Annotated in this window: 55 protein-coding genes (1 of these 55 cut by a window edge); 2 read left to right on the top strand and 53 right to left on the bottom strand. The window is 48.5% G+C overall.

The window, feature by feature from the left end; translation table 11 throughout:
• The 4 genes from HZS85_RS09370 to HZS85_RS09355 form a co-directional block, all read right to left on the bottom strand.
• Positions 1-435: the 5' portion of a fumarylacetoacetate hydrolase family protein gene (locus HZS85_RS09370; protein WP_214855311.1), read on the bottom strand. 390 nt of this gene lie to the left of the window's left edge; 435 of the gene's 825 nt are visible here — the first part of the coding sequence; it begins with the start codon at positions 433-435; the stop codon falls past the left edge of the window.
• Between the two features lie 241 nt (positions 436-676).
• Positions 677-1,129, bottom strand: a complete 453-nt coding sequence (locus HZS85_RS09365) for a hypothetical protein (protein WP_214855308.1) — start codon at positions 1,127-1,129, stop codon at positions 677-679.
• 197 nt (positions 1,130-1,326) lie between these two features.
• Positions 1,327-2,769 (bottom strand): SulP family inorganic anion transporter, encoded by a 1,443-nt coding sequence (locus HZS85_RS09360; RefSeq protein ID WP_214855305.1) that lies wholly within the window; start codon positions 2,767-2,769, stop codon positions 1,327-1,329.
• A gap of 72 nt (positions 2,770-2,841) precedes the next feature.
• Complete coding sequence (locus tag HZS85_RS09355; RefSeq protein WP_214855302.1) at positions 2,842-3,750, bottom strand: TetR/AcrR family transcriptional regulator; 909 nt, start codon at positions 3,748-3,750, stop codon at positions 2,842-2,844.
• A gap of 162 nt (positions 3,751-3,912) precedes the next feature.
• On the opposite strand from HZS85_RS09355, the gene HZS85_RS09350 reads away from it, so the two are divergent.
• Positions 3,913-5,385, top strand: a complete 1,473-nt coding sequence (locus tag HZS85_RS09350; RefSeq protein ID WP_035408812.1) for a DHA2 family efflux MFS transporter permease subunit — start codon at positions 3,913-3,915, stop codon at positions 5,383-5,385.
• 40 nt (positions 5,386-5,425) lie between these two features.
• Here the strand turns inward: HZS85_RS09350 and HZS85_RS09345 are convergent, their stop codons facing one another.
• From HZS85_RS09345 to HZS85_RS09160, 38 genes are all read right to left on the bottom strand, one after another.
• Positions 5,426-5,890: a 4Fe-4S single cluster domain-containing protein gene (locus HZS85_RS09345; RefSeq protein WP_035408815.1), complete on the bottom strand. Its 465-nt coding sequence runs from the start codon at positions 5,888-5,890 to the stop codon at positions 5,426-5,428.
• Positions 5,862-7,691, bottom strand: a complete 1,830-nt coding sequence (locus tag HZS85_RS09340) for an anaerobic ribonucleoside triphosphate reductase (RefSeq protein ID WP_251137914.1) — start codon at positions 7,689-7,691, stop codon at positions 5,862-5,864. The genes HZS85_RS09345 and HZS85_RS09340 overlap by 29 nt, the downstream gene beginning before the upstream one ends.
• A 237-nt stretch (positions 7,692-7,928) precedes the next feature.
• Complete coding sequence (locus HZS85_RS09335; RefSeq protein WP_214855297.1) at positions 7,929-9,968, bottom strand: ATP-binding protein; 2,040 nt, start codon at positions 9,966-9,968, stop codon at positions 7,929-7,931.
• Between the two features lie 101 nt (positions 9,969-10,069).
• The gene (locus tag HZS85_RS09330) at positions 10,070-10,609 is read right to left on the bottom strand and encodes an AAA family ATPase (RefSeq protein WP_290755467.1); all 540 of its coding nucleotides are present in this window, start codon (positions 10,607-10,609) and stop codon (positions 10,070-10,072) included.
• 86 nt (positions 10,610-10,695) lie between these two features.
• Positions 10,696-11,379 carry an LrgB family protein gene (locus HZS85_RS09325; protein ID WP_214855293.1) on the bottom strand — a complete coding sequence of 228 codons (684 nt, stop codon included), beginning with the start codon at positions 11,377-11,379 and terminating at the stop codon, positions 10,696-10,698.
• A complete protein-coding gene (locus tag HZS85_RS09320) occupies positions 11,372-11,761 on the bottom strand; it encodes a CidA/LrgA family protein (protein ID WP_214855291.1) in 390 nt (129 codons plus the stop codon). The genes HZS85_RS09325 and HZS85_RS09320 overlap by 8 nt, the downstream gene beginning before the upstream one ends.
• Positions 11,762-12,193: 432 nt before the next feature.
• Complete coding sequence (mutL, locus tag HZS85_RS09315) at positions 12,194-14,026, bottom strand: DNA mismatch repair endonuclease MutL (RefSeq protein ID WP_214855289.1); 1,833 nt, start codon at positions 14,024-14,026, stop codon at positions 12,194-12,196.
• A 10-nt stretch (positions 14,027-14,036) separates the two neighbouring features.
• A complete protein-coding gene (gene mutS, locus HZS85_RS09310; RefSeq protein WP_214855287.1) occupies positions 14,037-16,568 on the bottom strand; it encodes a DNA mismatch repair protein MutS in 2,532 nt (843 codons plus the stop codon).
• Between the two features lie 62 nt (positions 16,569-16,630).
• A complete protein-coding gene (locus HZS85_RS09305; protein WP_023467714.1) occupies positions 16,631-17,068 on the bottom strand; it encodes a YlbF/YmcA family competence regulator in 438 nt (145 codons plus the stop codon).
• Positions 17,069-17,180: 112 nt separating this feature from the next.
• Positions 17,181-18,008 carry a DNA-3-methyladenine glycosylase family protein gene (locus HZS85_RS09300; protein ID WP_214855284.1) on the bottom strand — a complete coding sequence of 276 codons (828 nt, stop codon included), beginning with the start codon at positions 18,006-18,008 and terminating at the stop codon, positions 17,181-17,183.
• Positions 18,005-19,273 carry a DUF445 domain-containing protein gene (locus tag HZS85_RS09295; RefSeq protein WP_035408840.1) on the bottom strand — a complete coding sequence of 423 codons (1,269 nt, stop codon included), beginning with the start codon at positions 19,271-19,273 and terminating at the stop codon, positions 18,005-18,007. Before HZS85_RS09295 ends, HZS85_RS09300 begins: the two co-directional genes overlap by 4 nt.
• Before the next feature lie 105 nt (positions 19,274-19,378).
• The gene (locus tag HZS85_RS09290; RefSeq protein ID WP_029341204.1) at positions 19,379-19,666 is read right to left on the bottom strand and encodes a hypothetical protein; all 288 of its coding nucleotides are present in this window, start codon (positions 19,664-19,666) and stop codon (positions 19,379-19,381) included.
• 124 nt (positions 19,667-19,790) lie between these two features.
• Positions 19,791-21,245, bottom strand: a complete 1,455-nt coding sequence (locus tag HZS85_RS09285; protein WP_214855281.1) for a phytoene desaturase family protein — start codon at positions 21,243-21,245, stop codon at positions 19,791-19,793.
• A complete protein-coding gene (locus HZS85_RS09280; RefSeq protein ID WP_214855966.1) occupies positions 21,242-22,858 on the bottom strand; it encodes an alpha/beta hydrolase in 1,617 nt (538 codons plus the stop codon). Before HZS85_RS09280 ends, HZS85_RS09285 begins: the two co-directional genes overlap by 4 nt.
• A 145-nt stretch (positions 22,859-23,003) precedes the next feature.
• Positions 23,004-24,179 carry a glycine C-acetyltransferase gene (locus HZS85_RS09275; RefSeq protein ID WP_214855278.1) on the bottom strand — a complete coding sequence of 392 codons (1,176 nt, stop codon included), beginning with the start codon at positions 24,177-24,179 and terminating at the stop codon, positions 23,004-23,006.
• A complete protein-coding gene (gene tdh / locus HZS85_RS09270; protein ID WP_214855275.1) occupies positions 24,179-25,267 on the bottom strand; it encodes an L-threonine 3-dehydrogenase in 1,089 nt (362 codons plus the stop codon). Before tdh ends, HZS85_RS09275 begins: the two co-directional genes overlap by 1 nt.
• A gap of 99 nt (positions 25,268-25,366) precedes the next feature.
• A complete protein-coding gene (locus HZS85_RS09265; protein WP_023467707.1) occupies positions 25,367-26,233 on the bottom strand; it encodes a 2-oxoacid:ferredoxin oxidoreductase subunit beta in 867 nt (288 codons plus the stop codon).
• Complete coding sequence (locus tag HZS85_RS09260; RefSeq protein WP_035398188.1) at positions 26,220-27,968, bottom strand: 2-oxoacid:acceptor oxidoreductase subunit alpha; 1,749 nt, start codon at positions 27,966-27,968, stop codon at positions 26,220-26,222. The genes HZS85_RS09265 and HZS85_RS09260 overlap by 14 nt, the downstream gene beginning before the upstream one ends.
• Before the next feature lie 191 nt (positions 27,969-28,159).
• Entirely contained in the window at positions 28,160-28,420 is a 261-nt protein-coding gene (locus HZS85_RS09255; RefSeq protein WP_023467705.1) for a stage V sporulation protein S, read from the bottom strand.
• A gap of 29 nt (positions 28,421-28,449) precedes the next feature.
• Positions 28,450-29,244, bottom strand: coding sequence for a TIGR00282 family metallophosphoesterase (locus HZS85_RS09250; RefSeq protein WP_214855272.1), 795 nt, complete (start codon positions 29,242-29,244; stop codon positions 28,450-28,452).
• 49 nt (positions 29,245-29,293) lie between these two features.
• Complete coding sequence (gene rny, locus HZS85_RS09245) at positions 29,294-30,856, bottom strand: ribonuclease Y (protein ID WP_023467703.1); 1,563 nt, start codon at positions 30,854-30,856, stop codon at positions 29,294-29,296.
• 193 nt (positions 30,857-31,049) lie between these two features.
• Complete coding sequence (gene recA / locus HZS85_RS09240) at positions 31,050-32,093, bottom strand: recombinase RecA (protein ID WP_195865458.1); 1,044 nt, start codon at positions 32,091-32,093, stop codon at positions 31,050-31,052.
• A 111-nt stretch (positions 32,094-32,204) separates the two neighbouring features.
• Entirely contained in the window at positions 32,205-33,437 is a 1,233-nt protein-coding gene (locus tag HZS85_RS09235; RefSeq protein WP_214855269.1) for a competence/damage-inducible protein A, read from the bottom strand.
• A gap of 71 nt (positions 33,438-33,508) precedes the next feature.
• On the bottom strand, positions 33,509-34,087 hold the full coding sequence (gene pgsA, locus HZS85_RS09230; protein ID WP_214855267.1) for a CDP-diacylglycerol--glycerol-3-phosphate 3-phosphatidyltransferase: 579 nt from the start codon (positions 34,085-34,087) through the stop codon (positions 33,509-33,511).
• Positions 34,088-34,151: 64 nt separating this feature from the next.
• Positions 34,152-35,051 (bottom strand): helix-turn-helix domain-containing protein, encoded by a 900-nt coding sequence (locus HZS85_RS09225; RefSeq protein WP_214855264.1) that lies wholly within the window; start codon positions 35,049-35,051, stop codon positions 34,152-34,154.
• 27 nt (positions 35,052-35,078) lie between these two features.
• Positions 35,079-35,861, bottom strand: a complete 783-nt coding sequence (locus tag HZS85_RS09220; protein ID WP_023467698.1) for a DUF3388 domain-containing protein — start codon at positions 35,859-35,861, stop codon at positions 35,079-35,081.
• Positions 35,862-35,955: 94 nt separating this feature from the next.
• Positions 35,956-36,663 (bottom strand): elongation factor P 5-aminopentanone reductase, encoded by a 708-nt coding sequence (ymfI, locus tag HZS85_RS09215; RefSeq protein WP_251137912.1) that lies wholly within the window; start codon positions 36,661-36,663, stop codon positions 35,956-35,958.
• A complete protein-coding gene (gene yfmH, locus HZS85_RS09210) occupies positions 36,660-37,931 on the bottom strand; it encodes an EF-P 5-aminopentanol modification-associated protein YfmH (RefSeq protein ID WP_251137911.1) in 1,272 nt (423 codons plus the stop codon). Before yfmH ends, ymfI begins: the two co-directional genes overlap by 4 nt.
• Positions 37,928-39,181, bottom strand: coding sequence for an EF-P 5-aminopentanol modification-associated protein YfmF (gene yfmF, locus HZS85_RS09205; RefSeq protein WP_214855261.1), 1,254 nt, complete (start codon positions 39,179-39,181; stop codon positions 37,928-37,930). The genes yfmH and yfmF overlap by 4 nt, the downstream gene beginning before the upstream one ends.
• Positions 39,181-39,729: a cob(I)yrinic acid a,c-diamide adenosyltransferase gene (locus HZS85_RS09200; protein ID WP_035408870.1), complete on the bottom strand. Its 549-nt coding sequence runs from the start codon at positions 39,727-39,729 to the stop codon at positions 39,181-39,183. Before HZS85_RS09200 ends, yfmF begins: the two co-directional genes overlap by 1 nt.
• A 33-nt stretch (positions 39,730-39,762) precedes the next feature.
• Positions 39,763-41,490, bottom strand: coding sequence for an ATP-binding protein (locus HZS85_RS09195; RefSeq protein WP_214855258.1), 1,728 nt, complete (start codon positions 41,488-41,490; stop codon positions 39,763-39,765).
• Positions 41,487-42,209 carry a response regulator transcription factor gene (locus HZS85_RS09190; RefSeq protein ID WP_214855255.1) on the bottom strand — a complete coding sequence of 241 codons (723 nt, stop codon included), beginning with the start codon at positions 42,207-42,209 and terminating at the stop codon, positions 41,487-41,489. The genes HZS85_RS09195 and HZS85_RS09190 overlap by 4 nt, the downstream gene beginning before the upstream one ends.
• Positions 42,210-42,380: 171 nt before the next feature.
• Positions 42,381-43,547, bottom strand: coding sequence for a c-type cytochrome biogenesis protein CcsB (gene ccsB, locus HZS85_RS09185; RefSeq protein WP_035408879.1), 1,167 nt, complete (start codon positions 43,545-43,547; stop codon positions 42,381-42,383).
• Positions 43,544-45,091, bottom strand: a complete 1,548-nt coding sequence (gene resB / locus HZS85_RS09180) for a cytochrome c biogenesis protein ResB (RefSeq protein WP_251137910.1) — start codon at positions 45,089-45,091, stop codon at positions 43,544-43,546. Before resB ends, ccsB begins: the two co-directional genes overlap by 4 nt.
• Positions 45,092-45,113: 22 nt before the next feature.
• Positions 45,114-45,704 (bottom strand): redoxin domain-containing protein, encoded by a 591-nt coding sequence (locus HZS85_RS09175; RefSeq protein WP_214855252.1) that lies wholly within the window; start codon positions 45,702-45,704, stop codon positions 45,114-45,116.
• A 126-nt stretch (positions 45,705-45,830) separates the two neighbouring features.
• A complete protein-coding gene (locus tag HZS85_RS09170) occupies positions 45,831-46,592 on the bottom strand; it encodes a pseudouridine synthase (protein WP_023467688.1) in 762 nt (253 codons plus the stop codon).
• Entirely contained in the window at positions 46,592-47,164 is a 573-nt protein-coding gene (gene scpB / locus HZS85_RS09165; protein ID WP_214855249.1) for an SMC-Scp complex subunit ScpB, read from the bottom strand. The genes HZS85_RS09170 and scpB overlap by 1 nt, the downstream gene beginning before the upstream one ends.
• Positions 47,154-47,909 carry a segregation/condensation protein A gene (locus HZS85_RS09160; RefSeq protein ID WP_214855247.1) on the bottom strand — a complete coding sequence of 252 codons (756 nt, stop codon included), beginning with the start codon at positions 47,907-47,909 and terminating at the stop codon, positions 47,154-47,156. Before HZS85_RS09160 ends, scpB begins: the two co-directional genes overlap by 11 nt.
• A 92-nt stretch (positions 47,910-48,001) precedes the next feature.
• Between HZS85_RS09160 and HZS85_RS09155 the strand changes: the two genes are divergently transcribed.
• The gene (locus HZS85_RS09155; protein WP_214855245.1) at positions 48,002-48,466 is read left to right on the top strand and encodes a DUF309 domain-containing protein; all 465 of its coding nucleotides are present in this window, start codon (positions 48,002-48,004) and stop codon (positions 48,464-48,466) included.
• 17 nt (positions 48,467-48,483) lie between these two features.
• On the opposite strand, the gene HZS85_RS09150 is transcribed toward HZS85_RS09155, so the two are convergent.
• From HZS85_RS09150 to HZS85_RS09100, 11 genes are all read right to left on the bottom strand, one after another.
• Positions 48,484-48,831 (bottom strand): GNAT family N-acetyltransferase, encoded by a 348-nt coding sequence (locus tag HZS85_RS09150; protein WP_214855243.1) that lies wholly within the window; start codon positions 48,829-48,831, stop codon positions 48,484-48,486.
• Between the two features lie 152 nt (positions 48,832-48,983).
• Positions 48,984-49,511, bottom strand: coding sequence for a type 1 glutamine amidotransferase domain-containing protein (locus HZS85_RS09145; protein ID WP_214855241.1), 528 nt, complete (start codon positions 49,509-49,511; stop codon positions 48,984-48,986).
• Between the two features lie 97 nt (positions 49,512-49,608).
• Positions 49,609-50,046 carry a peptidylprolyl isomerase gene (locus tag HZS85_RS09140; RefSeq protein WP_023467682.1) on the bottom strand — a complete coding sequence of 146 codons (438 nt, stop codon included), beginning with the start codon at positions 50,044-50,046 and terminating at the stop codon, positions 49,609-49,611.
• A 103-nt stretch (positions 50,047-50,149) separates the two neighbouring features.
• Entirely contained in the window at positions 50,150-51,154 is a 1,005-nt protein-coding gene (locus HZS85_RS09135) for a S66 family peptidase (protein WP_214855239.1), read from the bottom strand.
• Positions 51,155-51,239: 85 nt separating this feature from the next.
• On the bottom strand, positions 51,240-51,884 hold the full coding sequence (locus HZS85_RS09130; protein ID WP_214855237.1) for a hypothetical protein: 645 nt from the start codon (positions 51,882-51,884) through the stop codon (positions 51,240-51,242).
• 107 nt (positions 51,885-51,991) lie between these two features.
• Positions 51,992-53,293 carry a pyrimidine-nucleoside phosphorylase gene (locus HZS85_RS09125; protein ID WP_214855234.1) on the bottom strand — a complete coding sequence of 434 codons (1,302 nt, stop codon included), beginning with the start codon at positions 53,291-53,293 and terminating at the stop codon, positions 51,992-51,994.
• Between the two features lie 46 nt (positions 53,294-53,339).
• On the bottom strand, positions 53,340-54,152 hold the full coding sequence (locus HZS85_RS09120; RefSeq protein WP_214855231.1) for a purine-nucleoside phosphorylase: 813 nt from the start codon (positions 54,150-54,152) through the stop codon (positions 53,340-53,342).
• Positions 54,153-54,170: 18 nt separating this feature from the next.
• The gene (gene deoB, locus HZS85_RS09115) at positions 54,171-55,343 is read right to left on the bottom strand and encodes a phosphopentomutase (protein WP_214855228.1); all 1,173 of its coding nucleotides are present in this window, start codon (positions 55,341-55,343) and stop codon (positions 54,171-54,173) included.
• A gap of 118 nt (positions 55,344-55,461) precedes the next feature.
• Positions 55,462-56,346: a site-specific tyrosine recombinase XerD gene (gene xerD / locus HZS85_RS09110; RefSeq protein WP_056060398.1), complete on the bottom strand. Its 885-nt coding sequence runs from the start codon at positions 56,344-56,346 to the stop codon at positions 55,462-55,464.
• Between the two features lie 125 nt (positions 56,347-56,471).
• Positions 56,472-56,954, bottom strand: coding sequence for a ferric iron uptake transcriptional regulator (fur, locus tag HZS85_RS09105; RefSeq protein WP_023467675.1), 483 nt, complete (start codon positions 56,952-56,954; stop codon positions 56,472-56,474).
• Positions 56,955-57,055: 101 nt separating this feature from the next.
• On the bottom strand, positions 57,056-57,586 hold the full coding sequence (locus HZS85_RS09100) for an NUDIX domain-containing protein (protein WP_035408909.1): 531 nt from the start codon (positions 57,584-57,586) through the stop codon (positions 57,056-57,058).
• Positions 57,587-57,671: the final 85 nt, after the last annotated feature.

Below are 57,671 nucleotides of genomic sequence, written 5' to 3'. Positions count from 1 at the left end.
CACATGAGCAAGCGCATTTCCTGGTGTCAGATCACGCCCCGTCTTGCCGATGATGATGGCGAGTTCTCCTTCATAATCCAGTTGCTTCGTCAAATCCGCATGCCGTTCGATTGGTTCGAACGGACCAACGATCGATGTCGGTGCTTTCGTGAACAAGACGAATTTCCCTGCTCCCGCCGTATCCATCTCCTTGATGTGATCGGCGTAGTTCTTGCCGACACATATGACGTTTCGTGCCGGTACATAAGGTGTGAGCTGTCGTACATCCCCTTTAAGTAGTGGCGCGATATCTAAATCAAGGTCAACTTCGAACTCACGTGAAATCACTTCAAACAATGAATTCGTATAGACTTGTGCCGTCACATTATATGTAGAGCCATCCCGTTCAACCCCGATACCTACTTTTCCTTCTTGCTCAAATCGAAACCATTTCATTCTAATTGCCCCCTTTGTTTTTAGTATAGCGAAACTGAAAACACGTCGCACTTATCCTCTCCAGCACATGTTCAATCCTCAAATCGTTTTACTATTATTTTTAGTGATAAAACATAATTCATACATGGTATTCAGTCATTCTTTGACTTTTAGTTCGTTTCAACAGTTGAAGATCATATAGATATCTTATAAATCATATCGGACGAGTAGTAGGTTTGAATGTTAAAACATCACACATCATTTATTCTTGTGATAAGAAGTTAAATTTTTCTATAGGAATATGATGAATATTTATAGGACACTTGTACTTTTCTAATACATTTTGGAGTAAAGGAAAAATTTCATCCAAATTATTTTTATGTTTGAAATTACCAATAACTTCAATATCCAAATTCCATCGACACTCTTCTTTATCCTCTAAAAAACCACCTGCCACGGTACATAATTCATCATATGTTTCTTGAGTAACTTTCTCAGGTGAAATAATGATTGCTTTTATAAAATTATCATATCCAAAGTCGTCTTCCGAGATTCCATCAATATTTTTTAAATAAGGAAAATCGTCAATTGTGCTAGGACGTTGATAATCAATCAGTATCATGCAATAAATAGGTGGTGTTAAATAACCAGTTCTCAAAAAATATGCTTCGACCGACCTTAAATTGATTATTCTATTCAGGTGGTAATTTTTCATTTAGTGAACCTCGTTTATTTATTAGAGTGAGTTGAATTAAAGTTTTTTAACGTTAGTTCAGATAACTTTCTTTAATAGTTTACACCTTATCACATCATACAACTATCGGATATATAGTACTTATATGACTCGTCAAGATAATAGAAAGGGGTAGCATTCCCATGTACCTAGGAATGCTACCCCTTTGATAAAATTCATTATGCAATCCGTTGCGCTAATCGATCAACAAGAGCCTGAGACTCTTCATTTAATCCAACAAGTTCGACTTTTTTGCCGAGTCGTTCATATTTCAAGACGACGTTCTCGATCGCTTCGATGGCTGAATCATCAAATAAGTGACACGCTGAGAAATCGAGCGTGATGATCGATGATAGATCAGCATCGAGCTGGAACTGTTCCGCAAATGCAGTCGTCGACGCAAAGAATAACGGTCCACGGATCGTATAACGGACTCGTTCTGTTTGTTCCTTGCGCTCGACTTGGATGCGAGAAATTTTTGACGCGAATAATAACGCTGCAAGCAAAATCCCGACAAGGACACCCATCGATAAGTCATGCGTCAATACGGTCACGAGCACGGTCGCGAGCATGACCGCAGAATCACTTTTCGGTGACGTCTTGAGCATCTTGAATGAGCCCCAGTCAAACGTCGCATACGAGACGAAGAACATGACACCGACAAGAGCTCCCATCGGAATCGTCATCAATAGATCGTTCATCGTAAACATCAATAGCATCAAAAACACACCTGCTGTCAACGTCGACAAGCGACCGCGTCCACCGGATGTGACATTGATGACTGATTGACCGATCATCGCACAACCCGGCATTCCGCCGAACATACCGGCGATAATGTTCGCAATCCCTTGTCCGCGCGATTCCATCGCTTTGTTCGACATCGTATCCGTCATTTCATCAACGATTCGTGCTGTCAGTAACGATTCGATCAAACCAACGAATGCGAGTGACAAAGCATATGGGAAGATGATTTGAAGCGTCTCGAGCGAGAACGGGACATCTGGCAAGAAGAAGCTTGGTAACGCCGCTTCGATTTGTCCCATATCCCCGATGACACGGGTATCAAGCGAAAAGACGACTGTTAATACCGTCATGATCGTGATCGCAACAAGTGGTGCCGGAATCGCTTTCGTGACCCGTGGAAATAACAAGATGATGGCGAGTGACGCGGCGACCATCGCATACATGATCCAGTTTTGCCCTTCGAACTGTGGCAATTGCGCCGAAAAAATCAGAATGGCGAGCGCATTGACGAATCCGACCATGACAGCTCGAGGAATGAATCGTAATAACTTGGCAATTCCTAAAAAGCCGAACGTGATTTGTAGAATTCCGGCAAGTATACCGGCAGCTAGCAGATAATCAACACCGTGATCTTTGACAAGCTGAACGACGACGAGTGCCATCGCGCCAGTCGCAGCCGAAATCATTCCAGGGCGACCACCAGCAATCGAGATGACAATTGCAATGATAACGGAAGCGTATAGCCCAACCATCGGGTTGACACCAGCGATCAGCGAAAACGCGATTGCTTCCGGGACGAGTGCTAAGGCAACGACGATTCCGGACAACAAATCCGCTTTTGGTTGCAAGAACCACTCTTTTTTCCATTGAGTAAACATATGATGATTGAGACCCCTTTTCTAACATGAATGATCTCAGTGTAATTGGATTAGTTCCAAAAAGCAACCTTTTTAGGAATTTTTGGTCCGAATGCGGGCAATCTCATCGACCATCGTTTTATAAGTCGCCATGATTTCCTGGCCCGCGAAGACCGGATCTTCATCCATCGTCTCGAGTGCCCGGCGCAGGAGATGGATTTTCGGTTTCTTACGTTCGAGCAATTCCTCATAGATGAAATCGAGAACTTCTTCATGTGCTTCCTTCGATTCTTCGGAAATCGAAGACAAGGTGATCAAACGCTTCATGTGTTCGCTCGTCTTTTCGAATAAATCCTTCCGAATGACGACTTCATCTTGTGGACGATCGAGCCAGACCGATAGGAATCGTGGCGGAATCAACTGTTCCTCCGTCCGACTAACGTCTTCGACGAGATGCGTCAACCGATTGAACACATAGCGGACGACCCGTTCCGGTTGAGTGTTCGGCTCAGATTGACGGAAGAAGTACATTGCATATTGCAACATCCCCGTATAAATGACTGCTAAATCTAGAAGGTACGGTTCCTTCGTCTGACCGAATAAATCACGTAATCGTTCGAACGTCCACTCGATCTCAAGAAGACGATTGTTTTCCATGAACGTCTTGAGTTCTTTTTCATTTGAAGCAATCGCCTCTTCGAACAATGTATATAGTTTATATTTTTGCATCAATTCCAAATAACAGTTTCCTTGTTGAATGAACGTCTCGTAATCCGAGACATCCCGTCCGACAAGAATTTCCTTACGCGCGATCCGCATTTTTTCAAAGACGGTATTAAAGACATCAATGAATAATTCGTTTTTAGAGGAGAAGTAATTATAGAACGTCCCTTTAGAAACGTTACTGTGTTCGAGAATATCCTGAATGGATGTCGATTGATAACCCTTTTCGACGAATAGTTGATAGGCAGCATCTAATAATTGTTTCTTTTTTGGATTCATGGTCTTGTCCTTTTCTGTTCATAATTGGTTCGACAACCACTTATTTTAGTGTATAAAGCAAATAATTTGAACTCATTCGACTTCTGCTGGTAAGATAGCCAAGTCAGTCATAGAATTCAAGTCTAACATTTTAGACTCGTAGTACAAAAGGAGCATAACGAAATGCAATCAAGCAAGCAATCATCACGACTTTATTTAATTTTAGCTGTCCTCATGGCAGGTGCGTTCGTTGCGGTCCTAAACTCGACGTTACTCAACATCGCCTTACCATCGATCATGAAATCGTTCGGTATTCAGGCAAGCACCGCCCAGTGGTTGACGACGGGATATATGCTCGTCAATGGAATCATGATTCCGACGTCAGCATTCCTCGTCCAAAAGTTCTCAACGCGCCAACTGTTCTTGACGGCGATGACATTGTTCTCACTCGGAACGATTATCGCCGGACAAGCACACATCTTCCCGCTTCTACTCGGTGCGCGCATGATGCAGGCGTCGGGTTCTGCGATCATGATGCCACTGTTAATGAACGTTCTCTTGACCGGTTTCCCAATTGAAAAGCGTGGGCAAGCGATGGGAATCTTCGGACTCGTCATCACCTTCGCTCCAGCAATCGGACCGACATTGTCCGGGTGGATTCTTGAACATTATGAGTGGCGGATGTTGTTCCATCTCGTCACACCGATCGCATTGCTCGTACTCTTCACGGGTGCTTTCTTATTGAAGAAAGAGACGGTTCAAAGTTCACTTAAGCTCGATTTGTTCTCACTCGTCCTTTCAAGCTTCGGCTTCGGTGGTTTGTTGTATGGATTTAGTTCCGCCGGTTCTGCCGGATGGGGATCTTGGACGGTCATCGGATCATTGATCATCGGTGTAATCAGTTTGACTTCCTTCATTATACGTCAATTCATGCTCGAAGAACCGATGCTTGAGTTCGGGATTTTCCGTTATCCGATGTTCGCTTTATCGCAAGGGATTTCAATGGTCTTGAACATGTCGATGTTCTCCGCGATGATCTTGATGCCGATCTACATCCAGACAATTCGTGGCATCTCACCATTTCACTCTGGTCTCTTGATGTTACCGGGTGCGATCGTCATGGCGATCATGTCACCAATCACAGGTCGTCTCTTCGACCGATTTGGTGCTCGCATCCTTGCCATCATCGGCTTATCACTGACGGTCTTGACGACGTTCTCATTCAGTCAGCTAGCTGCGGATACGTCATACGCGTTCCTCGTCATCATGTATACGTTACGTTTCCTTGGAATCTCGATGGTCATGATGCCGGTCATGACGAACGGATTGAATCATATTCCACAACATTTGACACCTCACGGTACGGCATTAAACAACACGTTGTCACAAGTATCGGGTGCGATTGGTTCAGGTCTGCTCGTGACGATCATGACATCGCGGACGAAACACCACGTTCCGGAACTCGCTTCACAACCTGAAGCTGCAAATCCGGAATGGTTGCAGATGCAGGCGATGATCGAAGGAATCAATGATACGTTCTTCATCGCGACGTTACTCGCACTTGCTGCTTTGATTTTATCGTTTTTCATCAAAAAACGACGGACAACGACACTCGCAGTCGTCGAATCCGTCGATCAAGAACAAAAATATGCATGATTTGATTCTCCCCTGTCTAAAAAGATGGGGGAGTTTTTGTCTAATCCAAACGTTTGTTTAAATGCTGTCGATCATACATTCGTTGATTCGTACTCCCCCGAAAGCTTGTCGTTCGGTCAAGTTTCGATAGGATGAACGGACCATCAATCAATCCATCTAGTCGGCGTAACAAGGGGTGCCATTCTCGGTGCTTAATGATCTCTTCCAACACATAGCCCGTATACAAGATCACTTCATAGTCTGGTCCGAGTCGTTCTAGTAGCCGATAGAGCGCTATTGCTTGTAACAACGGTTCCCCACCGGATAGCGTCAGGCGCCGGTGACCGGTTGCTTGAATCCGCGCGACCGTCTCGTCAATTGTCCAAGCTACGCCACCTGCAGGATCCCAGGAGGACGGATTATGACAGCCGGCACAGTGATGCGGACAACCGGCAAGAAATAACACCGTTCGTAAACCGGGACCATCGACGACGGAGTCAGGAAGAAGCGAGAGGACCCGTAACATCGTGTTTCACCCGATTCTGTTCTTCTGCCCGTTTCGCTTCATTCCAGCGGTCTAGAGTACCGACGAGATATCCGGTGATCCGTCGAATGCGTTCGATCGATCCACTCCCGCAAACCGGACATTGATCCTCGATCGTCTGCTCTGTTCGGCAATCAAGACAACGATCGACGGGATGATTGATTGATCCATAACCGATTCCAGCCTCCGCCATTAAACGAACGATGTCTTCGATTGCTTCCGGATTTCCAGCAAGCGCACCATCCGTCTCGACATAGGTGATATGACCGCCATTACATAATGCATGGAACGGGGCTTCGAGTTGAATCTTCTCACGGATCGTCACCGGCGCATCGACAGGAATGTGAAAGGAATTTGTATAATACGGTCGATCTGTCACTCCTTCGATCTCACCAAAGTCACTGACATCGCGACGTGTGAACTTACCGGATAATCCTTCGGCCGGAGTTGCGAGTAAACTAAAGTTCAACCCTGTCTGTTCGCCAAAATCGTCGACTACCGTCCGCATCGCTTGAATCAATGCAAGACCAATCCGGTGTGCCAGTTCGGAATACCCATGATGACTCCCCGTCAGGACGGTCAAACATTCCGCGAGACCGATGAAGCCGACCGCCAACGTCCCGTGCTTGAGGACCGGACCTACCTGATCCTTATTTCTTAGCGTCTCACCGTCTTTCCAGACGTGTTGATATAAAAATGGAAACTCGTCAGCCGTTCGACTTGCCTGGAACTCATACCGTGCGATGAGTTGCCGGCATGCAAGTCTTGTCGTATCTTGGACGACTTCGAACATTTGATCGACGGTTTGACTCTGGAGTGCCAAACGGACGAGATTGATGCTCGTGAAGGATAAATTACCACGACCTGTGACGGACGGTATGTCTCCACGATCCTCGAATACACGGGTTCGGCATCCCATATACGCGACTTCTGCTTTTCCTGGTTGCTCCTGGCGATTAAATGGCGCATCGAGAAACGCAAAATTCGGAAACAGTCGTTTTCCTGTCACGCGGGTAGCAAGCTGAAACAAATCGTAATTCGGGTCTGTCGGTGACAGGTTGACGCCTTGTTTGACTTTAAAGATCTGAATCGGAAAAATCGGTGTCTCACCCTTGCCCAGTCCACGCTCCGTCGCTGTTAGCAAGGCTCGCTGGAATAGCCGCCCTGCTTGCGTCGTATTCGTTCCGTAATTGACGGATAAAAACGGAACCTGTCCACCACCGCGCGAATGCATCGAATTCGTATTATGAATGAATGCTTCACATGCTTGAAACGTTTTTTCATACGTCTCCTGCCATGCATGTCGCTCCCGCTTACGCCGCTTCCAATGCGGAACGAGGTCATTTAGTTTCGTCCATTCCCGTTGATAGGTCTTTTCAACGAACGGCGCTAAATCATCATCAAAGGTTGCGAAGGCTTGTCCGCCATGCTGCATGTTTTGATTCGCCTGGACGATGATTGCCGCAAGGGCGAGGGCAGAACGAATGTCTTGCGCCGGACGGATCGAACCGTGCGTTGTCTGAAATCCGTTTGAGAGTAACTGACCGAGCGGAATTTGGGCACAAGTCGTCGTCCCAGTCACATAATAATCGGCGTCATGAATATACAAAATGTTGTCGTCAAGCGCCTGCAAGACATCCGCTTCGAGATGTCGTCGCATCATCTGCCGTGCTGCTTCCCCAGCAATCCGTTGTAACTTCGCAAGTGGTGTTTTGCCATCAATGTTTGCATTCTCTTGTTCGATCTCTTGCGGTGGTGTGAGTAACGCTTCTAAGCTCTCCATGATTCTTCTTCCTCCCATGTTTTTTTGTAATCACTATAGCGAGAGTTCAGAAACGTTCGCAATCCCTGCACAATTTACGATTTTTTCAACTGTTTCAGCCGTTTTGTCATCAATCTGTTCGGTTTATTGCGTAAAAGCCCGATTCTTCTACATTTTAGCCGATCTCCTGAATTGGACGAATCTCACACGAAAAACGACAAAAAAAGAAGAGGCATATTAGCTTGCCTCTCCTTCTCCTTATTCTGCTTCGAGTAACGCGTCCGTCGCACTTGGTAACTTGACCCGAAAAACCGTCCCTTCTCCCAAGATCGATTCGACTTCGATGTTGCCATCATGTGCTCGAACGATTTCCTTACAAATCGATAATCCAAGACCTGTTCCGCCGATTTTTCGGCTGTCTGAGTTATCGACACGATAGAACTTGCTGAATAGATGCGGCATCGAATGACTCGGAATCCCGATTCCGAAATCACGGACGCTGAGTTCAATCTGATTGTGCTGATGGGTCAGCGTCACAACGACATCCCCACCGTCCGGTGAGTATTTGACTGCATTATTCAATAGATTTCCAAGTAGCTGTTTCATACTGTTCGCATCTGCTTCGACCATAAAGTCCTGTTCGTCATTCAAATCGAGCTGCAGACTATGTTGTTCCGTCGCTGCTTGATAAAACTGAATTTGTTCCTTGACGATTTCTTTCAAATCAAAGATTTGTTTATCATACTCTTGCTTTCCTGACTCCATCCGCTGGACGTTCAAGAAGTCGCTGACAAGATTGGTCAGACGTTTTGATTCATCGTGAATCGTCTGCAAATACCTTTTGTTCCGCTCGGGATCCAAATCTCGTTTCAACATGAGCTCCGTAAAGCCATAAATCGAAGAGAGCGGTGTTCGAAGTTCATGCGAAACCGTCGAGACGAGTTCTGATTTGACCCGATCAACCTCTGTCTCAGCCGTGACGTCACGAAAGACGAGGATCGTTCCCTTCGACTGTTCTCCATGCGCGATCGCTTCGGCATAAACTTGAATGAAATATTCACCCTGGTCGATCGACAAAGAGAACATGCCCTCAGGGATCTCACCCGATAAAACTTCTTCAAAGTACGCTTCAAAAGCTTCTTTCTGGTCCATCTGCTCGAACATCGTCTCTGGTCGGACTTCAAGAAACGTCATCGAGTCATTGTCTTCCTCGACCTGTAACGACTGGAAGATATCAAATAATGCCTGATTCCCTAAGATCGTCTTTTCCTCATGTTTGATATAAAGAATCGCTTCCCGAACGGAATTCAGCAGTTGTGCTGTCTCTTTTCGTTCGTATTCCATCTGTTCGTAGAGTGACATTCGCATCAATGAGATCGCAATCTGTTTCGAGAACGATTCCAGTTCCGCCAAATCCTGTTGATTGAATGGTGCGTCAAACCGTGCTAGATAGAGACAGGCAATCAATTCTTCTTTTGCCGGATCCATGATCGGAATGACACCTTCATAGACGTGATACGGATATTTGATCAGATCGTCGTTCGCGACCTTTTTTGAGGAATGTGCCGTTTCCTTTGAAATCATGACTCGCTTTAGTAGTAACGACTCCGTCTTCAGACTCTCTTGTTGTTCTTCCGTCATTTCTTTTGGAACGACTTGCGCGATTTCATTATTCTTAATCAATAACAATGCCCCGAACTCTGTCTTCGTCAACCGGACGATCGTACTGATGACAGACGAGTAATCAAATAAACTCTCCTTTGACGCAAGCGTTTCGATTAATTCATTCCGATCTTGTAGATGCAACTCGTTTGTCCGGGTCACTTCCAAGGCACGCTCAAGCTCATTCTGTTTTTGCTTCAATACTTCCTGATTGTGTTCCATTTCTTGATTCTTTGCTGACAATTCCGCATGTTGTGATGAGATCGACCGTGCCATCTGGTAAAACGATGCCGTCAATTGACCGACTTCATTATGGCTGTCGACATCATGCTCGAGCGAAATCGACTTTCCTTCCGCAAGACGACGACTTTTGACATTCAATTCGCGGAGCTGTGACGTCACCCGATGAATCAATGGACGGACGATGAACAATAGACAAAATAAAAAAACCATCAAGTTCAAAAACCAGAACCATTGTGTCTTTTGTAACTGGTCGAGTACCTGTTCTTTCGTCCGACCGTCTGCATTGTCCACGTATAAATAACTGGCAACCGATGTGATGACACTTAGTGCAAAGACACTATAAAAAATTGCCATCAACTGTCTGCCTAACTTCTCAGTCATCCAGTGTTTCATGTTCATAAATCCTCCTAGCAGTATATTGCCCTTCGTTCAAGATGGTTTCCTCCTCATGTATTATCATCTAATGATTCCCGGAAACCTCTTTCTTGAACCCTTCACGATCGGGCAGGCGAGAGTCCAATCCCAGTCACGAGAGCAATCGCATCGATGACTTGCCCTTTCGTCAGATCATCCGTCTCGATCTGTTGACTGAACAGTGGATCGGATAATTGCCGTAATCGTTGTTCCGCTTGTTGACCGCCCCACGAGTTCGGACGCTCGAAGCGGCTAATTAGCCGGCGTTTGACAGTCGTCTCTTTCGCCATCAATGCGATATGACGGACGTCATGACCGTTCGCTCGTAACGTGCCGATGATTTCTTGAAAGTATGCCGGGTTCGTCAAGGTCATCGGCACGATGATACGCGCCTTTTCCGTATCGAGCTGCTCGAGGAGCTGTCGGTTAAACGTGCGCCACAACGGCTCATCTTGAAAATCGTCCTTGTTTTCCGGCAGTTGCGCCCGTAGAAAATAACCTGTCTCTTCCGGGTCAAAGATGTGTGATCCGCTCCAGCGCTTTTGTAACCCAGTTGCTGCCGTTGTTTTCCCGACGCCAAACGTACCGTTAATCCAAATGATCATCTTCTTCTCCTCCACCCTGTTTTCTGTTGTACTATACTGCTAAAACGGTCGACAAGTTTCAATCGACTACAAAAAACACTCCGTTGAAAAAAACAGAGTGTTTATCCATATAACCATGTGATTAAAAACGGTGCGATGACGCTGGCACAGACCGCCGTCAAGACCATCGTCAACAGACCGACCGCCCCTTCGCGCTGGTCAAGACTCATCGATTTCGTCGCACCCATGACGTGGGCAATCGATGCCAAGCCTACTCCACGGCTGACGAAGTGCCGAATCTTCAAGCCCGTCATTAATTTTGGTCCGACGATTGATCCTGTCAATCCGGTCAATAAAACGAAGGCAGCCGTCAGCGTCGTCGTCCCGCCAGCTTTTTGTGAGATCGCTAAAGCAACGGGTAACGTGACCGATTTCGGTAACAAGGCAAGGTTCGTCGTCCGCTCGAGATGAAGCAACAGACCGAGTAACAGATCTGAACTCATTGCAATACAGGTTCCAAGCAAAACACCAAGTCCGATTTCTGGTAGAAAACGCCGAACTTGATGCCGGACGCGGTAGAGCGGAATCGCAAATGCCGTGATTGCCGGACCAAGCATCTTCGATAGATATTGTCCACCTTGCATGTATTCTGCGTGTGAGACTCCAGAATAGACGAGAATTAAGATCAAAACTGCCGTTACCGTCAGGATTGGTAACGTCCAGACTCGAGGATGACGTTGATAGAGGAACATCGCTACGCTAAACAATAACATAGTCAGAATGATCCAAAACAGTGCCTCATTCATGTCGTGTCACCGCCTCTTTTCGGTGTGCTAAACGATCGACGATGTACGCTGATCCGACTAATGTCAGAAGGCTACTGACGACGACGATCAACACGATCTGTAAACCGGATGTCCGGAGAAATGCCGTATAATCCATGATTCCGGATAGTGCTGGAACAAAGAACAATGGCATGACGAACAGAAGAAATGTCCCGCCCCGTTCGACGGCCACAAGCGGAATCAGACGGCTTTTTAACGCTAGGTACAGTAGAATCAAGCCGATGATGTTACCGGGTAATGGTAATTGAAAGGTTTCGCTCACCCAGTCCCCACTGAGTGAAAAGCAAAAAATGAGTGCGATTTGAGCAATGATTTGAATAATACGCATAACGCGTGACAGCATGATAAAGGTCCCCTTGTTAACAGTTTCGGGTCTTATTATCCGCCTCTTTTCCTTAACAATCAATGAAATTTGGTTAATCAACCGAAGTAACCGTTCTCATGAAAAACCACACTTCTTTTGTATTAGAACAAACAAAAAATTACTCAATCGTGTATCAGTACAATAAATGATTCGAGACGAACGAAAAAGAGGCTGACTCCAAAAAAGAATGACGCGTCTTTTCACGCACTTTCCTCAGGCGAGACACAAGCCAGTTTTCCTGCTTTATACAAGCAGGAAAGCTGGTCTTGTTTGTCTCTGAAGCGCATAAATGCGCTTTTTCCTGTAGGAGTTGCGTATGACGCGTCATTCTTTGTAGAAACTAACTTTTGAGTCAGCTCCCTTTTCTATAATCTGAGACGACACCTGAATGGGATCGACTCCTCTTCTTGATCACATGACCCGTTTGAATAACTTCTCGAGTTCATACGTCGTCCATTCAATGATGACCGGACGTCCGTGTGGACACGTGAACGGCATCTCTGTCTTCGCTAAATCATCAATCAATCGACGCATCATCTCATCGTTCAACGGATGATTCGCCTTGATCGATTTCTTACATGCCATCATGATGGCGGCATCTTCCCGATACGTCTCAAGATCGATTTTCCGTTTCATCAATGCCTCATCGAGTAATTCTTGAATCGTCTCTTCCTGTCGATGGGACGGGAACCACGTCGGAACTTCTCGGACGATGAAGCTTTGTGGACCGAACGCTTCGAATTCAATGCCGACGTCTTTTAGTAACGGAAGGATTTCCTCCATTCGTTTCATGTCATCTGACGAGATTTCAAACGTATATGGTAAGAGCAATTGCTGCCGTTGCTCTGGTGGTCGACTGAACATGACTTTATACGTCTCGTATTTGATCCGTTCCTGAGCCGCATGTTGATCAATCATATACATCCCGTCTTCTCCGGCACAGACGATATAGGACGAATGAAGTTGTCCGATGACGTCGAGGTGTGGAAAGCGCGGACGCGCGTGAGATTCTTCCATCGGTTCGACAACGTCCTGCTTGACCGGTGCGATGGGCTCGAATAGATCATCCTCGTTACTAAACGGCAATGGTTTCTCTACAAAGGGTCGATCGTCCTCTTGCGGTTTTTTCGGAATCGGATAATTCCAGACTGCTCGCGATGACGTCTCCTCGACCGGTTCCGCGACGTAAGAAAAATCGAGTTTCTCTTGACTACTCGGATCCTTTTTCGGTTTCGGTGGCGTCACCTTCGGAATCAACGTCTCTCGGCTGAGCGTCATCTTGATTGTCTCTTGAATCAACTGACAGAGCTCCATCTCTTTTGAGAGACGAACTTCCCGTTTCGCCGGGTGGACGTTGACGTCAATCAGGAGTGGATCCATCGTCACCTCAATGACCGCAATCGGATACCGTCCAATCGGTAAGAGCGTATGGTAACCGTTCAAGACCGCTTGCGTCAGGGCGAAGTTTTTGACCGAACGTCCATTAAGAATCAACGTGATGTAATTCTTCGAGGCACGGGTCACTTCCGGTTTGACGAGATGACATGTCAGTTGATAATCGGCATTCGCTCCCTTAGCGACCAACGTCCCTTGGATCGTTTGATGACCGTAGACACTCGCCAGTGCTTGCCGGACGTCTCCCGATCCGTTCGTCTGAATCAGCGTCTTCCCTTCATGGGTAGCCCGAAGCTTGACGTCCGGATGGGCGAACGCCATTCGGTTCAACACGTCCGTGATTGCGGCAAGCTCCGTATGTGTAGTCTTCAAGTATTTCAAACGAGCCGGTGTATTGAAGAATAGATGTTCGACCGTCAATTCCGTTCCTCGGTTCGTGGCAGCTGGTGTCCGCTTTACGACCGTCCCGTACTCAAGCGTCACTTGAATTCCTTCTGCGTCCTCGCGTTTCGTCTTCAACGTCACTTTACTAACGGATGCGATCGAGGCAAGTGCCTCTCCGCGAAAACCAAGTGTCTTGATTCGGAACAAGTCATGCTCGTCCTTAATCTTACTCGTCGCATGACGAACGAAAGCCAGTTCGGCGTCATCCGGGTAAAACCCATGTCCGTTGTCGCGGATCGTCATCCGTTTCATTCCGGCTTCTTCGAGTTCGACATCGATTTGGGTCGCACCGGCATCAAGTGCATTCTCAACCAGTTCCTTGACGACCGATGCCGGTCGTTCGACGACTTCTCCCGCCGCGATTCGGTTCGCTAAACTATCGGATAATTCACGAATGATTCCCACTGCATTCTCCTCACTTTCTCGCTTCAGCTTGTAGACGGTATAGCGTATTCAGTGCCTCGAGTGGCGTCATATTAATTAAATCAAGACTAGCCATCGTCTCTCGCAGAGGATCCGCTTCTGAGAACAGACTGAGTTGATCAATCGGCTCCTCCTGAACAGGGGCTTTTACAGGTGCTGCGACCGGAACAGGCTCAGCCTGCTCGAACTCGGACAAGAGGACTTGCGCCCGCTCGATCAGACTATCTGGTAAATCAGCTAGACGCGCGACATGGATTCCGTAAGATTGATCGGCTTTTCCGTCGCGTACTTCATGCAAGAAGACGACGCGTCCCTCTTGTTCGACGGCGCGGACATGAACGTTCGCTAATCGATCAATCGATTCTTCGAGCACTGTCAATTCATGATAATGCGTCGAAAATAGCGTCTTTGCCCCGACGTGCCGGGCGATGTGTTCAACGATCGCTTGTGCGAGTGCCATCCCGTCGTACGTCGAGGTCCCGCGACCGATTTCATCTAGCAGGATCAACGACCGGTCCGTCGCGCGCGTCAACGCTTCTTGTGTCTCGACCATCTCGACCATGAATGTCGACTGTCCACTGACAAGGTCATCTGCCGCCCCGATCCGCGTGAAGATTTGATCGAAGATCGGCAGTTCCGCTTGAGCAGCTGGTACGAACGAGCCGATTTGATGCAATAAGGCAATCAAGGCGAACTGTCGCATATAGGTCGATTTACCGGACATGTTCGGTCCAGTGATCAACAGCATCTCGCGTCCTTCGTTTAAGGTGATCCCGTTCGCAACATATTCGCCGCGCGGTAAGACAGTCTCGATGACCGGGTGACGCCCTTGCTGAATATCAACCGTTCGTCCCGTCGTCGTGATTGGTCGGACATAGTCGTGTGTTTCGGCAATCTCAGCCAGTGCGACGAGGACGTCGAGTTCCGCAATCCGGCGACTGACGCGTTGTAAGCTTTCGATATGTCCTTTGACTTCATCGCGCACTCCACAGAAGAGATCGTACTCGAGCGTGACACTCTTCTCTTCCGCACCAAGGATCAACGCTTCTTTTTCCTTCAATTCCGGTGTGATATAACGCTCAGCATTAGCGAGTGTCTGCTTCCGTTCATACCGTCCTTCCGGTAACAGTTTGGCATTTGCACGCGAGACCTCGATGTAATAGCCGAAGACACGGTTGTAACCGATCTTCAACGTTTTGATGCCGGTTGCTGCTCGTTCATTTGCTTCAAGCGTCGCTAACCACGTCTTACCGTCTTTTGAAGCAACAAGTAACTCGTCGAGGTCTGGTGAATAACCGGACTTGATCATGCCGCCCTCTTTCGTTGAGATCGGTGGGGCTTCAACGAACGCACGATCGAGTAGATCGCTCAATTCGTCGTGTGGATCGAGTCCGAGACTAAGTTGACCGAGACGTTCGCTCATCATCTCTTCAAGTGCTGATTGAATACGGGGAATCAATCGCAACGTCGACTTCAATTGAACGAGATCACGCGCTGACGCTGTTCCGTAACCGACTTTTGCGACGAGTCGCTCAAGATCATAGACTTCCCGTAACGTATCTTTTAATTGCTGACGCTCGAAATAGTGCTGCAACAGTTCCTCGACAGCGTCGAGCCGTTCCGTGATGACGCGCTCCGATAACAACGGTTTTTCCAGCCAGCGTTTCAGCATCCGTCCACCCATCGCTGTACCTGTCACGTCAAGAAGACCAAGCAACGAACCCTTTTTGTCTCCTGTCCGTGCCGAGCGGACGAGCTCAAGATTCTTGACCGTATTCGGTTCGAGTTGCATGAAATCGCTCGCTTCGTAGACAATGGCCGGTTGCAGATGTGTCAACGCTCGTTTTTGTGTATCGTGCATGTAGGCATAGAGGACCGCAAAGGCTTCCGCTTGGGCTGTATCAATCGCGCGATCGCCATGTGGATGTGTCTCGCGTCGTGAACTGCGCGTCAGCGGGATCCGTAAGGACGCAAGTGCCGTCTCATGTTCCTCTGTCGTGACGATGATTTCCCGTGGCAAGATAATGCTTAATTCTTTGATTACACCATCGAGTGTCGCAACGCTTGTCAAGGCACTCTCACCCGTCGAGACATCTCCTCTGGCAATCCCAAAGCGACCGTCCTGTTCAACGACTGCAACTAAGTAACGATTTTCTTTTTCCGTTAAAGCGGACATCAACGTTCCCGGTGTGATGACTTGGATGACTTCGCGTTTGACAAGTCCTTTCGTCAACTTTGGATCCTCGACTTGATCACAAAGCGCCACTTTATACCCACGCTCGATCAACTGTTCGATGTAGCCGTTCGCTGCGTGATGGGGTACGCCACACATCGGAATCGGATGCTCCGCGTTTTTACCGTTTTTCGCCGTCAACGTCAACTCCAGTTCATGGGCGACCTTTTTGGCATCCTCAAAGAATAATTCATAAAAATCACCGAGCCGATAAAACAAGAAAGCGTCCGGATAGTCCGCCTTGATCGAGAAGTATTGTTTCATCATCGGTGTGTTGTGTACTGCTTCCATTCTTCCACCTCATTCGTCGAAAAAGCCGACGGATGTCCGTCGGCTTTTCGTTCATTTCGTGATTAGTAGCCGCAACCGCCGCTTTTGTTTTCTGCTTCCATGCCGCTACCTGTCTTACCTGCAAGAACATCTCCGTCCGTCGCTTCGATGATTTGATCCGTAATCCCGTTCGAGATCGTCACCGTGATGTATTGGAGAAGTCCGTTGACTTCTTCTTGCGTTTCTTGGAACTGTTGGACGACAGGCATCTCATCGAGCTCAGCAAACAATTTATCGAGCTTCGCTTCGACACGTGCGAGTGCTTCTGTTTTGCCGTAATGTTGGCAGTTGACTGCCTCTTTTTGAAGGAACTTGATTTGTTTCATCATCTTTTGGACTTTTTCATTCCCATTGATGTTGGCTTCTGCCGCTTTGAATCGTTCTACTTCCGGTGTCTCTGAAATCATTTTGGCGATTTCATTGGCTTTTTCGATGATTTGTTCATCTGTATACATCCACATTCGTCCCCTCTATCGTTAGCGAACACGTCGCTTCCCTTAGCATTTCTGAACGATTCCTCGTTCTATCGCATTCATTATACCGTTCTGACGATAGAGTGACAAGAATAGTTCCTTATTCAATCGAACGCCATAATAGATAGGCAGCGTGACTGCGAACAGGAGCGAATTCCTCTGCCAGTCGCGTCGCTTCTTCTACTGTCGGTCGATATCCAAGTAATCGTTCAAAAGCCCGTAATATCCCAATGTCCGATGCAGGGAAAAGATCCGGACGACCGTACCCGAACATCAGGACGTTTTGAACCGTCCATGGTCCGACACCTTTCAGTGCAATCAACGTCTCAGCGATTTCTGCGTCGGTCGCTGACGTCAATGCATCATAATCAATCGCTGCTGTTGCTACCCCGAGTAGATAATCGACTTTACGTCCTGATAGTTGCAGAGCGAGCAAGTCCTCGCGACGCGCTGCCGCTAGTTGGCGCGGTGTCGGCGGTAGGATGATTCCATCCTTGACCGTTCCGAATGTCCGAAAGACACGTTCCGTCAACGTATGCGCAAACGACAGATTGATTTGTTGATGGATGATCGAACGAATCAAGGCCGTGAACGGTGAATGATCAAGAACGAGCCGTTCGTCGCCGAACTGTTCGACGATCGCATGTAACGACGTCGTCTTGAGACGCTGCGCAGGATTCGGCTCACTGAGTCGAAAGCGCCGATTGAGTTGCGTCAGCACCGCTGTTTGCGGTCCTGAACCGTCAATCCGTAACGTATAACCGTCGATGGCTTCCATCATCGTGATGTATGCCTGATCGTTGACGAAGACCGGAACGACGAGTCGCCCATCCTGTTCGATTTGTAACGGGTCTTCCGTCAAACGAGATACGATTCCTTTAAAATCCAATGCTTCCGACAACGTCAGATCATATGTCCACCGGCTCATCCGACGAACACCTTGATCGCACCGAGAATCAAACCGATGATGAATCCACACAATGCCCCGTTGACCCGAATCCATTGCAAGTCACTGCCGACCTTATCCTCGATCATGTGAATCAGTGTCTCGGTATCGAACCGATTTAAGTTCTCGCGCACGAGTCCGCCGATTTTTTGGTGATTTTGTTCAACGAATCGCACGAGTTGCTCCTTCATCCACTGATCACTGCTATCCTTGAACGTCGGATGCTGTTCCCAGTCGTCTAAAGCGCGCGAAAGCATCGGCATCGCCCGTTCCGTCCAGAAAGCGTCTGACGTCAAATAGCGTTCGAGCTCGATCAGACCAGCGTCATAGGCACGTTCAATGACCGGAACGAAGTCAAACCGGTCGACCTCACTTGCCTTCCAAGCATCGATTTTCGCGAGACGCTCTTCATCAATCGACAACTGTGCCAGGTTACGACGCAGATGATCGAGAATCGCGAGTCGATTTGGATGATGGACGTGTCGCATATCTTGAATGACCGTCAACAAGACGCCTTGAATGACCAGACTGAGTTTTTCTTCCGAATAGACTTTTTGGACGGTTCGCGCCGTCACCCGCAAAAACGTATTCTTTTCTTGGTCAATCATTGCCGTATAAGCAAGGCGGCCGATCTGATCGCGAATGATCGGATCTTCGAGAAGACGTTGGCCGTAATCGAGTAACTGATCCATCAGCCACTCGTCGAGTCGACGTTCCTCATTCAACTCCATCGCCCGGACCGCCAGCCGTTTGGACGGATACGCTTTGATCGTCTCCGTCACCCGTGTATTCGCAAACTCAAGAATTGCCTCTTTCGGTAGTTTCCGAATCAAACCCATCAACAGCTCGGTGACGGTTGCTCGAAAGGCAGGTAAGACCAGAATCGAACGTAAAATTTTGATGACACGATCTGCAAGCGTCATATGTTGCAGCTTCGCAACGATACTTTCTTTGTTCAGTAAATCCGTCTCGAGCATATGAACAATCGATTCGATGACCCGTTCCCGATTTTTCGGCAATAGGTTCGTATGGGGAATCTTTAATCCAAGCGGGTGACGAAACAGCGCCGTGATCGCGAACCAGTCGGCAATCCCACCGACGAGTCCGGCTTCAAAACCACTCTGGAGCCAAAAGACCCACGCATTTTCTTTAAATGGCAATGAGACGACGAATCCGACCGCCATGAAAATCAACGAAACGGTTGCAAGCCGCCGTGTCGATGTTTTAGGTTGTTCAAATGATGACACATCGTTTCCTCCTTCAACTGAGTCACTTATCTACCTTACGAACGGGACAAGGATTAGGTTTCGACACGAAAGAGCCCCAGTCATCGACTGGGACTCCCTATGTACTTAAAACGTGTATTCACCAAAACGGTCGCCATCCCATGTCGCGGTTGCCGTTGAGACAAAATAGACCAGTCCGTTGCCGAATGTATTTTCCATTAATGAAACGAGTTGTTGACCATTCGTCTGTTCAACGAACGCTAATCGGACTTCTTCTTTCCCTTGATAAATCCGTTCGTAGACACTTAAACCGCGTGCATTGAGAAACGTACGCGCCGACTCGAATTGAATCGGACCGACTTCAGGTCGTCGTTCCTGAATGAACGACTGACATTTTTGTTCGAATGTCTCCATGGTTCTTCACTCCTTCTCTCTTTTTGTTCATGGATATCATGTTCCCGACTCTTCCTCATCATAATCCTCAAATGTGAAAAAAGCGACAGATGCGTCGCTTCTTTCATCAGTTTACGACGATTTCTCACAATCTGACTCCAAACTGTCGGGCAGCATGGATCGCAGACGTCGTCGCACCGATCGTTCCAGCACCCGGAAAGATGGTATCGCCGATTGCAAAGAAATGATCGACACCTGTTCGAAACGGTGCCGCGAATAGGAGACTCGTACTCGGACGTTGCGGATATCCACCGACTCCACCATCCGGGCGGAACGTATAGCGGACCCATGCACCTGGTCCACCCGGATGGCGTTCGATTGCCTGTTGACTAAAACCCGGAAACTGCTGTTCGAGAATGGCTTCGAAGATCGCCGACATCGTCTCGACTTGTCCGTCGTAACGTTTGCGGTTCGTCTTATCAAACGTACCAATCGGAACATGGCATGACATCGTCAGCGTCCGCTGACCAACTGGTGCACGTAATCGATCATCCGGACGGGACAGCGAGATGAAGGCATGACCTGAAGGTAAGGACGTATCATGAACTTGCCGGAATGCTTCGTCAGACAAAATGAGCGCCTCTGGAATCGCCGCATAATACGTAAAGGTCGCCCATTGCTGTAATTTTTCCTGTCGTCGGTACGTTCGTCGTAATGTTCGTCGCATATCCATGCTGACGACTTCTCGGATGCCTTCAAGCGGAACCGCACAGATGACAGTATCAGCAAGCATCAAGCGTCCTCGGCGATCCTCGATCAAAAATCCATCTGATGTCTTTCGGATCGACGTGACTTTCCGTCCAAGGAGACAGGTTGCCCCGCTCGCCTCTGCTGTCTCTTTCAATTGCTCAGCCAGTCGGTACAAGCCGCCCGGAACATAATAGGCACCTTCATGATAAATCGATAAGGCGACGGCTCCTAGTAAAGCTGAGGCCTCCTGCCCAGTCTGCATGCTGTCGAGCAAGATCCCGTCGATCACTTGTGCGAACAACGTATCCGCTAGTTCATGTTTTCGTAACAGATGACCAATCGTCAGCGGAAAATACGGTAAAAGGACGACACTTTTCGCATGTCGGACTAACCGCCGGACGTCTGCTGGATCTTGAAGTGGTAATGCTGGAAGTTCTGCCATTAGCGGACGAATCACCTCGTAAATCTGCTCGATTTCTGCAAAGAAAGCCTGAATCGACGATGCCTGCTCTGGAAAATGTGATGTCAATTCGGTTAGAAACGCAGCACGATCCTGATAATAATGAATCGTCCGTCCTGCGATGCGAATCGTCATGACGACGTCGAGCGACTCGACCTGATGCGTCACTCCAAGATGATTAAGAACACGGGCATGAATACCACCGGGCTCAAACCCCATTCCGAGTGTCGCCCCTACTGGATACGTCAGGTCCCGGCGCGTGAACTTCCCGGCTGATCCCCCCCATTCACGGCTTCCTTCAAGGACGGTAACAGTATGTCCTTCTTGTGCGATCAGAGCCGCAGCCGTTAAACCTGCAATTCCTCCGCCGACGATGACGACGTGTTTCATGATGATTCCTCCTCCGTGACCCGATTTTCTTTAAATAGGAAATTGCGGATTTCGCGGAAGACCGGCTCCCGGCGATGAATCGTGAAGTGATCATATTTATACGATTTTGTCTGGATATTATCCGTGTAGTTCTCGAGTGCAAAGGAACTCTTTAACGAAATCAGATTGAAATCGCCTCCTTTGGCACCAAACGAATAGACGAGTACATCGCGCGGCCATGTCTCGAGCCGCTTGGTTAAATTGTTCATCGCTGGTGAGCCCTTCGCGAGATCACGAATGGCGGGACTGTTCGTATTCGTGCCAAGCGGTGCGAGCGTCAACCCGAGTTTTGCGTAATCGGAACCGGCGATCGGTGAGTCGAGCGTCACGACTTTTCGGACGTGATACGGCATCTCTTCTTGGACCGTATAGGCGACGACATCCACACCACCCATGCTGTGACCGACGAGCTGGATATCGGAAAAGGTCGCTTTTTGTTTCGCATCATACGCAGCAATCGCTGCATTCAACCACTTTTGTTGATCGGCAAGGCTCGCCTCGTCGTCTGCAAAGACGATTCGGACAAGCGGGTAGCCGGTCGGCGAGGGTGTGACGCTACAAGTCGCTTTTCCGGAACGAGTCACGTCACATCGACCACCATCATCGGCGACTTTTTTATTCGTGAAGTTTTGAATCATCGGCACGAACGTCCGCTCCGTCCCGAATAGCCCGTGGACGAGGAACGTCGGTACGATTTCACTCTTTCCTTGTGTGACGATCTGACGCGTTGGTGGCGGCGCACTCGACGTATCCTCCGCGAACACCCACCACGCGCCTCCCCCAACGATCAAACAGACGAGGAGCGAGATACTAATCGTCTTCAACTGTTGCCGGCGCAAACGGCGGACACGGTGAAAGACCCAGTAGAGCAATAATCCGACACCGATTAATAACACGATACCGGTAATGATCCAACCTGTCGGATTCGGTACATACGCAATCAACTGTAGCTGGTTGGCTTTCGTTCCGTATAATTTCCATGACACATCATGATAATTCGACCAGTCGATCTTTTCTCCGTTTTGGAGACCGATCACTTTCGGACCGTGGAGTTTGATCTCGATATCGGCTTGACGGATATACCGGTCGGCGAGTTTCTTGACCTGTCCCGTCGGTTGATAGCCTTTGATATTCAAACGATCGATACTGAGATCGATGTTCGTATCCAGTCGATACGTATCGAACCAAAATCCGTCCGATTTTTTCATGTCGAACTTCGTATCAGGTGGAATGAGAATCCCTCCGATACCTGTCTTCCATTCGTCCTTGATCGACGTCATGTCCTTGAAGTTCGCGAATGTCTTCTGCATCCGGATCCCTTCATAGTCATCCTTCGTCTTGAACGTTTTCGCCGCATAGCCGTTCTTTTCTGCCTGTTTGACATAACTATTCCAATTCGGATTTAGGTTCAGTAAACGCGCTACTGGGTGTTCCTTTGCGGCATATGTCGTTTTTAAGGTGACACTCTGATCGGTATGAATCGTCGCATCATATTGGATGCGAATACAACCCCCAAGGAGCAGCGTCAGCATCAAAAATGAGAGCAAAATCCCTTTCTTCTTCGTACTCATCAGGTCACATCCTTTCCTCATCTGTTATTCCCTATCTCGCAAAAGTAAAAACGGTCGACGTTGATTCTTTCGTCATGACGCACTTCAGGCAGCGGATCGCTGATCCGCTGCCTGAAAGTATGCGGACCTGGTTCGTCCGTGATCGATATCAACCGATCAAGTTTAATTCACGACCGACTTTTTCGAAAGCTGCAAGAGCCGTCGTTAAATCTTCACGCGTATGTTCCGCCGTCACGATCGTCCGGACACGTGCTTTTCCTTTTGCGACCGTCGGGAAGGCGATGCCTTGAGCGAAGACACCTTCTTGACGGAGGCGATCCGACAATTCATGGCAACGTGCTTCATCCCCGACGATGACCGGTGTGATCGGCGTCGTCGACGTGCCGATGTCGAATCCAAGATCCCGGAGTCCTTGTTTGAAGAATTCCGTGTTTTCCCACAGACGTTCGAAAAGTACCGTTTCTTCTTCCATGACGCGGAGTGCTTCCCGGTTCGCTTCGACGACCGCTGGTGGATGTGATGTCGAGAATAAGAACGGACGTCCTTTATGAATCAGATAATCTTTGACGTGCTGTTCACACGCGACGTATCCGCCAAGGACACCGATAGCTTTTGAGAGCGTACCAACTTGAAGAGCAACACGTCCGTCAAGACCGAAGTGATTGACCGTACCGCGTCCCGCTTTCCCAAGCACACCTGACGCATGAGCGTCATCGACCATGACGAGTGCGTCATAACGCTCGGCTAATTCAACGATTTCTGGAAGTGGTGCGATGTTTCCGTCCATCGAGAAGACACCGTCCGTGACGATAAGGCGCGTCCGCGCGTCTTGTGTTTCTTGTAAGGCCGCTTCAAGATCCGCCAAGTCGACGTGTTTATAGATCCGGCGTTTCGCTTTCGTCAGACGAATCCCGTCGATGATCGAAGCGTGGTTCAACTCATCCGAGATGACGACGTCTTCCGGACCGAGCAGTGCCGATAAGACACCGAGATTCGTTGCGAATCCCGACTGGAAGACGAGTGCTGCTTCCGTGTGCTTGAATGTCGCAAGTTCCCGTTCGAATGCTTGGTGCATCTCGAGTGTTCCGGCAATCGTCCGAACGGATCCTGTTCCAGCACCGAACGTGCGCGCTGCTTCCGCTGCTTGTTCAGCGAGACGTGGATGTGCGGCGAGTCCGAGGTAATTGTTCGACGACAGTTGAATGAGTTCCTTACCATTGATCGTCACGCGGTTATGTTGCGCGCTCTCAAGTGCTACGAGGTTGCGGAACGTGCCCGCCTGTTTCATCTCTTCTAGTTCTGTCCGTAAGTGTTCAAATCCCATTAATTCGTCCCCCTTGGTTGTAATACGACTTTCCCGCATTTCCCTTGACGCATCAATTCAAATCCTTCTTCGAACCGCTCTAGCGGTAACGTGTGTGTGATTAACGGTCGGACATCGACTTTTCCGCTCGATAAAAAAGCAGAAACCTGGCTCCATGTCTCATACATCTTCCGACCGGTGATGCCTTGAACCCGGACACCTTTGAAGACGACATGGTTCGTCAAATCGATTTCGACCGGTTTGACCGGCAGACTGAGGATGTTGACGTCTCCACCTGCTGTCACCATCTCGAAGGCTTGACGAATCGCAACCGGATGACCACTCATCTCACAGACGACATCAATTCCATCCCCGTCCGTCATGCGCTCGATCCGCTCCAAGACATCGTCATGACGTGAATCGATGACGACATCCGCCCCCATCGTCCGTGCGAGTTCAAGACGATATGGATTGACGTCGATTGCGACGACTTCCGCCGCACCGGCTGCTTTTGCGACCGAAACTGCCATCAGACCAATCGGACCACAACCGACGATTGCGACCGTTTTCGCGCTGACATCGCTCGCGAGTACCGTATGGACGGCATTGCCCATTGGCTCTTGAATCGAAGCGATCCCTGCTGGCATATCTTCCGGGTTGACCCAAAGGTTTTCTTCCGGCATGACAACGTATTCCGCAAAACAGCCTTGTGTATCGACACCGATGATCTTCGTGTTCTTACAGATGTGATATTGTCCACGAAGACATTGTTTACATTGATGACAGACGATATGCGTCTCCGCCGAGACACGATCACCGAGCTTCAAGCGTTTCGTGCCTTCTCCAAGCTCGACGACTTCGCCCGAGAACTCGTGACCGAAGACATACGGCGGATTGACACGCGAGGCTGCCCACGCATCCCACTCATAGATATGCACGTCCGTTCCACAGATCGATGTTGCCTCGACTCGAATCAAGACTTCCCCACGACTCGGTACGGGTACCGGTACTTCTTTCAGTGCCGCACCGAATCCGCGCTCTTCTTTGACGAGTGCACGCATCGTTTTCGTCGTTGCCGTCTCTTCTACCGTCGTTACTAATTTCGTCATCTTTCCCCGACTCCTTCGCGGAAGTTCGCGTTTATGTATATGTGGCGAACTTCCAAATGTTTAGCATCCCCAAAAAACCAAACACATCTTTCCTCTATCTTACATGAATTCTGCCGCTAGTTTACCGAATGTTTCTTCGTTTAGCTCAAGATCCGCATATGCGAGACCTGATTCTTGATAGCCGTCGATTTGTGACTGGTAATCAGGACGTGTTTCATCCTGATAAATCAATCCCATGACGAGTCCGTCGTGAGCATGAACGGTCTGTTTTGCAAGATCCAAGTTCGACGGATCGTATCCTTCGATGTCGGACAGCTTCGTCAAGTTCTGTTTGAACCAATCGTACGTATTGACCTTGTTGAACGTGACACACGGACTGAAGACGTTGATGAACGCAAACCCCTTATGTGCCGTCGCTTGCTCGATCAGTTGCGTCAAGCCCTTCAAATCGTTCGAGAAGCTTTGGGCAACGAACGTCGCACCAGCCGTCAAGGCGAGTTCAACCGGTGAAACACTCTTTTCGATCGACCCTTTTGGCGTCGATTTCGTCTTGAATCCAGGTGCAGAAGTAGGTGATGTCTGTCCTTTCGTCAAGCCGTAAATCTGATTGTCCATGACGATGTACGTCATGTCGACATTGCGCTTGAATGCATGAATCGTATGTCCCATGCCGATCGCAAATCCATCACCGTCGCCACCAGACGCGATGACTGTCAATTCGCGGTTCGCCATCTTAACACCTTGGGCGATCGGAAGGGATCGTCCATGAACGCCGTGGAAGCCGTACGTATTGATATAACCGGAAATCCGACCAGAACAGCCGATCCCGGAAATCAATGCCAACTCTTCTGGCTCGAGACCGACGTTCGCGACAGCACGCTGAATCGCTGCTTGAATCGAGAAGTCTCCACACCCTGGACACCAGTTTGGTTTGACATCATTTCTAAAATCCTTAAAGGTTGCCATGATATACCCCTCCTACGACCTGCTCGACGACCTCTGCTGGGTAGAACGGGTCGCCATTGAATTTCAGGATATGCTCGATCTTCGATGCATGTCCACAGTTCATCTGGATCAGCTTCGCCAGTTGTCCCGTTGCGTTGTACTCGACGACGATGACTCGTTTGGCCCGCTCTAAGTGCGGCGTGACGAGCTCACTTGGGAACGGATGGACTTGACGGATATGCAAGTGATCAACCTTGATTCCTTGTGCTTCGAGTCGTGGCATGATCTCTTCGATCGTTCCACGTGTCGAGTTGAAACCGACGAATAAGATATCCGGTTCTGCATGATGCTCCGTTACGAGAACGGCATCCTGTAAGCGGAACGTGTTCAGCTTACGAAGTCGCTTCGTCATTTGATCGACCCGGTTCTTCGTCGCTTCCGACGGACGCCCTTCCTCATTGTGCTCAACACCCGTTACGTGGTGAATTCCGTGCTTGACGCCTGGAATGACACGTGGGCTGATTCCATCTTCCGTCACTTCGTAGCGTTTGAAGTACGCTTTTCCTTCAAGTTCCGGTAAGTCTTCCTGGATCAACTTCCCGCGACGGATCTCAACGCGTGACATATCCGGTGGTTCAACCGATTGTTTTCCGAGCGACAGCATCAAATCCGTCAATAGAATGACAGGGCATTGATACTCCTCTGCGATATTGAATGCTTCTGCTGCATCGTAGAACGCTTCTTCGACCGTTGACGGTGCCAAAACGACCTTCGGAATCTCACCATGTGTACTATAGATCATCGCCATCAAGTCCGACTGTTCCTGTTTCGTTGGTAGACCTGTTGACGGACCACCCCGTTGTGTATCGACGATGACGAGCGGTGTTTCCGTCATCCCGGATAATCCGATCGCTTCCGCCATTAGTGACAATCCTGGACCAGCAGACGCCGTCAAAGCACGGACACCTGCGTAGTTGGCACCAATTGCCATCGTGACCGCTGCCAGTTCGTCTTCCGTCTGGACGACCGTTCCACCGAACTGCGGTAATTTCTTGATTAAGTATTCCATGATCTCAGATGATGGTGTGATCGGGTAAGCTGCCATCAGACGCGCTCCACCGGCAATCGCGCCAAGAGCAATTGCATCGTTTCCAATCATGAACATCCGTTGTTTTCCGTCAGCCGGTTCCAAGACGAACCGTTCGCCCTCTCCTGCAAGAGCTTCAAACGCTGCTGCTCCTTCACGAATCGCTGCTAAGTTCTTCTCGACCATATCTGGACCTTTTCGTCCGAAAATCTGTTCGACGACGGCTTGGAAACGCTCTGGTGCAATGCCGAGAATCGCACTCGATGCACCAATCGCGACCATGTTCTTCATCAAGGCCGTACCGAGATCAGCTGCGATCTCCGTAAATGGAATCGCATACAAGGAAGCGCGTGCTTCGTCCGGATTCGTCGGATTGAATTTCGCATCCGCGATGATGATGGCACCTTGACGCAATTCATGGAAGTTGACGTCGATCGTCTCTTGATCGAACGCGACCAAAATATCGAGATCATCGGAAATCGTCCGGACTTCCTGTGTTGCGACACGAATCTTATTATTCGTATGTCCTCCCTTGATACGTGACGAAAAGTGACGGTAGCCATACAGGTAATAGCCGAGTCGATTCAAGGCAATCGCAAAGATTTCGCCTGTTGATTCGATCCCTTCTCCCTGCTGACCGCCAACTTTCCATGATAACTGATTATACATCGACGTTCGCTCCTTCTCTGTCCCCTGAAATGATAGTTCTCTCTATCCTCCCTCATGATACCGATTTACCGGAAGTAGTACAATGCTCCCTCGGTGGAAAGGTGAGAAAAATTCGAAGACGCAGCAAAAAGACCATCTACTCCAGTCGAGTAAATGGTCTACTTGTAAATATAGGACCTATGTCCAATTCATCATCGTGGTTCGATGATGAGTTTGATGGCGGTTCTTTCTTCTCCATCAATTAAAATGTCTGTGAAGGCTGGGATACAAATCAAATCGATGCCAGAAGGCGCCACGAATCCGCGTGCGATGGCGACGGCTTTGACAGATTGATTGAGCGCTCCCGCACCAATGGCCTGAATCTCGACGGAACCTCTCTCTCGAATGACACCCGCGAGTGCACCTGCTACCGCGTTTGGATTCGACTTAGCTGATACTTTCAGGACGTCCATGCGTGTACCTCCCCATCCAGAAATGGCAATCAGTCGAAGAATACTGACTGATCCGTCAGATGAATCCGTTCAATCTTCGTTGCTTTTTTGGTTGTGTCATCGATATGAATCAAGACTCCATTAAGTTGTTCCCGTCCTTCGGCAACTTCAAACCGCGTTGGGAGCTGTGTCTTAAATTTTCGTAGGACATCTTCCTGACGCATCCCGAGCACACCGTTCAGCGGACCTGTCATCCCGACATCCGTGATATAAGCCGTTCCTCCGTCAAGAACACGCTCATCTGCTGTCTGGACGTGCGTATGTGTGCCAACGACAGCTTGTACACGACCATCGAGGTGATAACCCATCGCGATTTTTTCACTCGTTGCTTCCGCATGGACATCAACGAAGATCGCATCGACTTTTCCTTCGACTTCCGCAATCAGTTCATCAACGGTACGGAACGGGTCACCGAGAGGTGGTAAGAAGACCGTTCCTTGGACGTTGATGACGGCAATCTTTTTATTGCCTGCCTTGACGACCATCATCCCACGACCTGGTGTGCCTTCCGGATAGTTCGCAGGACGGATGATCCGGTCCGCGTCGTCAATCCAGTCAAAGATGTCACGGTTATCAAACGTATGGTTCCCCATCGTGATGCCGTGGAATCCGAGTTCGAGGAATTGATGATAGATCGACTTCGTGATGCCGCGTCCGTGTGCCGCGTTTTCGCCGTTGACGAGCATGACGTTCGGATTGTATTTCGCTTTCAAGCGTGCTGTGAATTGTTGCAGGATATGTCGACCGGGTGCACCGACGACGTCTCCGACGAATAAAATCTTCATTGCTGTTCCTCCGTTCATTAAAAAAAGTGGCGGTCGCCCGCCACTCCACTTATTTCGCGTATTCGACTGCTCGCGTTTCCCGAATGACCGTGACTTTGATGTGTCCCGGATAATCGAGTTCTTCTTCGATTTTTTTCCGGATGTCACTCGCCATCTTGTGAGCCAGTACATCATCGACGACGTCAGGTCGAACGATGATGCGGACTTCACGACCCGCTTGGATCGCAAATGATTTTTCGACACCGTCGAACGATTCCGAGATTTCCTCGAGGCGTTCGAGACGGCGGATATAACTTTCGAGTGTCTCTTGACGTGCACCTGGACGAGCAGCAGATAATGCATCCGCAGCTGCGACCAAGACGGAAATGACAGATGTCGCTTCCGTATCCCCGTGGTGGGACGCGATCGCGTTGATGACGGTTGGATGCTCTTTATACTTCGTACCGAGCTCGACTCCGATCTCAACGTGACTGCCTTCGACTTCGTGGTCGATCGCTTTCCCGATATCATGCAGAAGACCCGCACGCTTCGCAAGCGTGACATCTTCTCCAAGTTCAGCTGCCATCATACCTGCAAGGTGGGCAACCTCAAGTGAGTGATACAGGACGTTCTGTCCGTAACTCGTACGGTACTTCAAGCGACCGAGAATTTTGACAAGGTCCGGATGAATGCCGTGGATTCCGACATCATACGTCGCTTCTTCCCCGATTTCTCGAATCCGCTCGTCGACTTCACGACGGGATTTGTCGACCATCTCTTCAATACGGGCCGGGTGAATCCGACCATCCTGAACCAATTTCTCGAGCGCCATTTTAGCGACTTCGCGACGAATTGGGTCAAAACCAGACAAAATGACGGCTTCCGGCGTATCATCGATGATCAAGTCGATCCCAGTCAAGGTCTCGAGCGTACGGATGTTGCGGCCTTCCCGTCCGATGATCCGACCTTTCATCTCATCGTTCGGCAAGTTGACGACCGATACAGTCGTCTCTGCGATATGTTCAGCGGCGAACCGTTGAATCGCAAGTGACAAGATGTTACGTGCTTTCTTGTCGGCTTCTTCTTTTGCTTTTTGTTCGATTTCTTTTTGAAGAATGGCTGCGTCGTGTAAAGCAGCCTGTTTCGTCTCATCCATGATGATCGTTCTTGCCTCGTCTTGCGATAAATTCGCGACGCGGACAAGCTCTTGACGTCCCTGTTCATACAGGTCCTCTACTTTGCGCTCTAGTTCTTCAGCTTGATGCTTCCGTTTCGCGATCTCTGCATCACGTGTATTGATTTGATCTTCCTTACGGTCGATAGCGTCAACACGGCGATCGAGTGTCTCTTCTTTCTGGAGCAACCGGGCTTCTTGTTTCGCTAGCTCTTGGCGACGTTCACGCAATTCTTTTTCCACTTCGTTACGAAGTTTGAATGCTTCATCTTTCGCTTCGAGTACTGCTTCTTTTTTCGTTGCCTCAGCCGATTCACGCGCACGTTCAACGATTTTGTTCGCTTCCGTTTCTGCGCCTTGAATTTTCGCTTCTGCAATCGATTTCCGCAAGAAGTAGCCTACGATGAATGCGATCAGCAAAGTGAGGAGAAGTATGACAATCCAAGTCAGTGTACTCATGGGTTCACCTCCCCTTTGCAAGGTGTTTCTTAGTTCATTTCGGTATTTCATCGAAGCTGTCTAAAAAACGTACATCTATATTGTAAGGATAGCACTCGTTCATTGTCAACGAACGGACGGGAAAGAATTCCACTGTTTTCCTCTTTTACACTAAAAAAGAGAGGATTCGCATGCGAATCCTCTCTGAAACGGTTTATTCAGCAAATAGATCTTCTGGTTGTTCTGCTTCGAAATCAACCGGCTCTTCGCGATCGACGAGACCGTGGTGTTCACGAATCAAACGTTCGACCTCTGCTGCGACTTCCGGATGCTCGACCATGTATTGCTTCGCGTTCTCACGTCCTTGACCGAGACGCTCTGAGTTGTACGAGTACCATGCACCACTCTTTTGAACGATATCGAGGTCTGTTCCGATGTCGATCAACTCACCGACCTTCGAAATCCCTTGACCGTACATGATATCAACTTCCGCTTGTTTGAACGGAGGTGCGATCTTGTTTTTGACGACCTTAATCTTCGTTTTGTTACCGACGACGTCCGTACCGTTTTTCAACGCTTCCGCACGACGCACTTCTAAACGTACAGACGAGTAGAATTTAAGTGCGCGACCACCTGGAGTTGTTTCCGGGTTACCGAACATGACACCGATTTTTTCACGGATTTGGTTGATGAAGATGACGATCGTCTTCGATTTATTCGTTGCACCAGACAACTTACGAAGCGCTTGGCTCATTAAACGTGCTTGAAGACCGACGTGTGAGTCACCCATTTCGCCTTCGATCTCTGCTTTTGGTACGAGTGCCGCAACAGAGTCGACGACAAGAATATCGACCGCACCAGAACGAACGAGTGCTTCCGCGATTTCAAGTGCCTGTTCCCCAGTGTCCGGTTGTGACAAGAGGAGCTCATCGATGTTGACACCAAGTTTGTTGGCATATGCTGGATCAAGCGCGTGCTCCGCATCGATGAATGCTGCTTGTCCACCTTGTTTTTGAACTTCTGCGATTGCATGAAGCGCTACCGTCGTTTTACCTGACGATTCAGGTCCGTATACTTCGATGACCCGTCCACGTGGGTATCCACCTGCACCTAGGGCAATATCTAATGTAATCGATCCAGAAGAGATCACTGAAACCTTCTGATCCGCATTTTCTCCGAGTTTCATGATGGAACCTTTACCGAACTGTTTCTCTATCTGGCGTAACGCCATCTCAAGTGCTGCTTTACGATCACTCACGTAGCAGGCCTCCTTTTAATTATCTTACTGAGATTATTGTACTTCTTTTGAGACCGAATGACAAGCATTTTACGAACATTTATTCGCATACTTGCACATTGGCCAATTTTCTCACTCGGGTGCTTTTTCGAGATGTTTCAGTAGAAGGAAATAGGTATCCTTGACGGCGCGCAGTCGAATCATTCCTCGGTCGAACGATGGATATTGCCATTCGACGATGCGTGTTCCACGTGCGTCCGCAACAGCACAATAGACGGTTCCGACCACTTTTCCGCTGTTGCTCGTCGGACCTGCTTCCCCTGTCAACGCGACGGCGATATCGGATTGATACAGTTCCCGTACCCCTTCAGCCATCGCGATCGCGACCTCTTTACTGACAGCAGTATGCTCTCGTAACAAAACTTCCGGTACCGATAACACGGCTTGCTTCGCTGCATCATCATAGACGACGGCGCTCCCGCGCAACACTTGACTCGCACCGCTGACATCAACGAGACCACTCGCGACAGCTCCTCCCGTCAGTGATTCGGCGAGTGACAGTGTCAATCCTGCTTCTTGATACCGTTTCAGTACGACTTCCGGCAGACTCGTCTCGCCATATCCATAAAAGTACATGCCCACTTCAGCCAGTACGTGTTGTTCCAGTTCATCGAGCATACGGTCGGCTTCCTGTTGATCGAGTGCTTTAGCAGTCAGACGCAACCGGACTTCAGCGAGTTCCGCATAAGGGGCGACCGATGGATTGGTTGCTTCTTTGATTAACGTTTCCAGGCGATCGTTTAGAGCCGATTCTCCGATTCCGAAGAAACGTAGTGTTCGGGAACGGATTGTCTCTTGACCGAACAAATGACTGAAGTGATCTTTGAGGATTTGCTTCATCTCACGTGGCACACCGGGTAAAACGATATATTGATGGTGCTCCGTCTGCACCGACATACCGGGAGCAAGACCCGCATCATTGCGTAAAACCGTCGCGCCATCGATGACTAATGCTTGTTTCTGCTCGTTGTTCGTCATCTCCCGTTGACGTGTCTTCAAGAATCCTTCGATTCTTTCGTACGCTGCTTGATCGAGAATGAGATCACGTCCGAGAAGATCTGCGAGCACCTCTTTCGTTAAATCATCTTCCGTTGGTCCAAGACCCCCTGTGATGACGAGGAGATCTGCCCGTTGTTGCGCCTGACGGAACGTTTTCTGCATCCGCTCGCGGTTGTCACCGACGACTGTATGATAATGAACGTCAATTCCTGCACTGGCTAGCCATTCGGAAAGGTACTGTGCATTCGTGTTGGCGATTTCTCCAAGGAGAAGCTCACTTCCGACTGCGATGATTTCTGCTTTCATGTTGATTCCTCACCTTCTTGAAGTATAAGAAAAGACTGTTCGGTATGACGAACAGTCTAAATTGATCCAACTTACATGGATTTCGTAATTAACTTGATGTTTTTCGAGAAATACTCGACGCCTGAGTAGATCGTCAAGATAAGAGCAAGCCACATCGTGATATCTGCGAATGGAATGTTCCACATCGCAAAAACGATATCGTGCAATAAATACGCTGTAATCGATGTCAACTGGACCCAAGTCTTGGCTTTCCCAGAGTTTCCGGCAGCAAGAACGATGCCTTCGTCAGAAGCGACAAGACGCAGACCCGTGACTGCGAACTCACGGCAGAGAATGATGACGACGATCCAAGCCGCGACGAACTCAAGTTCCACGAGGTAGACGAGCGCAGCAGCGACTAACATCTTATCAGCAAGTGGATCCATGAATTTTCCAAAGTTCGTCACTAGTTTTTGTTTGCGGGCGATATACCCATCAAGCCAGTCCGTCAGTGAAGCAACAAGGAAGATGATGGCTGCAACGAAGTGTGAGACGGGAAGTTCAGCTCCTAGTACATCCCACTGTCCCCAGTTCGGATCAATCGCAAGTACGATGACGAACACGGGAATTAATAAAACGCGTAATACTGTCAATTGATTCGGTAAGTTCATGTAACGCCCTCCTCCTTCATTTCATATGTAGATGAATATGCCATCTAAAAGAAGGCACGCCGGTTTACGGCGTGGCTACTTTCTTCAGATAGATGTTTTGGACGAGAAGCGAACGGTTCAGTTTCAGTTCTTGGTCATTGACGACGATTTTATCAATCCCTTTAATCGAACCGATCCGGATCCGGATCAAGTCCGTCTTCGCGTCCTTCACGACGATCGGATTCGGATCCGACGCGTTGATGTGATCTGGCGCGAGTGCTTTTCCTTCAAGGGATGTATCACGCACACCAACGAATGGTGATGGAGAGGCATCTTTCTTGATTTGAATCGAGACACTCATCGTATCTTTCGTTGCGACTTCATAGGTGACATCTTGACCAGATGTCGACTTCGCAGCAAGCGCTTCTTTTTTAGGTTTTTCTTTTGTTTCTTCTTGTTTCGCCGGTTCTTCCTTCGGCTTTTCTTCCGTCTTCGCAGGCGCATCCGTTTCTTTACTCGGTGCGTCTCCTTGGTCGATCGTGACATCGTTTTGCTTCGGTGCAGACGTTTTTGCCTCTTCGTTACCGTCGAGGAACATCTGAAGTCCATAATACAAGGCAGCACCAATCGCAAAAATTAGCACGATGATGATGATGTTCGGAATCCAGCGCTTTGCAACGCTTTTCTTCGGTGCACTTGATTTCGAATACGTCGCGCGTCGTGATAATTCGACGACCGGTTGTGTCTCCGGTTCCGGAAGATCACGCTTATAGGTCGTGAAGACTTCGTCGACGTCAAGACCGAGTGCTTCCGCATATGTCTTGATGAAGGCCCGGGCGTAAAAAGCACCTGGTAATTGATCATAGTTGCCTTCTTCAATCGCGACGATGTAACGCTTTTGAATCTTCGTCGTCGTTTGAATTTGTTCGAGAGAGACGCCTAGCGCCTCTCGTTGTTCCTTTAAGTAGGTTCCGAGCTCGGTCATCGGTAACACACCTTCCATTTTTCATACTTATTCAAAGTTGAACCAATCATTTCCCCCATGGGAACGAGGCAGTTCAGTCACAATGATTTCTTCTGTCGTGTTGCGTAATTCAATGATGTAATCAAAATCATCCCACGTATATTCACTTGATTTGACGAAGGCATCCGGATGTTCGACGATTTTCGTTGCCGGTAGTCGCATGACTTCGCGTAAAATCTGCCAGTGCCGTTCATCGAAATTCCGTTGCGACACCAAGGCATCGATGATGTAGACATAATCCCCAGTCCGTTCGTCATCGAATAACGACGTTCGGACCGTCTGTTTGATCAGCGTCGAAGAAAGGAACAACCATTTCTTGTTCGCACTGACGCTTGCAGCGACGATCGATTCCGTCTTCCCGACTCGTGGCATACCGCGGACACCAATCAACAAGTGCCCATCCTGTTTGCATAGTTCTGCCATGAAATCGACGAGAATCCCTAAGTCTTCCCGAACGAAGCGGAACGTCTTTCGTTCATCACTGCTTTGATCGATATAACGACCGTGACGAATCGCGATCCGGTCGCGCAGTTTTGGTTTTCGTAGTTTGATGACCTCTATGGTTGACATCGTCTTGAGAATAGCAGCGAGTCGTGGAATTTGATCCGGTTGTTTCGTTTGGAGCAACATACCGCGTCGTTGATGATCGACACCATTGATCGTCACGATCGAAATATGTAACATTCCCATCAACGAAGCAATGTCCCCGAGTATACCGGGACGGTTGACCTTTAATTCATATTCGAGATACCATTGCTCGAACTCACTCACGCGCCCATCCTCCTCTATTGATACGATTATCCATTCCTCATGTTAAATGATTTTTTGAAAAATGAAAAGCATTCCTGAACTGAAATTCCAATGCTTACATCCACGCACCATCTATTTTAAGGATGGCTCCCGACACATAACTCGATTCTGGTTGCACCAAGTAACGGATTGCAGAAGCCACTTCCTCTACTTTTCCGAATCGTCCGGCAGGGATTTCAGCAATCGCTTCTGCCTTTTCATCCTCAGAAAAAATCGCGTTCATCGGCGTATCAATCCATCCTGGCGTAATCGCATTGATGCGTCCATGCATTGGTCCAAGTTCTTTACTGTATGCTTTGACGAAGCCCAGCTGTGCTGCCTTGCACGTCGAATAGGCAACCTCACCCGCGACACCTTGTTCCCCTAATACACTACTGATGACGACGATCGCAAGCTGCGACGTAAACGGTTTCGTCCGCGTCACCGTTTGGCTGATGCGCATCAACGCATCGACATGTATTCTCCAAAGTTCACTCATTGATGTTGCCGATTGATCGAGCAACAGACCGCTATAACTCGTTCCGGCACAATGGACGAAGGCATCGACGACAGGTAACGCCGTACAAAATGCTTGCAAGTCCTCATCATCCGCTAAATTCGCCGTCAGGATGTGGTGCTCTCCTTGCCACTCCTCTATCATCCGTTCCAAAACTGCTTGCTGTCGATACGTCTGAAGTACCAATTCATGTCCGGCGGCAGCAAGTTGTTTTGCTGCCGCAAGACCAATGGCGCCACTCGCACCTGTGATGAGGATTCGCATCATGCGTACGGTTTGACGATTGAGATCGCCCGGTTTTCAATGGCGAACAACTCGTCGAAACGGGCTTCGATCTCTTCTTTCGTAATCGAAGCAATCAATGTCGGAAGCGTGAACAGATTCGTACCGGCAAGTGCGTGACGCGAGAACTGGTTCGCAATGAATTCCGGTGAGTTCAAGGCACGAAGGAATTTCCCTTGCATCATGTTCCGCTTGCGCGTGACTTCATCTTCCGTGAAGTCAGGACGCGTTTGCAGAAGTGTCTCATACGCTTGGATAAACTTGTCTGGATCCTCTGTCTCCATGCCGAACGTCGCGAAGGCGAACTCTTCCTCACTCGAGTAATCAAAGCTGAACGTGTCGTCGATCAGACCGTCTTCATACAATTCCAAATACGTCGATGATGTTTGATCGAATAAGAGGTGCAATAATAATTCACTCGTTAACTCACGACGGACTTGTGCTTCGCCGCGGACAGATTCGTCCTTATAACCGATCAATACCTTCGGCGTCTTGACGTCGAGCTCAAGTTCAAGACGTGGACGATGCACACCGTGCGGTTCTTGACCATAATCCCGCTCGATCGCCGGGCGATCCGTATAGTCCTTCTTCGCCTGATTCGCCTTGATCAATGCCAGCGTCTCTTCCGGGTCGATGTTTCCGACAACGAACAATACCATGTTCGATGGATGATAGAACGTGTGATAGCACGTGTATAGGTCATCGGCTGTGATTTGATTGATTGATTCCGGTGTTCCTGCGATATCGATTCGGACCGGATGCGTCGCATACATTGATTCGATCAGACCGAAGAACAAGCGCCATCCCGGATTATCTTGATACATCTGGATTTCTTGCGTGATGATCCCCTTCTCTTTTTCAACGCTTTCCGGCGTGAAGTAGGGATCCTGTACGAAATCAATCAACGTCTCGAGGTTTTGTTCAATCAATGACGTCGCTGAGAATAAGTACGCTGTCCGTGAAAACGAGGTAAAGGCGTTCGCTGAGGCACCAAGACGACCGAACTCTTGGAAGACGTCCCCTTTTTCAGATTCAAACATTTTATGCTCGAGGAAATGGGCGATGCCGTCCGGTACCGTGATCCATTCCTCGCCTTTTTTGAATCGTTGATCAATCGAACCATAACGCGTCGTAAACGTCGCATACGTCTTTTCATAACCTTTTTTTTGCAACAGGTAGACAGACAACCCGTTATCGAGCTGCTCGTGGTATACCGTTTCGTCTGTATCGTGATAGGTCAGTTGTTCCATCATGCTTCACCTCGCAGTAGATATACGGCATCAAGGTCGATTGCCGCTGCTAATCGGACGACGTCTTCACGTGTCGCCGTCTCGATGATGTGGATCTCATCTTCAAGTGTCAGTCCACGCATCTTCGAACCATTCAACCAGCCAATCAATTGCCCCGGCTGATCAAGAATTTGACGGCGCGCATTGATCAACATCGCCTTCGTCTGTGTTAATTCTTCATCCGTGAACTGTCCCGCCTTCAAATCAACGAGTTGCTCTAGGATGATTTTCTCGGCACGTTCCGCTTCTTTTGTGTCAACCCCTGCATAGACGTAGAGTGCACTGTTTAATGCCGCATATCGTGAAGCCGCATAATAGGCGAGACTCTCTTTTTCACGGACATTCATGAACAGTTTTGAATGTGGAAAGCCACCAAACAGACCGTTGACGATTTGCATCCGGATTGAATCGGCAGACGTCGGATCGACCGCTACCCGGTAACCAAGGTGCAGCTTCCCTTGTTTGATCGGTTGCGTTTCGCTCGACCGTTTCACACCGTTGACCGGTTTTTGGGCAGGGATGTAATGGCTGACTTTTTCTGAGTGCGATGGCAAGAAGGACAACGCATCTTCCATTTCCTCCTTCGTCACCTGTCCGACGACGAAAACATCGATTCGATCGTCTTCGATCATCGAACGGTATGTATCACGCAAGGACGATGGAGTGATCCGTTCTAGTTCTTCGATTGTCCCAAGCGATGGTAACGAGACGGCTTCACCTGGTGCCATCAATTCAAGAAGACGCTGCTGTGCGTAGCGCATCTTATCGTCGTACAGCGAGCTGATTCGTAAGGCATGCAGTCGCTTTTCTTGTTTGACGAACTGTTCGCGGAAACCACTTTCCGTCAAGTCTGGATACAGCACCATTTGCTCTAGCAATTCAAGTGCTTCTTTTAATAACGACGGGTGATGGACGAGTTCTCCACGGACGACATCAAGTTGGAACGAGATGACATGCTCTTCACCGAACTTCGACGCGTCCGCATAAAGCCCGGCATCATATAATGTCTCAAGTGGCTCACGTAATGCTTTCATCGACGGATAAGCAGCTGTCGATTTTTCCATGATGTATGGTAAAATCGCGCGGCTAGTCAGTGTTTTCGCCTCTAGCGGTGCTGAAAACGTGACGAGGATCGTCGTCGTCTTGAATTTATCGGTCGGAACGAGGTGGAAGCTCGTTCCTTCCTTTTTCCATGTACTAAATGACTGACTCATTACTCTCCATCCTTTCGCTTGAACACATGCGCACTGCGAACGTATTCAATATCTGCTTTTTGGTTAACGGCATTCTCATAACGGGCTGCTGTAAAAAAGAAATCACTGAGCCGATTGATGAACGGTAACAAATGAGCCGCTTGGGGAACATCGATCATCGAACGTTCGACGCGACGGCAGACCGTCCGTGCCACATGCAATGTCGCGGCCGCTTCCGTTCCGCCTGGTAAGATGAACTTGTCGAGTGGTGGCGATAATTCCGTTAAACTATCAATCCAACTTTCTAAATCAACTGTTGCTTCCTGACTTAACCGTGATGGACGAGGTTCGACATACATCAAGTCACTGCCACAGTCGAACAACGCATGCTGGATGACCGTCAATTGTTCTCGTACTTCGATCGATGATGCTTTGGTCCGAGCAAGTCCGACGAAGCTATTCAATTCATCGAGTTCTCCCATCAAGCTGATCAATCGATCATTTTTTTTGACTCTCCCACCGACAAGGGATGTTTCTCCTTCATCGCCTGATTTCGTATAAATTTTCATGTTTTATTCACTCCTATAGCGAAAGGAAGCGACTCATAATGTTCGCTTCCTTTGTTTTTTTGGTAATCGGATTCGGAAAGTCGCTCCTTCTCCTAAGCGGCTGTCGACTTCGACCTCTCCACCATGAGCACGGACGACGTTCGCGACGATCGCAAGACCAATTCCTGTACCGGTCTTACCGCGCGTTCGTGCCTTGTCCGCCTTATAGAAACGATCAAAGACGAAAGGTAGATCTTCTTCCGGAATCCCGTCACCTGAATCGATGACGGATAATGTAATGTTTTCCCTATCTTCGTCAATCTTAATCTTGATTTCTCCGTTCTCCGTATAACGCAGGGCGTTTCCAAGAAGATTCGTCAAGACTTGTTCCATCTGATCCGGATCGGCATCAAATGTGATGTTCGGACCGGAAACCGAGAAAGTGACCTGCTTATCGCGTCCCATTTGTTTGAATTTCTTGATGACTCGCTGTGCAAACGAGACCGTTTCGATGGCTTCAATCCGTAACTCCTGATAACCGGCTTCCATCCGCGCGAGATCGAGTAGATCATTGACGAGACGGGACAAGCGTTGCGATTCATCATAGATGATTGATGCAAATTCTTTCGTCGCCTCGTCACTTTCCGTCATCCCGTCGACGATCGCTTCCGAATACCCTTGCAACATGACGAGTGGCGTCCGCAGTTCATGGCTGACATTCGCGACGAAGTCGGCCCGCATCTTCTCCAGTTGTTGTGCTTCCGTCATGTCGCGCAGGACAGCGACCGCTCCGATCTGCTCTTCTTGTTCGAGTAACGGACTGACGATGATGATGTAAAAGCGTCCTTCCCGTTCAAAAGAAACCGTCATCTCCGTCTCTTCCTTCATGACCGTCTGGAACAGTTCAATCAGTTCATCCGGTACGGGAGAACCTGCAAGAAATGCTTCAGCTGGTGGATTCGTCGCGAGTAGCTCACCTGATTTTGAGAACGTCAACACGCCGTCTGCCATACAGCGCAGAATCGAGGAGAGCAAATGCCGCTCCTTATCAAGATCCGTGACGTATTGATTGAGTTGGCTACTCATCTCGTTAAAGGCAAGCGCTAAGTCACCAATCTCATCACGTGAACGTTGCGTCAGGCTTTGATCGAATTTCCCTTCACCGGCCTCAACGACGGCTTGACGAATCGTCCGTAGTGGTGCGGTGATCCGTGTCGATAGGAAGAAAGCAAAGACGGTCGTCCCGATGATCGCTAACAAGACACAGAGCTGAATGATTTGACGTGCGCCTTCATTCGCTTGCTCGATATTCGTCAATTGTTCGATCAAGTAGATCGTTCCGTTGCCGCTATCCGTAATGAGCGGTGCTCGATACGCGAGTGCCGCCTTTCCATCGAAGGTCTCGTAATTACCGATTGCCGTCTCACCTTCTTCACCATCGATCGCTTTCCAGTTCTGACGTTCGAGCTCCTTGATGATCCGGTTCGCTTTCGCTTGTGAAATATTCGCTTCGACAGAATCGTCCTGGGTCTTCGCAATTAATGTCGCGCCATATATATCCGTGATTTCGACAGCAGTACTCGATCCTTCCTCGATACCGGAGTGCGCCTGAAAGACGGTCTCGACTTGTTGACCGAGCTTTGCAAGGTGCACCCGCTCCTGTTCGATATGAAAAGAGTTGAAAAATTCAAGTAACAAGATCGTCAAGGCGATCAAGACGACCGAGACAAGCAATAGGATCGTGCCCCATAGTTTGATGACTACACTTTGCAACCATTTCATCGTCCGGTCGGACTATTCTCGAACTTGTATCCGACACCCCAGACCGTCGTGATCATTTGAGCAGCATTCGGAGACAAACGATTCAGCTTTTCACGCAGACGTTTGACGTGTGTATCGACCGTCCGAAGATCCCCAAAAAATTCATAGTTCCAGACTTCCTTGAGTAGTTGTTCCCGTGAGAATACTTTGTCCGTTTGTTTTGCCAAGAAATACAGGAGTTCATATTCTTTTGGTGTTAAATTGACTTCTTGTGATTCAACCGTCACGCGGTGTGCGTCATTATCAATCGTCAAATGTGGGAAGACGATGACATCTTTTGTTTTCGCATCCGTATGGAGGAATTTCGTTGCACTCGCTCGGCGAAGGATTGCTTTGACACGCAAAACGACTTCACGTGGACTGAATGGTTTGACGATATAATCATCTGCCCCCATTTCAAACCCATGGACGCGATTCGTTTCTTCACCTTTTGCCGTCAGCATGACGACCGGCGTCGCTTTCGTTTTCCGTAGTTCTTCACAAACTTGCATCCCGTCCATCTTCGGCATCATCAAGTCGAGGAGAATGACATCGTATTCTGTCTCAAGCGCCATTTCAAGCGCCGCCTCTCCATTGTCTGCTTCCTCGATCGTGAAATTTTCCCGCTCCAGATACATCTTCAACAGGCGACGAATTCGTTCCTCATCGTCGACGACTAAAATACGTGCTTCTTCTGACATGCTGTCTCCTCCTATAAACTAAACTCTACTCCTCTATCCTACTACTCTTTTAGTATACTATGAAACGAAAAGAATGGCTTGCACTGGCTGATTTCTCCTAAACGATACTCTTTTGTCAGAGAAACATGAAAAAGCAGCGGACCGTTTCCGGATCCGCTGCTTTTCTTTTCCTTATGCGTACGAGTGTAATCCCGCTACGACAAGGTTGACGAAGACAAGGTTGAACATGATGACAGCAAAACCACCAACACATAACCATGCTGATTTTTTACCGATCCATCCACGCTGGATGCGCATGTGGAGATAGAACACGTAGAAGAGCATCGTGATCAGTGCCCAAACCTCTTTCGGGTCCCAACCCCAATAGCGGCTCCATGCCATTTGCGCCCAAATCATTGCGAAGATCAATCCGCCAAGGATGAAGATTGGAAGACCGATCGCAATCGCACGGTAACTAATCTCATCGGCTGTTTCTAGATCAATCTTCCGCGCGATTGGTTTCAGACTCTCTGCGACACGCTTACGGAGAACTACGAAACGTAGCAACACATATAAGACGACGCCACCAATGACTGACCATAAGACCGTATTGACCTTATTCGCATTCAAGAAGTTCGGCAATTCAATGACGGCACCTGAACCAGATAAGACTTTTCCGTTCTCAGGACCTGTCAGAACCGGCATCGTGTATTCATGTGTCATCTTCGCACCATTCTTCGCGACGTATTCGATCGTTGATGCAGAACCTGTTGCTTTGAACAAGAGGCCGACGAGGATGTAACCAACGACACAAACGAGTGAGAACATGACGATTTCAAGCCATGTCCGTGTTTTCGATTCTTTATTGAAATCCGTCGCGTGGACCAGATAGAGCAATCCGGTCGCAAAACTGACAGCGAGAATCCCCTCACCGAGCGCTGCCGTCGTAACGTGGATTTTGAGCCAGACACTTTGAAGTGCCGGAATCAAGGGTTGGACCTCATCCGGGAACATCGACGCATAAGCGATGACGAGCAAGGCAACCGGCATTGCAATCAAGCCAAGGACATTGTTTTTATAGATGGCATAGACGATCAAGAATCCAAGGACCATCATCATACCAAAGAATGTCGTGTATTCGTATAAATTTGAGACCGGAACGTGTCCAGCACCCGCCCAGCGCGTAAAGAAATACCCTAACTGAGCAAGAAAACCGATGATCGCGAGCGTATAGGCGATCTTACCAGAACGTGTCGGACCTTTTTTACCACTCGTCGCAACAGCGAAAAAACCTGTACTGACGAGGTAGACGATGAATGACGTTAGGAGCAGATTACTGCTCAACTGAAGCATATTCATTTAGCTTCCCCCTCTTCCCGCAACTTTTGTCGGTCCTCAAGTTCTGGTAGACCAACTTCCGTCAACGCGAGATTGGCTTCTTTTTGAAGCCCTAATGCGTTTTTGTTTGTAAATCCAGCAATCTGAATGCGACCGTTCTTCTCACGTAACCAGAGACGACGGTGCGGCCAGTACATCCCGATCAATAGACCTGCCATGAAGATGATGCCACCCGCAAAGAGGAACGGGAGCGTCAAGTCTTTCTTGATTCGGACACCTGAGATGTTTGAGAGCTCCGTACCGGCAAACGCCATCTTGTACTGGTTCTCATCCCCACCGACATTCAGCTTGATACCAATCAAGCTACGCTCCCCTTTTGGGTGCTCCGGTGATTTGATATTAAAGACGAACGCCGGATTGACAGGACGTCCAGAATTGGTCGTCGGCTGTCCATCCTTGACGACGAAATCAGGCAAGAAATCCTTCAATTCGACATCATAGCCGTTTTTCAACTTGTAGGTCTCTTTTGGTTCACGTAAATCGACCTTGATCGTATCCACGACTTTACCTGTCTTTTGGTTGACGATGCTAAACGACATCGTCTTAAATTCTGGATCTGCCGCGTATTGTTCTTGGAAGACTTGGAAATCATCGAATTCGAATGGACGGTTGACTGCTGTCTCACCTGATTTGACTTCTTCGAGTTTCGGTTTGAAATCACTTGTCTCTCCGACTTTTTTATAGAGCGTCATCTTCGTGTCGTAGTTTTTCGGCACGTTTCCACCCGCTGCTTCAAGCGATTTCTTGAATTTTTCATCCACCTTCTCAGGATCATAGAACTCGATGTTGAACGCTTCATTTTTCAAGTAATACTTGTTGTCCGTCGCTTCGATTGGTAATGTCTCTCCTTCACGAAGCCAGAGCAGTTCATCTTCATGCATACCCGGTACGACCCGAAGCATCGCTCCTCCAAAGAAGAGTACAAGACCGATATGGTTGATGTAAGGACCCCATCGTCCAAACCGTTGTTTTTCCGCTAAGAGCGCCCCATCTTGTCGACGGACTTTATAGCCCTTCTTCTCAAGTAACGGTGCGATCGCATCGATTTTTTTGACGTCTCCAGTCGCTTCAGCGCCAAATCGCTGACCATTCATGAAACGGTCCGACTGGATGACCGGTTGTTTCTTCAATGCTCGGTAGAGCGGGAAGAAGCGGTCAATCGACACGATGATGATCGATAAGAGTAACAGTGTGATTAATCCGATGTACCACCATGATTCAAACAGGTTGTGGAATCCTAACGTATAGTAGATATCCCCTGCCGTACCGTATTCTTTTTGATAAAATTCTTCCGGTGGTGTTGCCTGCGGAATATACATCTCTTGCGGGAAGATCGTACCGACCCCACTCGCGATGATGATCAGACCGATCAGCCATAACCCGACCTTGACGGACGAGAAGAACGTCCATGCCCGGTCGATCCAAGATGGATTTTTACGTTTCGAACGAAGTTCTGCTTCCTCGTAACGCATGTCCAGTTGTTTGAAATCTTCTTGCTCCTGCATCCTTAAATCCCCCTTCGATGCGTTACTCGTTCGCCTTCTTCACCATCTCTTCCAGCTTCGCTTGATCAATCTCACCTTCGTATTTCTCGACGACCTCACCTTTTTTGTTGATGATGAACGTCACAGGTAAGTTGTAGATCCCGTAAGCCTTCTCGACCGAATTATTCGTATCCATGAGGATCGGATAATCCGTTCCGCCGATATCCTTGATGAAGCTTGAGACTCGAACCGGTGTTTCTCCGACATTGACCGCTACGAAATTGACACCTTGATCCTGCATCATCTGATAGTTGTCATTGATCAAAGGCATCTCTTTCTTACATGGTTCGCAGAATGTACCCCAGAAATTGAGTAAAAGTCCTTTTCCTTTGTATTCATCCATTGAGTGCTGTTTCTCACCGTATAGATCGACGAGCGCGAAACCAGGAGCATCATCGCCTGCCATGACACGACCGTTTTTATCACGTGTCGCTTGATCGACGAATTGCATGATGACGACAGCACCGGCGAACAAGACCATCGTCATGATCATCAGACGCCAGAAAGAGCGTTTCTTCTTTTTTTGCTGGGCTGCTGCTAAGCGTTCTTCCGGATTTTGTTTCGTTTTTTTCATATTTTACCGCCTCCACCCATATTGTACTTGAAATCGCTTAAACGTTGATAAAATGTGAAATTCGTTAATCGTTTTGTCACAAAAAAAGAAAACTCAACCCGGAGGATGAGCTTCTCGCTTTACAAATTAACGTTTTTTTGTGTTCTTACGTCTTTTCGTAGGTGGAGCGGCTGGATCCGCTAGCTCACGCAATTGATTGACTTCTTTTTTTGAAAGTTCACGCCACTCGCCAGAAGTAAGACCTGCCAGTGTCAAGAAACCGAACTGTTCACGTTTCAACTTCAAGACTTCTGAACCGAGTGTCTCGACCATTTGACGGACTTGGCGGTTATGTCCCTCGTAGATGACCATCTCAAGGATTGCCGTGTTTTTCTTCTTATCGATGTCACGCATCTCGACGCGTGCTTTCCCTGTCTTAAAGCCATCCGGCAAGACGACGCCTTTTTCAAGACCTTTGACGTGGAAATATTCCGGTACGCCTTTGATTTTGACGATGTAGCGTTTCGGTACCTTATACTTCGGGTGAAGCAGAAGGTTCGAGAATTCACCGTCATTCGTCATCAAAAGAAGACCGCTTGTATTGTAGTCGAGTCGACCGACTGGGAAAACACGGTGTCCCGGTGGTACGAGATCAACGACCGTCTTACGTCCCTTATCGTCTTCAACCGTCGAGACGACACCTGTTGGTTTATACAGCATGTAATAAACGTGTTCTTCACGCTCAAGCTTCACGCCGTCGACTTCGACTTCAGCACGCGCTCCAACTTTCGTTCCGAGCTCCGTGATGACTTTCCCGTTAACCTTGACGCGGCCTGCTGTAATCAATTCCTCTGCTTTACGCCGTGAAGCGACACCTGCTTGTGCGATGATTTTTTGTAACCGTTCCATTAATTCACTCTCTCCTCTAATGAAGGATCATTCCGGAAGAAGAGATCTCCATCTGATTCGAACGTTTCTTCGAACTCGAGTGGTGGTAACTCCTCAATGCTATTCAGACCAAAGTGGTCCAGGAAATGATCCGTCGTCTTATACAATTTCGCGCGACCAACGCCTTTGGCACGTCCCGCTTCTTCAATCAAACCTTTTGCACTTAACGTATGGATGACGCGTTCCGTCTTGACGCCACGGACGACTTCGATATCAGCACGCGTGACGGGTTGTTTGTACGCGATGATGACGAGTGTCTCCATCGCTGCTCGAGACAAGGAGTCTTCTGCAAGTGATCCCGCATACGCCTGAATATACGGCGACATCTCTTTACGTGTCACCATCTTAAAGACGCCACCTGACTCCACGATTTGCAACACCCGTCGCTCTGCTTCGAACGTCGTCTGAAGAGCCAGTAACTGTTCGCGCGCCGCTGCTTCACTGATCTCTAGTGCTTGACTGAGACCACGTGGGTCGATACCGTCATCGCCGACGACGAATAACAAGCTTTCAATGATTTGTTCATACGCCAATCTGACTCTCCTCCTTCACCATGCTACGCAACAAAATGTCATCGGTCATTTGTTCACAATCAATGACCCGTTGCTTCACGAGTTCTAGGACGGCGAGGAAACTGACGACCAGTTCTTCGACCGTCGGCTGCTCCACAAAAAAGCCAAAGAATGTCGTACGCTCACGCGTCGCGACGTAACGGGCAACGGACTCCATCTGTTGCTCAAGCGACCGTTCTTCCCGTTTAACCGTCTTCGAGCGACGTACCTTCCAAGCTTCCCGTTGACGCATTTTTTCGTATGCACGCAATAAATCACTTAGGGATAACGTACCATTATACTCTTGTGCGTCCGTATCGAGATAACGCATCAAATCCTCTGGTTGTTTCGAGAACAGCTCAAGGCGCGCCTCTTCCTTTTCCTTGAGGACGAGTGCCGCTTCCTTATACGCTTTATACTCGATCAACTGTTGAATCAGACCTTCTCGTGTCGGTTCTTCCTCGAAATCGGGAATCTCATCGTATTCCGTCTGTTCAACCGGCAAGAGTTGTTTGCTTTTCAGTTGCAACAGCGTCGCTGCCATGACAAGATATTCACTAGCAACATCTAGTTCAAGATGTTGCATCGCACGGATATAGGACACATATTGATCCGTCACCATGGAAACGGATATATCATAAATATCGATTTCTAATTTACCAACCAAGTGTAACAGCAAGTCCAGCGGGCCTTCAAACGCATCCATCTTTACACTGTATGATTCCATGATTCTCCCTGCCCATCAACGTTTTTTGCGCCTTAGTATACCATACAACGGATAGGTTCGACTATGTTATATTCAAAGGAAGAGGTGATTCCATGAATCCAATCGAGCGATTCGTATTCGAATTCAACATCCGGCACGATTACTTCGAGTGCCATGAAATCTTAGAGGAAGTCTGGCAAGAAGGACAGCGCCAGGATGAGGCGCTCGTTGGTTTAATCCAACTGGCCGTCGCCCGCTATCACCATCGGCGCGGCAATGCGACCGGTGCACAGCGGACATATGTGAAAGCATTTGATAAGATCGAACGTCACCGAACTACGCTGATTGCGTCCGGAATCGACGTCTCTCGTTTGCTCGATCATCTTCATCAATTTACGGATCCGGTTTATCGACACATCCCGTTACCTGTCTTCCCGGATGTCATCCGGACCGTTGCGCTTGAAGCGACAGCACCTGATCTCGACTATGTGACGCATAAGCATCGCTTGCGTGATCGCACGGATGTCGTTCTTGCACGCCAAGAAGCGCTACAAAACCGAAGAGACCGGTCCATCTAAGCCATGGACCGGTCTTTTTATTGATTTTTCCATTTGTCGACGAGGCGTTGCGTCTCTTCGGTCGCACCAATGATATCCGTTCGAAGAAGTTTGGCTGCTTCATCGAGTAGGAGATACGACATCCGTTCTCCACGGAAAGACGGTGATAATGCGATATGTTTCAATTCAGCATGGCCATCCATTAATTGAAACCCGATGACACCGACGAAATCCTCATCTTGTTTGTACAAATACAAGCGTTGGTCTTCTTCCTGTTCATAGGCTTGAACCGTTTCAAGCAAATACTTCGGATCCTTCACTTCGCACGAAAAGGCGATCAGCCCCATCGCGGTCCGTTCATTCAACTTCTTATATTTTACTAGCATGTGATTCTACACCTTCCTAATTTCAACAACTCTCAGGAGCATGAACGACTGAGACTCATTCATTCTACACCTTCTCACACAGAATTACTGCATTTTTTTCATAATCCATGAAAAAGGCAGGAGACCGTCATGTGACGTCCCCTGCATCTGAATCATGCTTGTTCTTCCATCACTTGGATGAAAGCACGCATGTAATCTGGTAGATCAGGCGGGCGACGGCTCGAGACGATATGTCCGTCGACGACAATGCCTTCATCGTGCCAAATCGCACCTGCATTCGTCATGTCATCCTTGATTCCTGGCGTACTCGTGACATTAACACCTTTTAAGATGCCAGCAGAGATCAACACCCAACCAGCGTGGCAGATTTGACCAATTGGTTGTTTGTTCTGGTCAAAATGACGCACCATGTTCAAAACAGAGTCAAAGCGGCGTAACAGATCGGGTGACCAACCACCCGGAACAAGAATCGCATCGTATTCTGCTGGATTGATCTCATCGAACGTCTTATTCGATTTGATCGGAACACCGTACTTCCCGATATACGTCTCATCTGCCTTCTCACCGACGATGTCGACGATCGCGCCTTCTTCACGTAAGCGATGGACAGGATACCATAATTCTAAATCCTCGAAGTCATTGCTGACGACTTGGATGATTCGTTTTCCTTCTAAACGCATGACAAACACTCCTTTACAAGTTGAGTTCTCTTACTGATTGTACCCGCTTCTAAAAAAAGAAAAACTCCTCTTCAAACGTTTGAAGAGGAGCAAGAACTTATGCTTCGACGCGGATTTCTTTGATGCCAGCGCCTTGCTTCATTTTTTGTGCATGTTCGAGACCTGAAGTCACTTGTCCGAAGACTGTGTGTACACCGTCGAGGTGCGGTTGTGGCTCATGTACGATGAAGAACTGGCTTGATCCAGTGTTACGACCAGCGTGTGCCATCGAAAGTGAACCCGCTTTGTGTTTGTGTGGGTATGATGTAGACGTTTCGCAAGGGATCGTTTTTCCTGAACCGCCTGTACCGTTTCCGATTGGGCATCCGCCTTGTGAGACGAAGCCTGGGATGACACGGTGGAAGTTCAATCCATCGTAGAAGTTCGAGTTTGCAAGGTTTTCGAAGTTTTCAGTCGTGATCGGTGCTTCATCGTTGAACAATTCGAATTCGATTTTATTTCCATCTTCTAATAAGATATGACCAGTTTTTTGCATGTTTGACCAACCTTTCGTGCTTTTCAGCAGGAGATTCGTCACGATTCAAGATCGTGATTCCATGGTACAGTGTACCAAATTTCAAGACGTCGTGCAGACCTTTTTACTCGACGGCTGCCTCTAACACATCGAGCGTCACCGAATCCGTTGCTTCAACACGAATCCGCACCCCATTCGCCAGTGTTGCAACGGGATCCGTATGTCCGAAGTCCGCATCAAGAATGATCGGGAAATCATATCCTCGTGTCGCACGTAAAATGATGTCTTTGAGCGGGAAGTCCGGATCAAAATCGACTTTGCGCGGGAAGCGTCCGACGACGAGTGCCGCAATCTTATCATACGCACCCATGTGTCGCAATTGCGTGAAATACCGGTCAATCGTTTCCGGTGTCTCACTCTCGTCATCCTCAAGCATCAAGACGACACCATCAAACGTTGGCAAGTAAGGTGTTCCAGCAAGCAGTAAAAGTGTTCCCGTGTTCCCCGTCAAAATCGGTCCTTCTGCAATACCGGTCTTAACGATCGTGTATCCTGCGTTCACTTGATGTTCTCGTCTTCGGTCGTCCGCGACGTCCCAGCGTAAGATCTCGTCCGTCCATTCCTCCGATGCTTCGATTCGACCAATCGGCTCCGTCTGCATGAACGTACGTTTGAACGATTCTTCCGTATACGGATCTAGACCATCGAATTGACCGAACTGCGTCAGCAGTGCGGGTCCGACGAACGTCGTCAATCCTGTCTGCTGATAGATGCCCGCAAACAGTGCCGTGATATCGCTGTAACCTACGAAGATCTTCGGATTGTTTCGGATCAACTCATAATCAAGTTCGTCGAGCAACTGGTGTGAGTTAAACCCACCGATCGTCGAGATGATCGCCTTAATCGACGGATCTGCGAATGCCATATGTAAATCTTGCAGCCGTTCGCCGATCGTTCCTGCCGTATGACTATGAACAGCCGTTGCATTCGGCATCAAGACGACCTCGAACCCCATTTTTTCAAGTGTTGCGATCCCGCGGGCGAGACGACGCGGTACGTATGCTGCAACAGCTGACGCCGGCGAGACGATAGCAATCTTATTCCCTTTTTGTAAGCGTGGTGGTTTCATGAGAGTTCCCCCCCTTTTTTCATTACAAGTATTTCCAGTATAACAAATCGAAAGGGAACCGCGTACTTTCATTTTTTAATCCATTTTATAACGTTACGAACAACGAATTCCCGTCCTCCAGTAACTCACCTTTTTCCGACACATAGTCAATCTTGACCGTCATATGTTGAAGGATCTTTTGTTCACGTAATGACTTTGCCCACGCTGTAATCTGCGCTTTATCCTGTTCGTGTCGCTTGCGTGGAACATCCACTAAAAGCGTCGGAGCGACTTCTTTCCGTAAATAAGCCTTTGATTCAAAACGCGCGTCACCTAGCCGCTGTATTTCATCGCTGTCATAAAGTACGGTCACGCTCAATTGATGGTTCAGTTGTTCGAGAGTCGGCGACGGGATCCGTCGCTCTAACCGATCTTCCCAAAGTGACGCATGATACGAGTCAACGAGCCTCCCCGACTCCTCTTGTTGATAGACGAAAAACTCAGTATTCGTTTTTTCGTCTATCGCGCGTGCGGCATATTCAAATGGAAAATTTCCCATGTTGTCGTAAAGACTACCTGTCACCTTCGCTTCCGGAAGATGCTGTTCTAAGTAAGTTTTTGCTTTCCGCTGTATTTCAGTCTCTTTCGTTCCATCCGAGTTCATGTCCTGTGTAAAAGCGAACGTCATCAATAAGGCACCACCTCCGATGACTCCAACTAGACTGGCAATTCCGATCAACCAACGTTTCATGCACTCACCCCCAAAATTAATCATCCTATATTTTTACAATTTTGATTGTATCACAAAAAAAGAGTAGCGGACGAAGTCCACTACTCAAGTATTGCTGATTGGATTGCTTACTGGATGACAGCGTGAACGAGCGGACGTTCTGCCGGTTTCGTTTCACTGATGTGATACGCGTGATCCATTTTTTCGATCGCTTGGTCGAGCGTTTCTTTGTTTGAACGAAGCGTTGCGATGACATCGCCGACTTCGACACGATCGCCGACTTTCTTGTGTAACGTGACGCTTGCTGCGTGGTCGATCTCATCTGCTTTCGTCGCGCGTCCAGCACCGAGGATCATTGCCGCAACACCGACTTCGTCAGCGATGATTTCAGAAACGTAACCGGCTTTTGAAGCAACGAATGTTTTTTCGTATTTCGTTTCAAGTGCTTTTGTCATGTCGTCAACGAGTGACGCGTCGCCACCTTGCGCTGCGATGAACTTCTTGAAGACGTCAAGTGCTGCGCCGTTAGCGAGACGTGTTTCGAGATCCGCATACGCTTCGTCGAACGTCGGGTAGAACTCACCGAGGACTGCCATGTGTGATGCAATCGTCAAGGCGATGACTTTCAAGTCACGGACATCTTTCCCTTGAAGGACTTCAATCGCTTCCTTGACTTCGTTTGCGTTACCGATTTCAAAGCCGAGTGGCTGGTCCATGTCCGTAATGACAGCAACCGTCTTACGATTGACACTCTTACCAATCGAAACCATCTCTGTCGCGAGTGCTTTTGCATCTTCGAACGATTTCATGAAGGCACCAGAACCTGTCTTCACGTCAAGTACGATGCTGTCTGCTCCTGCTGCGATCTTTTTCGACATGATCGAACTTGCGATCAATGGAATCGAGTTGACCGTCGCTGTGACGTCACGTAATGCGTAGAGTTTTTTGTCTGCAGGCGTCAAGTTACCTGTTTGACCGATGATTGCCATCTTGATGTCGTTGACTTGTGAGACGAATGCTTCTTCTGAAAGTTCAACGTCAAAACCAGGGAACGCTTCGAGTTTGTCGATTGTTCCACCTGTGTGACCGAGTCCACGACCGCTCATCTTCGCAACCGGAATACCGATTGACGCAACGAGTGGTGCGACGATCAAACTGATCTTGTCACCGACGCCGCCAGTTGAGTGTTTGTCGACTTTTTTCCCGTGGATACGTGAAAGGTCGATCACGTCACCCGATTTGACCATCGCCATCGTCAAATCAGCGATTTCACGATCTGACATTCCTTGATAGAAAATCGCCATCGACATCGCTGACATTTGGTAATCTGGAATCTCACCATTCGTGAATCCTTCTACCATTGCTTGAATATCAGCTGTTGCGAGTTCGCCACCGTCTCGTTTTGTTGCAATCAAATCTACCATACGCATAATCTAGTTCCTCCTCAGGAGTGGTTTGTGAGTTTTAAAACAGTCGTTACATTTTTTTGATCGAACCGCGAACGAGTGATAGGAAGTGTGCCCGGACGCGTTCTGTCGTCTCGATGACTTCATCATGGTGTAACGGTTGATCGAGAATGCCTGCTGCCATGTTCGAGACACACGAAATCCCGAGGACACGCATATCTGAATGACGGGCAACGATGACTTCAGGGACCGTCGACATACCGACGACGTCGCCACCGAGCATCCGTGCCATCTTGACTTCTGCTGGCGTCTCATACGTTGGACCAGTGTTTCCGAAGTAGACACCTTGACGGACACGAATTCCGAGTTCATCCGCTGTTTCCTGTGCAAGACGAAGTAATTCCGCATCATACGGCTTCGACATATCCGGGAAACGTGGTCCCATCTCGTCGACGTTCTTCCCGATTAATGGGTTCGTACCGAAGAAGTTGATGTGATCCGTGATCAACATCAAATCACCTGGTTCGAACGCTTCGTTACAAGCACCCGCTGCGTTCGTAACGATCAATGTCTCAACACCGATCGCCTTCATGACACGAACCGGGAACGTGACCATATCCATCGAATATCCTTCGTAGAAGTGGAATCGCCCTTGCATCGCAACGACTTGTTTCCCTTCAAGAGTACCGAAGACGAGTTGCCCCGCGTGCCCTTCGACCGTTGATACCGGGAAGTTCGGGATTTCGTGGTATGGAATCGCGATTGGATTTTCAATCTCATCCGCGAGGACACCAAGTCCTGAACCGAGAATCAATCCGATTTCCGGTTTTACCTGCATCTTGCTTTCTAAAAACGAACGTGTTTCATTCCAGTTGACTGTCATCTGAATCGCTCCCTCGAATTATAGTTCTGTTAAAAAGCTTGTTCCATGTGCCGGCATCTTGACAGCGAAGTTTTCTGCGACCGTCGCCCCAAGATCAGCGAACGTCTCACGGATACCGAGCGGTTTTGCAACACTATTTTTATGATAGGCAAGCAACGGTACATATTCCCGCGTATGATCCGTTCCTGCGTGAACGGGATCGTTTCCGTGGTCAGCCGTGATGATTAAGAGATCGTCTTCGTTCAAGCGAGCAAACACTTCAGGTAGACGTGCATCGAACTCTTCGAGTGCTTGTCCGTAACCTTGCGGATCACGACGATGTCCGAACAACGCATCGAAATCGACGAGGTTCAAGAAGCAAAGTCCGTTGAAATCCCGATCGAGTTGTTTCACGAGCTGATCCATCCCGTCCATGTTCGATTTCGTACGGATTGCATCTGTGACGCCTTCTCCATCATAGATATCGGCAATCTTACCGAGCGAGATGACATCGAGTCCTGCCGTCTCGAGTTCGTTCATGACCGTCCGGTCGAATGGTTTGAGTGCATAGTCGTGACGGTTCGCTGTCCGGACCCACGCTCCTGCTTCACCAAGGAATGGACGCGCGATGATGCGACCAAGCATGTACGGGTCATCCCGCGTGATATCACGTGCGTATTCACAAATCCGGTACAGTTCCTCTAATGGCACGACTTCTTCGTGTGCTGCGATCTGAAGGACAGAGTCTGCCGACGTATAGACGATCAAGGCGCCTGTCTCGACATGTTCTTGTCCGAGTTCGTCGAGAATTTCCGTACCAGAAGCCGGTTTGTTCCCGATGATCTTCCGTCCTGAGAACTCTTCCAAGCGATGAATCAAATCATCCGGGAATTTTTCGAAAACACGGAATGGTGTATCGATCCGCAGTCCCATGATCTCCCAATGCCCTGTCATCGTATCTTTCCCTGCAGATACTTCTTGCATTTTTCCGTATGCCGCAAGCGGTGCTTCTTCAGCTGAGACACCTTCGATCGGTTCGATATGCGAGAGACCGAGTTTTGCCATGTTCGGCATGTTGAGTCCGTTGCGTTCACGCGCGATGTGACCGAGCGTATGCGAACCAAGATCTCCGAACTGTTCAGCGTCCGGTGCTTCTCCGATTCCTACGGAGTCCATGACGATCAAAAATACACGTTTAAATGATTGAGCCATTTGCTGTTCCTCCTATATACGAGCTGTAGTTGTGCGATTCCCGTTACGATTTTTCCCGGAAAGGGACTAGACAAAACGCATCATTTGTCTGAAGTCAGACCTTTAAAAGATAGAATCATCATGCCCGTGGATGATGTTTCTTATACACGTCGTGGAGTCGTGCTTTGTTGACGTGTGTATACATTTGTGTCGTCGACAAATCAGCGTGTCCTAGCATCTCTTGCACGACGCGTAGATCAGCACCATTTTCAAGAAGATGGGTCGCGAACGAATGACGCAAGACATGCGGCGTGATTTCTTTTTCGATACCGGCTTCCTTTGCCCGTCGTTTGATCATCTTCCAAAAACCTTGTCGTGACAAACGATCACCGCGACTGTTCAAGAAGACATCGTCCGTCTGTTGACCTCCGAGACTATTACGCGCGAGGTCAAGATATGTCCTGACGCTTTCAATCGACGTCGAACTCATCGGGATGATACGGGACTTGTTCCCTTTCCCGATACACGACAGATACCCTAGTTCGAGTTGCAAATCGTTCAACTTCAGTTGTAGCAGTTCGCTGACGCGCATCCCTGTTCCATAGAGAAGCTCAAGCATTGCTGCATCTCGTCGTGTAAGCGGATCGACACCGACGACCGAATCAAGCAAACGTTCGACGTCGGTTTGACTCCAGACGACGGGAAGCTTCTTCTCCGGTTTCGGTAAATCAAGATGACGGGACGGATCATGCGTCGTTAGTTTCTCTTCGACCAGATATTGATGGAACGAACGGATTGAGCTCGTCGCCCGGCGGACCGTCGATCGTGACTTGCGTGCTTCAAGCAATCGTTCAATGTGGTCGACGATATGATGTCGGTGAACCTGTTCAAACGAAGAAACTTCCGCTGTTTCGAGCGTCTGTAAGTATTGATTCAAATCATTTCGATACGCAGCTGCCGTATTCGCGGACATTTGCCGTTCAATCACTAAATAGTTGATAAATGCTTCCAGTTGTTCACGCACTGAACTCATCCTCTTCGTTTACGAAATCGCTTACTTCCCCATCATATCAAAGGTGTAAACCGTTGTGAAGAGGTCTGACCTATAAAAATTGAAAAAGAAAAACCATCCGAAATTTCCTCGGACGGTCAGACTGTTTGTGTTTGCGATTGTTCCAACGCTTCCCGAGCGTGACGCTCTTGGCAGACACGGCAGACGCCATGGAATGTCAGGCGGTGATCCTTGATTTTGAAGTGGAATCGGGACACGATTTCTTTCTCTACTTCTTCCAGCATATCGTCTAAAATCTCTTCGACGGATCCGCATTCGATACAGACGAGATGGTGATGCGAATGACTCGCACCTTCTTGTCGTAAATCAAACCGGGATACGCCATCTCCGAAGTTGACCTTATCGACGACTTCGAGCTCCGTCAATAATTCGAGCGTCCGGTAAACCGTCGCAAGTCCGATGTCGGAGTTCTTTTCTTTTACAAGGAGAAAGACATTTTCGGCACTGAGGTGATCCGACTCATGTTCGAGCAGGACACGCACAGTCGCTTCACGTTGGGGAGTCAGCTTATATCCTTTACCGCTTAGCTGTTTTTTGATGCGTTCTACACGACTTTCCATCATAGCGCCCCCTTTGTTCGAACTGATGCTATTATCATAGCTGATAATCAGTCTTTTTTCAAATTAAAATGATTATCAACTGAAAATCATTTAAATGAGAATCATTTTAAAGTACGGATCTGCCAATGCTGGATCGCCATGATCGTCTTCGCGTCGACAATCGTTCCGTTTGCAACAAGTTCGAGCGCTTGTTCAAGCTTCAATGTTTTGTTCTCAAGGAACTCATCTTCATCGAGCTGACGATCACCGGCAGTCAGACCAATCGCTTCATAGATATGTACACGTTCGCTACAGAAACCAGGCGCACCGTAGAAATCAAAGACATGTCGTAACTCTTTCGCGACGTAACCTGTTTCTTCCTTTAATTCACGTCCGGCACAATCGAGTGGATCTTCACCTTTTTCGAGTTTGCCCGCTGGTATCTCGATTGATAGACTCTCGAACGCCTTCCGATATTGTTCAACGACAATCAGATCCCCTTGTTCATCAAAAGCGATGATGGCGACGGCACCATTATGATAGACCAGTTCACGAACCGAGGTATTACCGTTCGGTAACGTGACGACATGTTTCTCGACATCAAAAACTTTTCCTTCATAGATCACTTCACGTTCAATCGTTTTTTCTTCCATCGGTAGTGTTCCCCTCTTCTATCCTAGTTTACGTTCTCTGTCATGATTAGTATGCCGTTTCCGACGTATTGCCGCAAGACTTCAA

It is taken from the genome of Exiguobacterium sp. s130 (assembly GCF_018619055.1).
In the GTDB taxonomy this organism is placed as follows: domain Bacteria; phylum Bacillota; class Bacilli; order Exiguobacteriales; family Exiguobacteriaceae; genus Exiguobacterium_A.
Note: the sequence above shows the minus strand (reverse complement) of the source record. Positions and strands in the feature narration are given on the sequence as shown.

What these genes read in the sequence shown, in the direction of transcription:
- HZS85_RS09365 (WP_214855308.1), bottom strand. Translation starts at nt 1,129, where the DNA reads ATGAAAAATTACCACCTGAATAGAATAATCAATTTAAGGTCGGTCGAA.
- HZS85_RS09360 (WP_214855305.1), bottom strand. Translation starts at nt 2,769, where the DNA reads ATGTTTACTCAATGGAAAAAAGAGTGGTTCTTGCAACCAAAAGCGGAT.
- HZS85_RS09355 (WP_214855302.1), bottom strand. Translation starts at nt 3,750, where the DNA reads ATGAATCCAAAAAAGAAACAATTATTAGATGCTGCCTATCAACTATTC.
- HZS85_RS09350 (WP_035408812.1), top strand. Translation starts at nt 3,913, where the DNA reads ATGCAATCAAGCAAGCAATCATCACGACTTTATTTAATTTTAGCTGTC.
- HZS85_RS09345 (WP_035408815.1), bottom strand. Translation starts at nt 5,890, where the DNA reads ATGTTACGGGTCCTCTCGCTTCTTCCTGACTCCGTCGTCGATGGTCCC.
- HZS85_RS09340 (WP_251137914.1), bottom strand. Translation starts at nt 7,691, where the DNA reads ATGGAGAGCTTAGAAGCGTTACTCACACCACCGCAAGAGATCGAACAA.
- HZS85_RS09335 (WP_214855297.1), bottom strand. Translation starts at nt 9,968, where the DNA reads ATGAAACACTGGATGACTGAGAAGTTAGGCAGACAGTTGATGGCAATT.
- HZS85_RS09325 (WP_214855293.1), bottom strand. Translation starts at nt 11,379, where the DNA reads ATGAATGAGGCACTGTTTTGGATCATTCTGACTATGTTATTGTTTAGC.
- HZS85_RS09320 (WP_214855291.1), bottom strand. Translation starts at nt 11,761, where the DNA reads ATGCTGTCACGCGTTATGCGTATTATTCAAATCATTGCTCAAATCGCA.
- mutS (WP_214855287.1), bottom strand. Translation starts at nt 16,568, where the DNA reads ATGGAAGCAGTACACAACACACCGATGATGAAACAATACTTCTCGATC.
- HZS85_RS09305 (WP_023467714.1), bottom strand. Translation starts at nt 17,068, where the DNA reads ATGTGGATGTATACAGATGAACAAATCATCGAAAAAGCCAATGAAATC.
- HZS85_RS09300 (WP_214855284.1), bottom strand. Translation starts at nt 18,008, where the DNA reads ATGAGCCGGTGGACATATGATCTGACGTTGTCGGAAGCATTGGATTTT.
- HZS85_RS09290 (WP_029341204.1), bottom strand. Translation starts at nt 19,666, where the DNA reads ATGGAGACATTCGAACAAAAATGTCAGTCGTTCATTCAGGAACGACGA.
- HZS85_RS09285 (WP_214855281.1), bottom strand. Translation starts at nt 21,245, where the DNA reads ATGAAACACGTCGTCATCGTCGGCGGAGGAATTGCAGGTTTAACGGCT.
- HZS85_RS09275 (WP_214855278.1), bottom strand. Translation starts at nt 24,179, where the DNA reads ATGGGATTTGAACACTTACGGACAGAACTAGAAGAGATGAAACAGGCG.
- tdh (WP_214855275.1), bottom strand. Translation starts at nt 25,267, where the DNA reads ATGACGAAATTAGTAACGACGGTAGAAGAGACGGCAACGACGAAAACG.
- HZS85_RS09265 (WP_023467707.1), bottom strand. Translation starts at nt 26,233, where the DNA reads ATGGCAACCTTTAAGGATTTTAGAAATGATGTCAAACCAAACTGGTGT.
- HZS85_RS09260 (WP_035398188.1), bottom strand. Translation starts at nt 27,968, where the DNA reads ATGTATAATCAGTTATCATGGAAAGTTGGCGGTCAGCAGGGAGAAGGG.
- HZS85_RS09255 (WP_023467705.1), bottom strand. Translation starts at nt 28,420, where the DNA reads ATGGACGTCCTGAAAGTATCAGCTAAGTCGAATCCAAACGCGGTAGCA.
- HZS85_RS09250 (WP_214855272.1), bottom strand. Translation starts at nt 29,244, where the DNA reads ATGAAGATTTTATTCGTCGGAGACGTCGTCGGTGCACCCGGTCGACAT.
- rny (WP_023467703.1), bottom strand. Translation starts at nt 30,856, where the DNA reads ATGAGTACACTGACTTGGATTGTCATACTTCTCCTCACTTTGCTGATC.
- HZS85_RS09235 (WP_214855269.1), bottom strand. Translation starts at nt 33,437, where the DNA reads ATGAAAGCAGAAATCATCGCAGTCGGAAGTGAGCTTCTCCTTGGAGAA.
- pgsA (WP_214855267.1), bottom strand. Translation starts at nt 34,087, where the DNA reads ATGAACTTACCGAATCAATTGACAGTATTACGCGTTTTATTAATTCCC.
- HZS85_RS09225 (WP_214855264.1), bottom strand. Translation starts at nt 35,051, where the DNA reads ATGACCGAGCTCGGAACCTACTTAAAGGAACAACGAGAGGCGCTAGGC.
- ymfI (WP_251137912.1), bottom strand. Translation starts at nt 36,663, where the DNA reads ATGATGCGAATCCTCATCACAGGTGCGAGTGGCGCCATTGGTCTTGCG.
- yfmH (WP_251137911.1), bottom strand. Translation starts at nt 37,931, where the DNA reads ATGATGGAACAACTGACCTATCACGATACAGACGAAACGGTATACCAC.
- yfmF (WP_214855261.1), bottom strand. Translation starts at nt 39,181, where the DNA reads ATGAGTCAGTCATTTAGTACATGGAAAAAGGAAGGAACGAGCTTCCAC.
- HZS85_RS09200 (WP_035408870.1), bottom strand. Translation starts at nt 39,729, where the DNA reads ATGAAAATTTATACGAAATCAGGCGATGAAGGAGAAACATCCCTTGTC.
- HZS85_RS09195 (WP_214855258.1), bottom strand. Translation starts at nt 41,490, where the DNA reads ATGAAATGGTTGCAAAGTGTAGTCATCAAACTATGGGGCACGATCCTA.
- HZS85_RS09190 (WP_214855255.1), bottom strand. Translation starts at nt 42,209, where the DNA reads ATGTCAGAAGAAGCACGTATTTTAGTCGTCGACGATGAGGAACGAATT.
- ccsB (WP_035408879.1), bottom strand. Translation starts at nt 43,547, where the DNA reads ATGAATATGCTTCAGTTGAGCAGTAATCTGCTCCTAACGTCATTCATC.
- resB (WP_251137910.1), bottom strand. Translation starts at nt 45,091, where the DNA reads ATGCAGGAGCAAGAAGATTTCAAACAACTGGACATGCGTTACGAGGAA.
- HZS85_RS09175 (WP_214855252.1), bottom strand. Translation starts at nt 45,704, where the DNA reads ATGAAAAAAACGAAACAAAATCCGGAAGAACGCTTAGCAGCAGCCCAG.
- HZS85_RS09170 (WP_023467688.1), bottom strand. Translation starts at nt 46,592, where the DNA reads ATGGAACGGTTACAAAAAATCATCGCACAAGCAGGTGTCGCTTCACGG.
- HZS85_RS09160 (WP_214855247.1), bottom strand. Translation starts at nt 47,909, where the DNA reads ATGGAATCATACAGTGTAAAGATGGATGCGTTTGAAGGCCCGCTGGAC.
- HZS85_RS09155 (WP_214855245.1), top strand. Translation starts at nt 48,002, where the DNA reads ATGAATCCAATCGAGCGATTCGTATTCGAATTCAACATCCGGCACGAT.
- HZS85_RS09150 (WP_214855243.1), bottom strand. Translation starts at nt 48,831, where the DNA reads ATGCTAGTAAAATATAAGAAGTTGAATGAACGGACCGCGATGGGGCTG.
- HZS85_RS09145 (WP_214855241.1), bottom strand. Translation starts at nt 49,511, where the DNA reads ATGCGTTTAGAAGGAAAACGAATCATCCAAGTCGTCAGCAATGACTTC.
- HZS85_RS09140 (WP_023467682.1), bottom strand. Translation starts at nt 50,046, where the DNA reads ATGCAAAAAACTGGTCATATCTTATTAGAAGATGGAAATAAAATCGAA.
- HZS85_RS09135 (WP_214855239.1), bottom strand. Translation starts at nt 51,154, where the DNA reads ATGAAACCACCACGCTTACAAAAAGGGAATAAGATTGCTATCGTCTCG.
- HZS85_RS09130 (WP_214855237.1), bottom strand. Translation starts at nt 51,884, where the DNA reads ATGAAACGTTGGTTGATCGGAATTGCCAGTCTAGTTGGAGTCATCGGA.
- HZS85_RS09125 (WP_214855234.1), bottom strand. Translation starts at nt 53,293, where the DNA reads ATGCGTATGGTAGATTTGATTGCAACAAAACGAGACGGTGGCGAACTC.
- HZS85_RS09120 (WP_214855231.1), bottom strand. Translation starts at nt 54,152, where the DNA reads ATGACAGTCAACTGGAATGAAACACGTTCGTTTTTAGAAAGCAAGATG.
- deoB (WP_214855228.1), bottom strand. Translation starts at nt 55,343, where the DNA reads ATGGCTCAATCATTTAAACGTGTATTTTTGATCGTCATGGACTCCGTA.
- fur (WP_023467675.1), bottom strand. Translation starts at nt 56,954, where the DNA reads ATGGAAAGTCGTGTAGAACGCATCAAAAAACAGCTAAGCGGTAAAGGA.
- HZS85_RS09100 (WP_035408909.1), bottom strand. Translation starts at nt 57,586, where the DNA reads ATGGAAGAAAAAACGATTGAACGTGAAGTGATCTATGAAGGAAAAGTT.